At 71.0% G+C, this 57,236-nt stretch carries 53 protein-coding genes (1 of these 53 only partly in view); 32 read left to right on the forward strand and 21 right to left on the reverse strand.

Features of this window, described 5'->3' with window-relative positions:
• Together uvrB and IF188_RS03630 are read left to right on the forward strand one after the other, a co-directional pair.
• Positions 1-1,030, forward strand: the end of a protein-coding gene (gene uvrB, locus IF188_RS03625; RefSeq protein WP_191170436.1) for an excinuclease ABC subunit UvrB. It extends 1,052 nt beyond the left edge of the window; 1,030 of the gene's 2,082 nt are visible here — the last part of the coding sequence; its start codon lies beyond the left edge, outside the window; its stop codon occupies positions 1,028-1,030.
• A 160-nt stretch (positions 1,031-1,190) separates the two neighbouring features.
• Positions 1,191-3,260: a PKD domain-containing protein gene (locus IF188_RS03630; RefSeq protein ID WP_191170437.1), complete on the forward strand. Its 2,070-nt coding sequence runs from the start codon at positions 1,191-1,193 to the stop codon at positions 3,258-3,260.
• Positions 3,261-3,326: 66 nt separating this feature from the next.
• Here the strand turns inward: IF188_RS03630 and IF188_RS03635 are convergent, their stop codons facing one another.
• Positions 3,327-3,581 (reverse strand): hypothetical protein, encoded by a 255-nt coding sequence (locus IF188_RS03635; RefSeq protein WP_191170438.1) that lies wholly within the window; start codon positions 3,579-3,581, stop codon positions 3,327-3,329.
• 43 nt (positions 3,582-3,624) lie between these two features.
• Here IF188_RS03635 and IF188_RS03640 point away from each other — a divergent pair, with 43 nt between their 5' ends.
• The 17 genes from IF188_RS03640 (at position 3,625) to IF188_RS03720 (ending at position 22,371) form a co-directional block, all read left to right on the forward strand.
• The gene (locus IF188_RS03640; RefSeq protein WP_318152761.1) at positions 3,625-4,065 is read left to right on the forward strand and encodes a MarR family winged helix-turn-helix transcriptional regulator; all 441 of its coding nucleotides are present in this window, start codon (positions 3,625-3,627) and stop codon (positions 4,063-4,065) included.
• Between the two features lie 257 nt (positions 4,066-4,322).
• The gene (locus tag IF188_RS03645) at positions 4,323-6,686 is read left to right on the forward strand and encodes a 5'-nucleotidase C-terminal domain-containing protein (protein ID WP_224751405.1); all 2,364 of its coding nucleotides are present in this window, start codon (positions 4,323-4,325) and stop codon (positions 6,684-6,686) included.
• 86 nt (positions 6,687-6,772) lie between these two features.
• Positions 6,773-7,507, forward strand: coding sequence for a DUF4129 domain-containing protein (locus IF188_RS03650; protein ID WP_191170440.1), 735 nt, complete (start codon positions 6,773-6,775; stop codon positions 7,505-7,507).
• Positions 7,504-7,995 (forward strand): hypothetical protein, encoded by a 492-nt coding sequence (locus tag IF188_RS03655; protein ID WP_224751406.1) that lies wholly within the window; start codon positions 7,504-7,506, stop codon positions 7,993-7,995. The genes IF188_RS03650 and IF188_RS03655 overlap by 4 nt, the downstream gene beginning before the upstream one ends.
• Positions 7,995-8,984, forward strand: coding sequence for an AAA family ATPase (locus tag IF188_RS03660; RefSeq protein ID WP_191170442.1), 990 nt, complete (start codon positions 7,995-7,997; stop codon positions 8,982-8,984). Before IF188_RS03655 ends, IF188_RS03660 begins: the two co-directional genes overlap by 1 nt.
• Complete coding sequence (locus IF188_RS03665; protein WP_191170443.1) at positions 8,981-10,297, forward strand: DUF58 domain-containing protein; 1,317 nt, start codon at positions 8,981-8,983, stop codon at positions 10,295-10,297. The genes IF188_RS03660 and IF188_RS03665 overlap by 4 nt, the downstream gene beginning before the upstream one ends.
• On the forward strand, positions 10,294-10,875 hold the full coding sequence (locus tag IF188_RS03670; protein WP_191170444.1) for a hypothetical protein: 582 nt from the start codon (positions 10,294-10,296) through the stop codon (positions 10,873-10,875). Before IF188_RS03665 ends, IF188_RS03670 begins: the two co-directional genes overlap by 4 nt.
• Before the next feature lie 9 nt (positions 10,876-10,884).
• Complete coding sequence (uvrA, locus tag IF188_RS03675) at positions 10,885-13,833, forward strand: excinuclease ABC subunit UvrA (protein ID WP_396652736.1); 2,949 nt, start codon at positions 10,885-10,887, stop codon at positions 13,831-13,833.
• Positions 13,834-13,838: 5 nt separating this feature from the next.
• Entirely contained in the window at positions 13,839-15,773 is a 1,935-nt protein-coding gene (uvrC, locus tag IF188_RS03680) for an excinuclease ABC subunit UvrC (RefSeq protein WP_191170445.1), read from the forward strand.
• 25 nt (positions 15,774-15,798) lie between these two features.
• Positions 15,799-16,683, forward strand: a complete 885-nt coding sequence (gene rapZ, locus IF188_RS03685; protein WP_191170446.1) for an RNase adapter RapZ — start codon at positions 15,799-15,801, stop codon at positions 16,681-16,683.
• An 88-nt stretch (positions 16,684-16,771) separates the two neighbouring features.
• Positions 16,772-17,749: a DNA-binding protein WhiA gene (gene whiA, locus IF188_RS03690; RefSeq protein ID WP_191170447.1), complete on the forward strand. Its 978-nt coding sequence runs from the start codon at positions 16,772-16,774 to the stop codon at positions 17,747-17,749.
• Between the two features lie 166 nt (positions 17,750-17,915).
• Positions 17,916-18,542, forward strand: a complete 627-nt coding sequence (locus tag IF188_RS03695; protein WP_018170634.1) for a superoxide dismutase — start codon at positions 17,916-17,918, stop codon at positions 18,540-18,542.
• Positions 18,543-18,644: 102 nt separating this feature from the next.
• Complete coding sequence (gene gap, locus IF188_RS03700; protein WP_191170448.1) at positions 18,645-19,655, forward strand: type I glyceraldehyde-3-phosphate dehydrogenase; 1,011 nt, start codon at positions 18,645-18,647, stop codon at positions 19,653-19,655.
• An 8-nt stretch (positions 19,656-19,663) separates the two neighbouring features.
• Positions 19,664-20,878 carry a phosphoglycerate kinase gene (locus IF188_RS03705; protein WP_191170449.1) on the forward strand — a complete coding sequence of 405 codons (1,215 nt, stop codon included), beginning with the start codon at positions 19,664-19,666 and terminating at the stop codon, positions 20,876-20,878.
• Complete coding sequence (tpiA, locus tag IF188_RS03710; protein ID WP_191170450.1) at positions 20,869-21,660, forward strand: triose-phosphate isomerase; 792 nt, start codon at positions 20,869-20,871, stop codon at positions 21,658-21,660. Before IF188_RS03705 ends, tpiA begins: the two co-directional genes overlap by 10 nt.
• A gap of 106 nt (positions 21,661-21,766) precedes the next feature.
• On the forward strand, positions 21,767-22,015 hold the full coding sequence (secG, locus tag IF188_RS03715; RefSeq protein WP_141893554.1) for a preprotein translocase subunit SecG: 249 nt from the start codon (positions 21,767-21,769) through the stop codon (positions 22,013-22,015).
• A complete protein-coding gene (locus tag IF188_RS03720) occupies positions 22,015-22,371 on the forward strand; it encodes an RNA polymerase-binding protein RbpA (RefSeq protein WP_191170451.1) in 357 nt (118 codons plus the stop codon). The genes secG and IF188_RS03720 overlap by 1 nt, the downstream gene beginning before the upstream one ends.
• 54 nt (positions 22,372-22,425) lie before the next feature.
• Here IF188_RS03720 and pgl read toward each other — a convergent pair whose 3' ends face one another.
• Genes pgl through tkt form a run of 6 tightly spaced genes read right to left on the reverse strand, consistent with a single transcriptional unit; the run spans position 22,426 to position 30,622 of the window.
• Complete coding sequence (gene pgl, locus IF188_RS03725; protein ID WP_191170452.1) at positions 22,426-23,205, reverse strand: 6-phosphogluconolactonase; 780 nt, start codon at positions 23,203-23,205, stop codon at positions 22,426-22,428.
• A gap of 33 nt (positions 23,206-23,238) precedes the next feature.
• Positions 23,239-24,198, reverse strand: coding sequence for a glucose-6-phosphate dehydrogenase assembly protein OpcA (locus IF188_RS03730; protein WP_191170453.1), 960 nt, complete (start codon positions 24,196-24,198; stop codon positions 23,239-23,241).
• Positions 24,195-25,745, reverse strand: a complete 1,551-nt coding sequence (gene zwf, locus IF188_RS03735) for a glucose-6-phosphate dehydrogenase (RefSeq protein ID WP_191170454.1) — start codon at positions 25,743-25,745, stop codon at positions 24,195-24,197. Before zwf ends, IF188_RS03730 begins: the two co-directional genes overlap by 4 nt.
• 16 nt (positions 25,746-25,761) lie before the next feature.
• A complete protein-coding gene (locus IF188_RS03740; RefSeq protein ID WP_191170455.1) occupies positions 25,762-27,384 on the reverse strand; it encodes a glucose-6-phosphate isomerase in 1,623 nt (540 codons plus the stop codon).
• Positions 27,381-28,502 carry a transaldolase gene (gene tal / locus IF188_RS03745; protein WP_191170456.1) on the reverse strand — a complete coding sequence of 374 codons (1,122 nt, stop codon included), beginning with the start codon at positions 28,500-28,502 and terminating at the stop codon, positions 27,381-27,383. Before tal ends, IF188_RS03740 begins: the two co-directional genes overlap by 4 nt.
• Positions 28,503-28,519: 17 nt before the next feature.
• Positions 28,520-30,622 carry a transketolase gene (gene tkt, locus IF188_RS03750; RefSeq protein WP_191170457.1) on the reverse strand — a complete coding sequence of 701 codons (2,103 nt, stop codon included), beginning with the start codon at positions 30,620-30,622 and terminating at the stop codon, positions 28,520-28,522.
• Positions 30,623-30,956: 334 nt separating this feature from the next.
• On the opposite strand from tkt, the gene IF188_RS03755 reads away from it, so the two are divergent.
• Complete coding sequence (locus tag IF188_RS03755) at positions 30,957-31,904, forward strand: heme o synthase (RefSeq protein WP_191170458.1); 948 nt, start codon at positions 30,957-30,959, stop codon at positions 31,902-31,904.
• Between the two features lie 18 nt (positions 31,905-31,922).
• On the opposite strand, the gene IF188_RS03760 is transcribed toward IF188_RS03755, so the two are convergent.
• Both IF188_RS03760 and IF188_RS20475 read right to left on the reverse strand, forming a co-directional pair.
• The gene (locus IF188_RS03760; RefSeq protein WP_191170459.1) at positions 31,923-32,573 is read right to left on the reverse strand and encodes a response regulator transcription factor; all 651 of its coding nucleotides are present in this window, start codon (positions 32,571-32,573) and stop codon (positions 31,923-31,925) included.
• Positions 32,561-34,510 carry a sensor histidine kinase gene (locus IF188_RS20475; RefSeq protein ID WP_191170460.1) on the reverse strand — a complete coding sequence of 650 codons (1,950 nt, stop codon included), beginning with the start codon at positions 34,508-34,510 and terminating at the stop codon, positions 32,561-32,563. Before IF188_RS20475 ends, IF188_RS03760 begins: the two co-directional genes overlap by 13 nt.
• A 174-nt stretch (positions 34,511-34,684) precedes the next feature.
• On the opposite strand from IF188_RS20475, the gene IF188_RS03770 reads away from it, so the two are divergent.
• From IF188_RS03770 to IF188_RS03790, 5 genes are all read left to right on the forward strand, one after another.
• The gene (locus IF188_RS03770; protein ID WP_191170461.1) at positions 34,685-35,419 is read left to right on the forward strand and encodes a hypothetical protein; all 735 of its coding nucleotides are present in this window, start codon (positions 34,685-34,687) and stop codon (positions 35,417-35,419) included.
• 104 nt (positions 35,420-35,523) lie between these two features.
• Positions 35,524-35,877, forward strand: coding sequence for a YciI family protein (locus IF188_RS03775; protein WP_191170462.1), 354 nt, complete (start codon positions 35,524-35,526; stop codon positions 35,875-35,877).
• A 7-nt stretch (positions 35,878-35,884) separates the two neighbouring features.
• Positions 35,885-37,129 (forward strand): RNA polymerase sigma factor, encoded by a 1,245-nt coding sequence (locus IF188_RS03780; RefSeq protein ID WP_191170463.1) that lies wholly within the window; start codon positions 35,885-35,887, stop codon positions 37,127-37,129.
• Positions 37,130-37,168: 39 nt separating this feature from the next.
• A complete protein-coding gene (locus tag IF188_RS03785; protein ID WP_191170464.1) occupies positions 37,169-37,693 on the forward strand; it encodes a hypothetical protein in 525 nt (174 codons plus the stop codon).
• A 176-nt stretch (positions 37,694-37,869) separates the two neighbouring features.
• Positions 37,870-38,451, forward strand: a complete 582-nt coding sequence (locus IF188_RS03790; protein WP_191170465.1) for a hypothetical protein — start codon at positions 37,870-37,872, stop codon at positions 38,449-38,451.
• A gap of 265 nt (positions 38,452-38,716) precedes the next feature.
• Here IF188_RS03790 and IF188_RS03795 read toward each other — a convergent pair whose 3' ends face one another.
• A complete protein-coding gene (locus IF188_RS03795) occupies positions 38,717-39,112 on the reverse strand; it encodes a dinucleotide-utilizing enzyme (protein ID WP_191170466.1) in 396 nt (131 codons plus the stop codon).
• Between the two features lie 120 nt (positions 39,113-39,232).
• Positions 39,233-40,183, reverse strand: coding sequence for a COX15/CtaA family protein (locus tag IF188_RS03800; RefSeq protein ID WP_191170467.1), 951 nt, complete (start codon positions 40,181-40,183; stop codon positions 39,233-39,235).
• Positions 40,184-40,438: 255 nt separating this feature from the next.
• On the opposite strand from IF188_RS03800, the gene sufB reads away from it, so the two are divergent.
• The 7 genes from sufB to IF188_RS03835 all read left to right on the forward strand — a co-directional run bounded on the left by sufB (position 40,439) and on the right by IF188_RS03835 (position 47,106).
• On the forward strand, positions 40,439-41,857 hold the full coding sequence (sufB, locus tag IF188_RS03805) for a Fe-S cluster assembly protein SufB (RefSeq protein ID WP_191170468.1): 1,419 nt from the start codon (positions 40,439-40,441) through the stop codon (positions 41,855-41,857).
• Positions 41,858-43,045, forward strand: a complete 1,188-nt coding sequence (gene sufD, locus IF188_RS03810) for a Fe-S cluster assembly protein SufD (protein WP_191170469.1) — start codon at positions 41,858-41,860, stop codon at positions 43,043-43,045.
• Complete coding sequence (locus IF188_RS03815; protein WP_191170470.1) at positions 43,042-43,371, forward strand: non-heme iron oxygenase ferredoxin subunit; 330 nt, start codon at positions 43,042-43,044, stop codon at positions 43,369-43,371. The genes sufD and IF188_RS03815 overlap by 4 nt, the downstream gene beginning before the upstream one ends.
• A 15-nt stretch (positions 43,372-43,386) precedes the next feature.
• Positions 43,387-44,181: a Fe-S cluster assembly ATPase SufC gene (gene sufC, locus IF188_RS03820; RefSeq protein ID WP_191170471.1), complete on the forward strand. Its 795-nt coding sequence runs from the start codon at positions 43,387-43,389 to the stop codon at positions 44,179-44,181.
• Between the two features lie 10 nt (positions 44,182-44,191).
• Positions 44,192-44,521: a metal-sulfur cluster assembly factor gene (locus IF188_RS03825; protein ID WP_045298811.1), complete on the forward strand. Its 330-nt coding sequence runs from the start codon at positions 44,192-44,194 to the stop codon at positions 44,519-44,521.
• A gap of 66 nt (positions 44,522-44,587) precedes the next feature.
• Positions 44,588-45,751, forward strand: a complete 1,164-nt coding sequence (locus IF188_RS03830; protein WP_191170472.1) for a MalY/PatB family protein — start codon at positions 44,588-44,590, stop codon at positions 45,749-45,751.
• Entirely contained in the window at positions 45,748-47,106 is a 1,359-nt protein-coding gene (locus tag IF188_RS03835) for an MFS transporter (protein WP_191170473.1), read from the forward strand. The genes IF188_RS03830 and IF188_RS03835 overlap by 4 nt, the downstream gene beginning before the upstream one ends.
• 119 nt (positions 47,107-47,225) lie before the next feature.
• Here IF188_RS03835 and IF188_RS03840 read toward each other — a convergent pair whose 3' ends face one another.
• The 10 genes from IF188_RS03840 to IF188_RS03885 all read right to left on the reverse strand — a co-directional run bounded on the left by IF188_RS03840 (position 47,226) and on the right by IF188_RS03885 (position 57,095).
• On the reverse strand, positions 47,226-48,134 hold the full coding sequence (locus tag IF188_RS03840) for a siderophore-interacting protein (RefSeq protein ID WP_191170474.1): 909 nt from the start codon (positions 48,132-48,134) through the stop codon (positions 47,226-47,228).
• Positions 48,131-48,985 (reverse strand): ABC transporter ATP-binding protein, encoded by an 855-nt coding sequence (locus tag IF188_RS03845; RefSeq protein ID WP_191170475.1) that lies wholly within the window; start codon positions 48,983-48,985, stop codon positions 48,131-48,133. Before IF188_RS03845 ends, IF188_RS03840 begins: the two co-directional genes overlap by 4 nt.
• Positions 48,982-50,037 (reverse strand): FecCD family ABC transporter permease, encoded by a 1,056-nt coding sequence (locus IF188_RS03850; protein ID WP_191170476.1) that lies wholly within the window; start codon positions 50,035-50,037, stop codon positions 48,982-48,984. The genes IF188_RS03845 and IF188_RS03850 overlap by 4 nt, the downstream gene beginning before the upstream one ends.
• The gene (locus tag IF188_RS03855; protein WP_318152764.1) at positions 50,037-51,092 is read right to left on the reverse strand and encodes a FecCD family ABC transporter permease; all 1,056 of its coding nucleotides are present in this window, start codon (positions 51,090-51,092) and stop codon (positions 50,037-50,039) included. The genes IF188_RS03850 and IF188_RS03855 overlap by 1 nt, the downstream gene beginning before the upstream one ends.
• Complete coding sequence (locus IF188_RS03860) at positions 51,089-52,120, reverse strand: iron-siderophore ABC transporter substrate-binding protein (RefSeq protein ID WP_318152765.1); 1,032 nt, start codon at positions 52,118-52,120, stop codon at positions 51,089-51,091. Before IF188_RS03860 ends, IF188_RS03855 begins: the two co-directional genes overlap by 4 nt.
• 175 nt (positions 52,121-52,295) lie before the next feature.
• The gene (locus IF188_RS03865) at positions 52,296-52,943 is read right to left on the reverse strand and encodes a biotin transporter BioY (RefSeq protein WP_191170477.1); all 648 of its coding nucleotides are present in this window, start codon (positions 52,941-52,943) and stop codon (positions 52,296-52,298) included.
• A 9-nt stretch (positions 52,944-52,952) separates the two neighbouring features.
• A complete protein-coding gene (locus tag IF188_RS03870; RefSeq protein ID WP_191170478.1) occupies positions 52,953-54,296 on the reverse strand; it encodes an acyltransferase family protein in 1,344 nt (447 codons plus the stop codon).
• Positions 54,297-54,412: 116 nt separating this feature from the next.
• Positions 54,413-55,084 carry a response regulator gene (locus IF188_RS03875; RefSeq protein WP_191170479.1) on the reverse strand — a complete coding sequence of 224 codons (672 nt, stop codon included), beginning with the start codon at positions 55,082-55,084 and terminating at the stop codon, positions 54,413-54,415.
• A complete protein-coding gene (locus IF188_RS03880; RefSeq protein ID WP_191170480.1) occupies positions 55,081-56,403 on the reverse strand; it encodes a sensor histidine kinase in 1,323 nt (440 codons plus the stop codon). The genes IF188_RS03875 and IF188_RS03880 overlap by 4 nt, the downstream gene beginning before the upstream one ends.
• A gap of 5 nt (positions 56,404-56,408) precedes the next feature.
• Positions 56,409-57,095 carry a DedA family protein gene (locus tag IF188_RS03885; protein WP_191170481.1) on the reverse strand — a complete coding sequence of 229 codons (687 nt, stop codon included), beginning with the start codon at positions 57,093-57,095 and terminating at the stop codon, positions 56,409-56,411.
• Positions 57,096-57,236 lie beyond the last annotated feature (141 nt).

A 57,236-nucleotide genomic window follows, 5' to 3' on the forward strand; every position in this document is an offset into this window, starting at 1 on the left:
CGGTGCGATGTACGAGGGGGATGCCTCGCGCAAGCGCACCCTCGTCGAGCACGGGTTCCGGCTGCCGAGCGCGATGGACAACCGGCCGCTGCGCTGGGACGAGTTCAAGGACCGCGTCGGGCAGACGGTGTATCTCTCGGCCACTCCGGGACGGTACGAGATGGGGATCGCGGACGGCGTGGTCGAGCAGATCATCCGCCCGACCGGCCTCGTCGACCCCGAGATCATCGTGAAGCCCTCGAAGGGCCAGATCGACGACCTGCTCGAAGAGATCCGCATCCGCGCCGCGCGCGACGAGCGTGTGCTCGTCACGACGCTCACGAAGAAGATGGCCGAAGAGCTCACCGACTTCCTCGGTGAGCACGGCGTCCGCGTGCGCTACCTGCACTCCGACGTCGACACGCTGCGGCGCGTCGAGCTGCTGAGCGAGCTGCGGGCGGGCGTGTACGACGTGCTCGTCGGCATCAACCTGCTGCGCGAAGGACTCGACCTGCCCGAGGTGTCGCTCGTGTCGATCCTCGACGCCGACAAAGAGGGGTTCCTGCGCAGCGGCACGTCGCTCATCCAGACCATCGGCCGCGCCGCGCGCAACGTGTCGGGACAGGTGCACATGTACGCCGACACGATGACCGACTCGATGGCCAAGGCCATCGAAGAGACCGATCGACGGCGTGAGAAGCAGATCGAGTACAACAAGGCGAACGGCATCGACCCGCAGCCGCTGCGCAAGAAGATCGCCGATATCACCGAGGTGCTCGCGCGCGAGGCGTCGGACACCGATCGCATGCTGCGCGGCAAGGCGTCCGCCAAGACCAAGTCCGGCATGGGCAAGAGCCCGACCCCGCAGCTGCGGCGCGAGGGCATCGGCGCCGAGGGCGCCGAACAGCTCGAGGCGACGATCGCCGACCTCAGTCAGCAGATGCTGTCGGCGGCGGGCGAGCTCAAGTTCGAGCTGGCCGCCCGTCTGCGCGACGAGGTGCAGGACCTCAAGAAAGAGCTGCGGGCGATGGAGCGGGCCGGGCACGCCTAGCCCGAAACCGTTCGCAGCCAGGGGTATGGTGCTCCGGCCCCGACAGGGGTACTTTGTGCATCGGGTCTGGCTGGGGGAAAGGCCTGATCTGGCATGCCGGGGGGCGCCAACCCGCGACGTGTCTCCGTTTCTCGTGTTCACGCGATGAGGAGACTTCGCAATGTTCCACTCTGCCTATTCGGGGCGCAGGGTCAAGGGCGGCATCGCCGCTCTGACCACCGCGCTCGTCGCCGCGGCACTGACGCTCGTCGGTGTCGCGGCTCCCGCGTCCGCCGCGAACCCGTCGACCACACTGTCGTTCGACGGGTCGGCGACGCTGCAGGACTACGGCTTCCACGCCGGCTGTGACGGCTGCGTCCCGGGCGACGACGGGGTGGGCGTCCGGCTCACGGCATCCGTCAAAGCCCACTGGACGCCGACCGCGACGATGTCGTACCAGTATTCGCAGTCGCTGCTCCGGCAGGGGCAGACGCTCGACCTGGTCGACAAGCTGACTCCGGGCGTCGGGCCGCTGACGCTCACCTGGGGACTCGACGGCGACGTCGGGCTGTACAACTTCACCGAGGCAGGTCAGGCGTCCTTCCCCGACGCGGGGTCGGAAGAGGACGTGGCGCCGTTCCACGCCTCGGTCAGCGAGACGACCGTGTGCCCGCTGAAGCTCAGCGGGGACGGCAACTACAGCTGCCAGGCGACGCATACGTTCACGGTGCTCGACGCCACGTTCCTCGGTCAGGGCGTGGTCGTCTCGGTGCCGCTGACGACGACGCTGCAGATCACGCCGGACGGGGTGACGACCGTGCGGTCGATCACGTTCGGCGCGGGCTCGCCGCTGACCGGCAACCTGCAGTTCGACGGGCCTTCGCCGTCGTCGGTCGCGGATCCCGTCCAGGTGCCGTGCACGGTGCCGTCGGGCAACGACCTCATCTACGACCTGACGAGCAGTGAGACCTCGCCGTCGTTCGATGCGACGACCACGGTGAACATCAAGGTCGACGTGACGGTCGTCTTCACGGTCAACGTGGTCGACGAGACGATCGCGACGATCGGGCCCGAGAGCGGGCAGATGGTGCTGACCGCGCCCAGCGCACCGGTCGACTTCGGCGCCGTCCTGCCCAACAACGTGCCACCGGACATCGACCTCGCGGCATCCTTCTCCGGAGCAGAGGGGCAGGAGATCGAGTTCGACGCGTCGGGGACCACGTCGGTGTGCGGTGACGCGCTGGCCTACGTGTGGAACTTCTCCGACGGGGGCACCGAGTACGGCGCGACGCCGCACCACAAGTTCGCCGACAACGGCTCGTACACGGGCATGCTGACGGTGACCGACACCACGGGCAACTCGTCGAAGCAGTCGTTCACGGTCGCGGTGTCGAACGTCGCCCCGGTCTCGAACGCCGGTCCCGACACGTCCGCGGTGTGGGGGCGCAACGTCGCCTTCAACGGCAGCGCCGTCGACCCCGGATCGGTCGACCAGGCGACGCTCGCCTACACGTGGGACTTCGGCGACGGATCGCCGCACTTCACGTCGGGCGGAGCATCGGCGACGCACGCGTACGCCGAGCCGGGCGCCTACACCGCCACGCTCGTCGCGTGCGACAAGAACGGGGCGTGCAGTCCCGCTTCGTCGCGGACGGTGACCGTGGGCAAGCGCGACGTCACGGTGTCGTACCTGGGCGCCACGAGCGGGACGTTCGACACCCCGGTGCCGATGTCGGCGAGCGTGGTCGACCAGTTCGGCAACGCGGTGAACTCGGCGCCCGTCGCCTTCGCGATCGGCGCGGAGTCCGAGGGGACGATCGGCACCAACTCGTCGGGCATCGCATCCGTCGTGCCGACGACCCAGCTGCCGGCCGGCTCGTACACGGCTTCGGCGACGTACGGCGGGTCCGCCAAGTACAACGCCGGAGCGGCCAGCTCGCCGTTCACGGTGGGAGTCAAGGCGACGACGGTGACCTACACCGGGGCCGTGACGGGAGGGCCGAACAAGGTCATCACGCTGTCTGCTGTGGTGAAGGATGCCGCAGGCAAGCCCATCGCGGGCGCCCCGGTGACGTTCGCCCTCGGTTCGCAGTCCGCGTCGGCCACGGCCAATGGCGACGGCATCGCGGCCACCACGCTCAAGCTGGCGCAGAAGAACGGCACCTACACGCTCACCGCGAGCTACGGCGGCCTCGGAGGCAAGTACGCCCCGTCGTCGACCGTGGTGACGTTCAAGCTGCAGGTCAAGTAGCCGGCCTCGAGGCGTCCGATCCCGTATTGGCGGCGGGATCGGGCGCCTCGTGCGTGCGGCAGCGCGTCAGGGGCAGTGCATGAGCGGCTTCGGACCCGATCGGTCGAAGGTGTGCTGAGCGATCGGCGCGCCGCACAGCGGGCAGCCGCGCTCGGCGCGTTCCGCCGCGGTCGGCGGGGGAGTCGTCTCGTAGGGGCCGACCGCCGCCGGCCCCGCCAGCCGGATCAGCCTGCTGTTGAACCACGCGTACCAGCCGCCGGCCTCGCGCACGCGCTGGCGGAGGGGGCGGGAATCGGCGGTGGAGGCATCCGGATCAGACATGTCTCTTAGTGTACTAACGATTAGCGCACGATAGGATCAGGGAGTGGATGCTTCACCCAGCCCCGACGAACTGCTCGCGCTCGACAACCAGGTGTGCTTCGCCCTGGTCACCGCAGCCCGCAACGTGGTGGCGCTGTACCGGCCGATCCTCGAGCCGATGGGCCTCACGCATCCGCAGTACCTCGTGATGCTCGCGCTGTGGGAGCGGTCGCCGCGATCGCTGCGCGAGATCGCGGGCGAACTCGCGCTGGAGCCGGCGACGCTGTCGCCACTCGTCAAGCGGCTCGAGGCCCAGGGGCTCGTGACACGGGCACGCCGCGACGGCGACGAACGCGTACTCGACGTCGGGCTGACCGACGAGGGCGTGCGACTGCGCGAGCGCGCGCTCGACGTGCCGGGTCAGGTCATGGCCGCGGCAGGCACCGATGCCGCGGCGCTGCTCGCCCTGCGCGACGCGCTGCGGCCCTTCTCGGGGGCGCGCTGAGCCGGACGATGCTTCCCGAACCGTTGCGAGACCGTTCACTTCGGCTCTAGGCGAATGCCCAGGATTCTCTTAGTCTCGGAGACGGCGCGAGGGATCCACCCGAACCCGGCCCGGTTCCCACGTGCTGTCTTGCATCGCATACGAGAAAGAAGCACGCACCCATGCGCTCTGATCCGCGTTCCGCGCATTCATCTCCCCGCACCCGACTGGCGCTCGGCGCGACGGCACTCACCGCAGCCGCGCTGATCGCAGGCGGAATGGCAGTCCCGGCAGCGACGGCAGCCGGCACCACCACCGACGTCCAGATCCTCGCGACCAACGACTTCCACGGCCGCATCCTCGACAACACGTCCAACGGCGAAGCCGGCGCTGCGGTCCTCGCGGGCGCCGTGAAGCAGCTGCGCGGCGAGATCCCCAACACCGTGTTCGCGGCGGCGGGCGACCTGATCGGCGCCTCGACGTTCGAGTCGTTCATCCAGCATGACAAGCCCACGATCGACGCGCTCAACGCGGCCGGGCTGGACGTCTCGGCGGTCGGCAACCACGAGCTCGACCAGGGATACGACGACCTCGTCAACCGCGTCATGGCGCCCTTCGACGACGTCGACAACGAGTTCGGCGGCGCGCAGTGGCAGTACATCGCCGCGAACCTCAAGGTCAAAGAGACCGGCATCCCGCAGGTGCCCGCTGTCTGGGTCAAGGAGTTCGGCAGCGTCAAGGTCGGGTTCGTCGGCGCGGTCACCGAAGACCTGCCCACCCTCGTCAGCCCCGGCGGCATCGCCGATATCACGGTCGAAGACATCGTCACCTCGGTGAACACCGAGGCCAAGAAGCTCGTCGAGACCGACGGCGCCGACATCGTGGTCATGCTCGTGCACGAGGGCGCGGCCGTCGCCAACTGCGAGCAGGGCGCGGCAGCCGGAACGACGTGGGGCGGCATCGTCAACGAGATCTCGCCGGATGTCGACGCGATCGTCTCGGGCCACACGCACCTGGCGTACGACTGCGCATACCCGGTGCAGTCCTGGATCGACCAGGGCCGCGCGGTCACCAAGCGCCCGGTCGTCTCTGCCGGGCAGTACGGCACCAACCTCAACAAGCTGGTGTTCTCGGTCGATGACGCGTCCGGCGACGTGACGGGCGTGACCTCTGCGGTCCTGCCGCTGGAGCACTCCGTCTTCGTCCCGGCCACCCCGACCTCACCCGCACGCACCGACTGGATCGCGGACTATCCCGTCGATCCCGAAGTGGACGCGATCGCCAAGGCGGCCAAGCAGCAGGCCGAGGTGCTCGGCGCCGTCGAGCTCGGCAAGATCGGCGGTGCCTTCAACCGGGCCAAGCTCGCGAACGGCAGCACCGAGAACCGCGGCGGCGAGTCCACCCTCGGCAACCTGGTGGCCGAGGTGCAGCGCTGGGCGACGCAGCAGCCGGAGTCGGGCTCGGCGCAGATCGCGTTCATGAACCCGGGCGGCCTGCGTCAGGACATGGTCGGCAGCAACGCCGCGGGCTACCCCGCGACGCTGACGTACCAGCAGGCCGCGGTCGTGCAGCCGTTCGCGAACACCCTCGTGAACATGCAGCTCACGGGTGCGCAGATCAAGACCGTGCTCGAGCAGCAGTGGCAGCGCGACGCGCTCGATCGCCTGGCCACCCGGCCGTTCTTGCGCCTGGGCGTGTCGGAGGGCTTCACCTACACCTACACGCAGCAGTCGGTGACGTGGACGTCGAAGGACGACCCGAACACCGCTGAGAACGAGGCGAAGGTGTACACGGCACCCGAGGGAACGATCACGGGCATGTGGCTGGACGGCGAGCCGATCGATCCCGCGGCGACGTACTCCGTCACCGTGAACTCGTTCCTCGCGACGGGCGGCGACAACTTCTTCGAACTGGCCAACGGCTCTGGCAAGCGCGACACTGGCAAGGTCGATCTCGCCGCGATGGTGGACTACCTGGCCGCCTTCGCCTCGTCGACCCCGCTGCCCGTCGACTATGCGCAGCACGCCGTCGAGGTCGGCTTCCCGGCCGGCGCGCCGAGCGCGTACGACCCGGGTGCGACCGTCGCGTTCGGCGTGAAGTCGTGGGCGATGTCGACGGCCGCCGACGTCAAGGACACCGCGATCGCGGTCTCGCTCGACGGCGTCGCCCTCGGCACGTTCCCGGTCGACAACACGATCGGCGCCGCGGTGTACGACGACTACGGCACGGCCGCGGTGTCGGTGACGCTGCCGGCCTCGGTCCCGCGCGGCGGCACCGTCGAGCTGACGCTCACCGGTGCGCAGACGGGCACGTCCATCGTCGTCCCGGTCACGATCGACAGGGCCGACAGCACGACCGTCGGCGCGCCGAACAAGACCTTCGCGAACTCGAAGGGCAACGGCGTCATCCAGTACCTGACGACCGTGACCACCGAGGACGGCACTCCCGCCCTCGGCGAGGCGACGATCTACGACGGCGACGAGGCGATCGCCACGGTCACCCTGACCGCGAGCAGCGGCGGCGCCGTCCAGGTCAAGCTGCCCAAGCTCGGGAAGGGCTCGCACCCGCTGTCCGTCGTCTACGGCGGCAGCGACAGCGTGAAGCCGTCGACGAGCGCGACGGTGACGGTCACGGTCAAGTAACCGCGACTGTCGGCACGACGGGGCTTGCGGCATCCACGGATGCGGCAAGCCCCGTTCGCGTGCCGGCGAGGTTCTAGGGTGGGGGCATGACCCCTGCGCTGCGTCCCCGCACGCAGCGCCGGGCCGGTGTCGCACGCGGGCTCCTCGCCGCTGCAGCCGTGCTCACGACGGCCGCGCTGCTGATGCTGCTGGCCGGGGTGCAGGGGCTGCCCCGGTTCCGGTCCGTGCCGCAGCCGCAGGTCACGCGCACCATGGAGTCGGCCCCGCAGCCGACAGCGACCGAGGCGCCGCTGCCGGAACCGCCGGCGGACGCGGATCCGGGCGCGGTGCGCACGGTGATCCTGATCCTCCTCGCGCTCGTCGCCACCGCGCTGCTGGCACTGCTGGTCGTCGCGGTCGTTCGGGCGATCCGGCGCGCGTGGGAGAACCGCGAGCTCGAGGCGCGCGACGGCGCGGTGCTGGCCGCCGCGGCCACCGGCGCCGCGGTGACCGAGGCGCAGCCCGATGCGGAGGTGATCCAGCGCGGGATCGCAGCGGCCCTGCAGCACCTCGATGAACCCGCTGCGCCGGGTGACGCGATCGTCGCGGCCTGGGTCGGGGTGGAGGAGGCTGCGTCGGACTCAGGCGTCCGGAGAGGCGTCAGTGAGACGCCGGGGGAGTTCGCCGTGCGGATCATCGTGCGCCGCGCCGCGATCGGCGAGGACGCCCGCCGGCTGCTCGCGCTGTACGAGCGCGTGCGATTCGGCGGCTACGTCGCGACCGAGGCCGACCGCACCGCTGCGCGGCGGCTGCTGGAGCGGATCGAACAGGAGTGGCGATGATCCTCCGGCGCGTCCTGCTGGCGGTGCTCGCCCTCGCGGCCGGCGCCGGGATCGTCTTCGTGCTGGATCGGCTGGGCGTCCCCGTCGAGTTCGCCGCCGCGTGGCTGGTGCTGATCCTCGCGCTCGGTCTGCTCGGCCGGGCAGGGCTGGTGGACGACGCCTCGTGGCCGCCCGCGCGGCCCGAGCGGCGTCCCCGGGGGTCGGAGGTCTCGCGGCTCGCCTGGAACATCAACGCGCGCACCGGCGAGGCGGGAATCCTCGTGGTGCGCCGCGTGCAACGCGTGCTGCGCCACCGGCTCGCCCGTCTCGGCCTCGATCTGGACGATCCCGAACACAACGCCGCCGTGGACGCGCTCCTGGGCGCGGGCGTCCGCGAGACCTTCTCGCACGCCGAAGTGACCCGCACCGACCTCGAACGCGTCATGGCCGCGGTCGACCGCCTTCCGTCCCCCACGAACCTCTCGTCCCCCACTGACCAGGAGCGCTGATGCACCCGGAACCCGCACTTCCCACCTCGACCGCCGACGATGTCGCCGACCTCGGGCGCCGCGTCCTCGACAGTGTGCGCACGGCGGTCGTCGGGATGGACGACCCGCTCACGATCGCGCTGGCGGCCGTGCTGGCCGGCGGGCACGTGCTCTTCGAGGACGTCCCCGGCCTCGGCAAGACGCTCGCCGCCCGCAGTCTCGCGACCGCCCTCGGGCTCGACTTCCGGCGCTTGCAGTGCACGCCCGACATGCTTCCCGGCGACGTGACCGGTTCGTACGTGTACGCGCCCGACACGGGGGAGTTCCGCTTCCGTCCCGGGCCGATCTTCACGGGTCTGCTCCTCGCCGACGAGATCAACCGCACGACGCCCAAGACGCAGTCGGCGATGCTCGAGGCGATGGCGGAGCGGCAGGTGACGGTCGAGGGCACGCGGTTCCCGCTTCCGGCGCCGTTCCACGTCATCGCGACCTCGAACCCCATCGAGTACGAGGGAACGTACGCGCTGCCGGAGGCGCAGCTCGACCGCTTCATGGTCCGGCTGTCGGTCGGCTATCCGACGGCCGAGGGCGAGACGCAGATCATCCTGGACCGCGTGCGTCGGCAGAGTCCGGATGCGGTCGTCGAGCAGGTGCTGGACGCCGGCGGTCTGCTCCGCCTGCAGCGGGTCGTCGAGACGATCCATGTCGATCCCGACATCGCGCGCTACTGCACGGATCTCGCCCGCGCGACGCGGACGGCGCAGCATGTCGCGGTGGGTGCGTCGCCCCGCGGGTCGCAGGGGCTCGTACTGCTGGGCCGGGCGTTCGCGGCGCTGGACGGTCGCGCCTACGTCCGCCCGGACGACATCAAGCACCTCGCGGTCCCCGTCCTCGCGCACCGCCTCACCCTGACTCCGCAGGCCTGGGCGCAGGGCGTCGATCCCGCGTCGGTGGTATCGGCCGCCGTCGCGCAGGTGCCCGTCCCGCCGACGGTCGCACAGCCGCGATGACCGACGGCGTCCGCACGACGACCGAGACGCCGGTGCGCTGGCACCGGACGCCGGTGGTCGCGCTGGGGCTGGCCGGAGCCGTGCTCCTGGCGGCCGCGGGCATCGCGTTCTCTCGTCCCGACCTCGTGGCCGTCGGGCTTCCGCTCGGGCTGGCGACGGCGTGGGCCCTCGCGCGGCGACCGGCCGCCGGCATCCTCCGTCTGACGGTGGCGGCACGCTCCGGTTCGGACGATCCACAGGACGGCGTCGTCGTCGGAGAGGTGGATGCCGCGCTGACGGCGGACTGGGTGCAGCTCGCCGTCGACCAGGGCGGGCTGCGCACGGGGCTGGCCGACACCGAGCCCGGTGACGCGCGGCTGCGGTCGCAGAGCCTGCTGCGCCACACCGGCCCGAGTGAGCTGATCGCCGTCACGGCGCGCGGGGTCGATCAGGACGGCGCGTGGGTGTCGACGATCGGTCCGCGCACTGCGCTCACCTGGAACGCCGTGCCCGACACGGTCGCGCTGCGACAGCTGCCCGTGGCCCTGCGGCTGACGGGTCTGCACGGCGGGCACGAGGGGGCGCGGCCGGGGCAGGGCGGCGACTTCCGCGACATCCATCCGTTCGCGCCGGGCGACGAGCTGCGCCGCGTCGACTGGCGTGCCACGGCACGGCTGGCGCGGCGCCCGGGGGACCTGCTGGTGCGGCGCACCCAGGCGCTGAGCGACAGCACCGTCGTCATCGCGATCGACACCGTCGACGACCTCGGCGAGGCCGTCGCGACCTGGGGGACCGACGACCCCGAGCACAGCGGCGTGACGTCGCTCGACCTGGCCCGCCAGGCCGCGCTGTCGATCGCGACGTCGGCCGTGCAGGCGGGCGATCGCGTCGCGTACCACGTGCTCGCCCCGGGGGGACGGACCGTTCGCGCCGGCGCCGGGGCACGCCAGCTGGCGCGGCTGCGCGACGTGATCGCGGCGACAGGGGCGAGCGACGTCGACGTGAGGTACCGGCGGGCGCCCGTGATCGCGCACGGCTCGATCGTCTTCGTGCTGTCGACGTTCTTCGACGGGGCGGCGGCGGAGCTCGCGACGCACTGGCGCGCCGCCGGCCACGCGGTGGTGGCCGTCGACATCCTGCCCTCACCGCACGCCGAGCGGCTCAGCCGTGAGCAGCTGCTCGCGACGCGGACCCTCCTCGCCGAGCGCGAGGAGGTGTTCGCCGAGCTGCGGGCGACCGGGATCGACGTGGTGCCGTGGGCGGGCGACTCGCCCGACATCGCACTGCGGGTGGCGGCACGCGGGCAGCAGCGGCGGCGGGCGGTGCGGCGATGACGGCCCGGACGCACACCTTCCGCGTGCGGGCGGGCCTTCCGGCCGCGGTGCTGCGGGTGCTGCTCGTCGCGGTGACCGCCGCCGGCGCCTTCGCACTCGTGCCGGTGCCGATGTGGCGGGGCCTCGCGATCGTCGCGGCGGTGGTCGGCGCGCTCCTGCCGCGCTCGCTGGGCGGATGGATCGGCGGGGCATGCGTCGGACTGGGGATGCTCCTCGCCGAGCCGCAGCCGGCGCAGACCGCGGTCGGCGTCCTGGTGGTGCACGCCATCCATGTGCTCGCGTCGCTCTCGTGGACGGTCCCGGCGCGATCGTGGATCTCGGTGCGGGCCCTGGTCCCGACGCTCCGCCGCTTCGTCGTGATCCAGCTCGTGGCGCAGTCCCTGGCGTTCGGGGTCGCGATGCTCACGACGCCCGAGGACGGCGCGGGCATGGCGTGGGCCGCGCTCGCCGGCGCGGTGGTGCTGGCGGTGGCGGTCGGGTTCGGACTGTACGCGCTGCGCCGGGCGGATTCGAGTGCGGACGCCGTTCACAGCCCACGCGCAGGGGGATCCGGAGCCGATGTCGGAGGCCCCGCCTAGACTTGTCGGGTGCCCATCGTCCCTGTCGCCCTGCCCGGAAACACGCCCGTCACCGCCCTCGGCGCAGCCGGAAAGCTCAGCGTCCGCGGTGCCCGCGTGCACAACCTGAAGGACGTCGACCTCGACATCCCGCGCGACTCGCTCGTCGTCTTCACGGGCCTGTCGGGCTCGGGCAAGTCGAGCCTCGCCTTCGACACGATCTTCGCCGAGGGGCAGCGCCGCTACGTCGAGTCGCTGAGCGCGTACGCGCGCCAGTTCCTCGGTCAGGTCGACCGGCCGGACGTCGACTTCATCGAGGGACTCTCGCCCGCGGTGTCGATCGACCAGAAGTCGACCAACCGCAACCCGCGGTCGACGGTGGGCACGATCACCGAGATCCACGACTACATGCGTCTGCTCTGGGCGCGCATCGGCGTTCCGCACTGCCCCGAGTGCGGCGAGCCGATCCAGCGGCAGACGGTCCAGCAGATCGCCGACCAGCTCATGGAGCTTCCTGAGCGCACGCGGTACCAGGTGGTCGCGCCCGTCGTCACGCAGAAGAAGGGCGAGTTCGTCGACCTCTTCAAAGAGCTCGGCGCAAAGGGCTATGCGCGCGCGATCGTCGACGGCGAGATGATCCAGCTCGCCGAGCCTCCCACGCTCAAGAAGAGCTACAAGCACGACATCGCTGTCGTCGTCGACCGCCTGGTCGCCGCGCCCGGCATCCTCGACCGTGTGACCGACTCCGTCGAGACCGCGCTGTCGCTGGCCGGCGGTGTGGTGCAGGTCAACTTCGTCGATGAGGAGGGGGATGCCGCGTGGCAGTCGTTCTCCGAGAAGCTGGCGTGCCCCAACGGGCACCCGCTGCAGCTGACCGAGATCGAGCCGCGCACGTTCTCGTTCAACGCGCCGTTCGGCGCGTGCCCGGCGTGCTCGGGGCTCGGCACGCGCATGTCGGTCGACGTCGATCTGATGCTCGGCGACGAGGACCTGTCGATCCGCGAGGGCGTCATCATCCCGTGGACGACGCAGGGCAAGGGCCTCTTCCAGTACTACGAGCGCCTGCTGGAGGGCCTGGCGACCGACCTCGACTTCTCGCTCGACACGCCCTGGAAGGACCTGCACTCGTCCGTGCGCGAAGCGGTCCTGCGCGGCGAGAACTACAAGGTCACTGTCCGCTGGAAGAACCGGTACGGCCGCGAGATGCGGTACTCGTCGGGCTTCGAGGGCGTGGTGCCGTACATCGAGCGCCAGTACACGCAGGCCGAGTCCGACACGCAGCGCCAGCGCTGGTCCGAGTACCTGCGCGAGGTGCCGTGCCCGGTGTGCGACGGCGACCGTCTGAAGCCCGAAGTTCTCGCGGTGCTCGTGCACGGGCACTCGATCGCGGATGCCTCGCGCCTGAGCCTCGGCGAGGCCCGCGAGTACTTCGCGAAGCTGACCCTCACCGAGCGCGAGGCGACGATCGCCGCGGCCGTGCTGCGCGAGATCCGCCTGCGCCTGGACTTCCTCATCCGCGTGGGGCTCGACTACCTGAGCCTCAGCCGCGCGGCCGCGACGCTGTCGGGCGGCGAGGCGCAGCGCATCCGTCTCGCCACGCAGATCGGGTCGGGGCTCACCGGCGTGCTGTACGTGCTCGACGAGCCGTCGATCGGCCTGCACCAGCGCGACAACCGCCGTCTCATCGAGACGCTCGTGGCGCTGCGCGACCTCGGAAACACCCTCATCGTCGTCGAGCACGACGAGGAGACCATCCACGCCGCCGACTGGGTCGTCGACATCGGTCCCGGTGCCGGCGTCAACGGCGGCGAGGTCGTGCACTCCGGCCCGATCGGCGAGCTCCTCGCCGACACCGACTCGATCACGGGCGACTACCTGTCGGGCCGTCGCGCGATCGCGACGCCGAAGAAGCGTCGCAAGATCGACAAGAAGCGCCAGGTGACGGTCGTCGGCGCGCGCGAGAACAACCTCAAGAACGTGACGGTCGACTTCCCCTTGGGTGTGCTCACCGCCGTCACGGGCGTGAGCGGGTCGGGCAAGTCCTCCCTGGTCAACGGCATCCTGTACCAGGTGCTCGCGACGCGCCTCAACGGCGCGCGCCGGGTCGCCGGCAAGCACACGCGCGTGACGGGCCTCGAGAACCTCGACAAGGTCGTGCACGTCGACCAGGCGCCGATCGGCCGCACGCCGCGGTCCAACCCGGCGACCTACACGGGCGTCTTCGACCGCATCCGGACGCTGTTCAGCGAGACGCCCGAGGCGAAGGTGCGCGGTTACCAGCCGGGCCGCTTCAGCTTCAACGTCAAGGGCGGGCGCTGCGAGGCGTGCTCCGGCGACGGCACGATCAAGATCGAGATGAACTTCCTGCCCGACGTGTACGTCGACTGCGAGGTGTGCCACGGCAAGCGGTACAACCGCGACACGCTGGCCGTGCACTACAAGGGCAAGAACATCGCCGAGGTGCTCGAGATGCCGATCGCCGAGGCGGCGGAGTTCTTCGAGCCCATCCAGGCGATCCACCGCTACCTCAAGACGCTCGTCGACGTGGGCCTCGGCTATGTGCGGCTCGGCCAGTCCGCGACGACCCTGTCGGGCGGCGAGGCGCAGCGCGTCAAGCTCGCCACCGAGCTGCAGCGGCGCACCAACGGCCGTTCGATCTACGTGCTCGACGAGCCGACCACGGGCCTGCACTTCGAGGACGTCCGCAAGCTGCTCGAGGTGCTCAACGGCCTCGTCGACAAGGGCAACAGCGTGATCGTGATCGAGCACAACCTCGACGTCATCAAGTCGTCGGACTGGGTCATCGACCTCGGTCCCGAGGGCGGCGCGGGCGGCGGGCAGGTCATCGCGACCGGCACGCCCGAGCAGGTCGCCCGCGTCGAGGGCAGCCACACCGGCGCGTTCCTCGCGGAGGTGCTCGGGCTCAGCGCGCCGACGCACGCGGTGCCCGAGCTCGTCGGGGCCCGCAAGGCCGGCTGAGCGGCATGGCACGATCCGCTCCGACCGTCCCGTACAAGCCGAAGCCGGGGGAGATCCCCACCAACCCGGGGGTCTACCGTTTCCGCGACGCGGACGGCCGCGTGCTGTACGTCGGCAAGGCGAAGAACCTGCGGGCGCGGCTGTCGAACTACTTCGCCCCGCTGCACACGCTGCACGAGCGCACGCGCCGCATGGTGACGACGGCCGCGTCGGTGGAGTGGACGGTCGTCGCGACCGACGTGGACTCGCTGCAGCTCGAGTACCAGTGGATCAAGGAGTTCGACCCGCCCTTCAACGTCCGCTACAAGGACGACAAGTCGTACCCGTTCATGGCGATCACCCTCGCCGACGAGGCGCCGCGCGTCATCGTGACGCGCAACCGCCGCATTCCGGGGGCGAAGTACTTCGGCCCGTACCCGAAGGTGTGGGCGGTGCACGACACGATCGACCTGATGATCAAGGTCTTCCCGATCCGCACGTGCAGCGACTCGTCGTACAAGAAGGCGATGGCGACGGGGCGGCCCTGCTTCCCCGGGCAGATCGGCCGCTGCGGCGGACCGTGCTCGATGAAGGTGACGATCGAGGAGCACCGCGCGATCGTCGACGACTTCATCGCCTTCATGTCCGGCGGCGACCAGCGCTTCACCCGGGCGCTCACCGCGCGCATGCGCGAGGCATCCGCCGCCATGGACTACGAGGCCGCCGCCGTCTACCGCGACAAGCTGCAGTCGATCGACGCCGTGCTCAACAAGAGCGCGCTCGTGCTGGCCGCCGACACCGACGCCGACCTGTTCGGCATCGCCGAGGACGAGCTGGCCGCGACGGTCCAGCACTTCGTGATCCGCGGCGGGCGCGTGCGAGGCGTGCGGGCGACGACGATCGAGAAGGAGATCGACATCACCGGCGGCGATCTCGTCGACCAGGTGCTGCAGCGCACCTACGGCAACGCGGCGGCTGCCGACATCCCGAAGCAGGTGCTCGTGCCGGCGCTGCCCGAGGACGCCGCAGATCTCGAGGAGTGGCTGCGCGAGCGTCGGGGAAAGAACGTCACCATCCAGGTCGCGCAGCGCGGCGCGAAGGCCGACCTGATGCGCACCGCGACCCTCAACGCGCAGCAGGCGCTCATGCTGCACAAGACGCGGCGGACGAGCGACTACGTGGCCCGCACGCAGGCCCTCACCGACCTGCAGGAGGCGCTGGGCCTGGCCGAGGCGCCGCTGCGCATCGAGTGCTACGACGTGTCGCACCTGAGCGGCACGAACGTCGTGGCGTCGATGGTCGTGTTCGAGGACGGCCTGCCCCGCAAGGATCAGTACCGCTCCTTCGGCGTCGCCGAGACCACCGACGACACCGACTCGCTCTACCAGGTGCTGACGCGTCGGCTCGCGTACCTGGACCGGCCGGAAGAGAACGAGGATGCCGCACCGCCTGTCGATCCGATGACCGCGGCGACCTCGGACGGCGAGGTCGTGACCGAACGCCGCAGGCCGCGGTTCGCGTACCGGCCGCAGCTGCTGGTCGTCGACGGCGGCCAGCCCCAGGTGGCGGCGGCGGCGCGGGCGCTGCGGGACGCCGGCCACGAAGAGATCGCGCTGTGCGGCATCGCCAAGCGCCTGGAGGAGGTGTGGCTGCCGGACGAGGAGTACCCGGTGATCCTACCGCGCACGTCCGAGGCGCTGTATCTGCTGCAGCGTCTGCGCGACGAGGCGCATCGGTTCGCGATCACGCATCAGCGCCGCCGCCGGCGCCGCGACATCCAGAGCGTCCTGGCGGAGGTGCCGGGCCTCGGCGAGGCGCGCATCAAGGCGCTGCTGCGGCATTTCGGCTCGGTCGCCGCTCTCAAGAAGGCGACGCCCGAAGAGATCGCCGAGCTGCCCGGCGTCGGGCCGAAGCTGGCTGCGGCGGTGCACGCGCATCTCGCCGCGCCGGTGGATGGGTAGGCTGGGCACGACGACGGGGGTGGTCATGACCGAGGCGACACGGCACGAGACAGCCGGAGAAGTGCTGATCGTGACCGGGATGTCGGGTGCCGGGCGTTCGACGGCGGCCAACGCGCTCGAGGACCTCGGCTGGTACGTCGTCGACAACCTGCCGCCTCAGATGCTCAAGCCGCTGCTGGACCTCACCGAGATGGCCGGGGGAGTGCTGCCGCGCGTGGCGGTGGTCGTCGACGTGCGCGGACGCGACCTGTTCTCGGACCTTCCCGAGGCGATGCGGGCTCTGCGTGAGCGCCGGCAGATCAGGCTCATGTTCCTGGACGCGTCGGACGACGTGCTGGTGCGCCGCTTCGAGGCGGTGAGGCGCCCCCATCCGCTGCAGGGCGGGGGCACGATCCTCGACGGCATCCGTCTCGAGCGTGCGCGGCTCGCGGCGGTGCGCGAGAGCGCAGATGTGCTCGTCGACACGTCGTCGTACAACATCCACCAGCTGGCGACCCAGGTGACGGACCTGTTCACCGAAGCGGGGACTGCCCGACACACGCTCACTCTGCTGAGCTTCGGGTTCAAGTACGGACTGCCGCCGGACGCCGACCTCGTGGCCGACATGCGGTTCCTGCCCAACCCGTTCTGGGACGAGCGGCTGCGGCCCTTCACCGGCGAGGATGCCGAGGTGCGCGAGTACGTCCTGGCGCAAGAGGGTGCCCGCGAGTTCCTCGACGCCTACACGCAGGCGCTGCGCCCCGTGCTCGCGGGCTACCAGCGTGAGAACAAGAGCCACTCCGTGGTCGCCATCGGCTGCACCGGCGGCAAGCACCGCTCGGTCGTCATGGTGCGTGAGCTGGCCGAGCGACTGGCTTCGGCGCCGGGCGTGGCGGTCCGCATCAGCGACCGCGACCTCGGCCGCGAGTGACCCGCATCGGGGCGCGAACGGATCCGGCCGAGTAGGCTGGACCGTCGTTCCGCACCGAACGCACCCGAACCTGGACGAATGGAGACCCGTGTCGCTGACCGCTGACGTGAAGGCCGAGCTGATCACCGTGCGCGACCCGCGCCCGACGGCGCGGGTGGCCGAGCTCACGTCGCTGCTGCGGTTCTCGGGCGGTCTGCACTCCATCGCCAACCGCGTCGCGGTCGAGGCCGAGCTGGACTCCAGCGTGCTGGCCCGCCGCACCGCCCGCGACCTCGTCGAGCTGTACGGCGTGAGGCCCGAGCTCGTGCACGTGCAGGGATCGGGCGCACGCGCCGGCGGGCACTACGCCGTCCGCGTGATCGAGGGCGGCGAGACCCTCGCCCGCCAGACCGGTCTGCTCGACCAGCGGCGCCGCCCCGTTCGAGGCCTCCCCAACAAGCTCACCACCGGCTCGCGCGGCGATCTCGCCGCGATCTGGCGCGGCGCGTTCCTCGCCGCCGGCACCCTGAGCGACCCCGGGCGCTCCGCCGCACTGGAGATCACGTGCCCGTCATCCGAGGCCGCGATGGCGCTCGTCGGCGCCGCGCACCGCCTCGACATCGCCGGCAAGGCGCGCGAGGTGCGCGGCATCCCGCGCGTCGTCGTGCGCGAGGGCGAGGCGATCCGCGCGGCGCTGGCGGCCATGGGCGCCGTCAAGGCCGCCGCCGAGTGGGATCAGATGCGTCAGCGCCGCGAGGTCCGTGCCGGCGTGAACCGTCTCGTCAACTTCGACGACGCCAATCTGCGCCGGTCGGCGCAGGCCGCCGTCGCCGCGTGCGCGCGCGTCGAGCGAGCCCTCGAGATCCTCGCCGACGACGTGCCCGACCACCTGCGTCAGGCCGGCGAGCTCCGCCTCGCCCACCGCGACGCGAGCCTCGACGAGCTCGGCCACCACGCCGACCCTCCGCTCACGAAGGACGCCGTCGCCGGGCGCATCCGCCGCCTCCTCGCGATGGCCGACAAGAAGGCCGAGACCGAGGGTCTTCCGGGCACCGAGTCCGCCGTGCCGGCCGGCATCGAGGACTGACACCGAGATCATCTGACGAAGGGATGCCGCGGCTCGCGGCATCCCTTTTTCACATGTCACAGTGGGAAGCAACCCCCGCGCCGTCGCGTTGCCGCTCAGTAGGATGAATCCGTCACCCTCGCTGCGCCGAGGTCTTCACGGCGCGCGCCGACAGGAAGAAGAGAACATGGCGAAGTACACCTTGCCCGACCTCCCCTACGACTACGCCGCGCTGGAGCCGCACATCAGCGGCAAGATCATGCAGCTGCACCACGACAAGCACCACCAGGCGTACGTCACCGGGGCCAACACCGCGCTCGAGCAGCTCGCCGAGGCCCGCGAGACGGGCAACCTCGCGAACGTCAACAAGCTCGAGAAGGATCTCGCGTTCCACCTCGGCGGTCACGTCAACCACTCCATCTTCTGGACCAACCTGTCGCCGGATGGCGGCGGCGAGCCCGAGGGCGAGCTGCGCGCCGCGATCGACGAGTTCTTCGGCGGCTTCGACAAGTTCCAGGCGCACTTCGCGGCCGCGGCCAACGGCATCCAGGGCTCCGGCTGGGCCGTCCTCAGCTGGGACCCGATCGGTGAGCAGCTGATCATCCAGCAGCTCTTCGACCAGCAGGGCAACACCGCGCAGGGCACGATCCCGCTGTTCCAGCTCGACATGTGGGAGCACGCGTTCTACCTGGACTACCTCAACGTCAAGGCGGACTACGTCAAGGCCGTCTGGAACATCGCCAACTGGCAGAACGTCGCGCAGCGTCTCGACGCCGCCCGTTCGAAGACCTCGGGCCTGCTGGTACTGTCATAGCAAGTGCGGCGTCCCGGTGGGTTCGCCCACTGGGACGCCGTTGTCTCTGTCTGCATCGCAAGAACCGCGCATTCGCGCACGACACATCTCAGGAGAAACTCCGTGACTGTCAAGATCGGCATCAACGGCTTCGGCCGAATCGGACGCAACTTCCTCCGCGCGGCGCTCGCGCAGGGTGCGGACCTCGAAATCGTGGCGGTGAACGACCTCACCGACAACAAGACTCTGGCGCACCTGCTCAAGTACGACTCGGTCGGCGGGCGCCTCGACGCCGAGGTCTCGTACGACGAGGACTCCATCACCGTCAACGGCAAGGCCATCAAGGTCTTCGAGGAGCGCGACCCCGCGAACCTGCCCTGGGGCGAGCTCGGCGTCGACGTCGTCATCGAGTCGACCGGCCGCTTCACCAAGGCGGTCGACGCCAAGAAGCACATCGACGGCGGTGCCAAGAAGGTCATCATCTCGGCTCCCGGCACCGATGTCGACGGCACCTTCGTCATGGGCGTGAACGAAGACACGTACGACGCGGCGACGATGAACATCATCTCGAACGCCTCGTGCACCACGAACTGCCTCGCGCCGCTGGCCAAGGTCTTCAACGACGCGTTCGGCATCGAGCGCGGCTTCATGATGACCGCTCACGCGTACACCGCCGACCAGAACCTGCAGGACGGCCCGCACAGCGACCTGCACCGCGCCCGCGCCGCGGCGATCAACATCGTCCCGGCCTCGACCGGTGCCGCCAAGGCCATCGGCCTGGTGCTGCCCGAGCTCAACGGCAAGCTGAGCGGCTCGTCCTACCGCGTGCCCGTCCCCACGGGCTCGATCGTCGACCTCACGATCGTCACGAACACCGAGGGTCTCACCAAGGAGGCCGTCAACGCCGCGTACAAGGCCGCGGCCGAGGACGGACGCCTCGTGGGCTACCTCAAGTACAACGAGGACGCGATCGTCTCGAGCGACATCCAGCTCGACCCGCACTCGTCGATCTTCGACGCCGGCCTGACCAACGTCAGCGGCAACCTCGTCAAGGTCTCGAGCTGGTACGACAACGAGTGGGGCTACTCGAACCGCCTCGTCGACCTGACCGAGTACGTCGCCGAGCGCCTGTAAACACCGCCATGGCCCTGCGCACCCTCAGCACCCTGGGTCCGCTGGCCGGCAAGCGTGTCATCGTCCGTGCTGACCTGAACGTTCCTCTCCAGGACCAGGTCATCACGGACGATGGCCGTGTGCGGGCCACGCTCCCCACCCTCAACGCTCTGATCAATCAGGGCGCCCGCGTCGTCGTCTGCTCCCACCTCGGGCGCCCTGACGGCGCACCCGACCCGAAGTACAGCCTCGAGCCGGTCGCGCAGCGACTGTCCGAGCTGCTCGGCAAGCCGGTCGCGTTCGCGCGCGACACCGTGGGGGAGTCGGCCCACGAGGCCGTCGCCGCCCTCGAAGACGGTGACGTCGCGGTCATCGAGAACCTGCGCTTCAACCCCGGCGAGACCGCCAAGGACGACGCGGCGCGTCGCGCCTTCGCGGAGGAGCTCGCGGCCCTGGGCGACGTGCTCGTCTCGGACGGGTTCGGTGTCGTGCACCGCAAGCAGGCCTCGGTCTACGACCTCGCCGAGATCCTGCCGTCGGCGGCCGGGTTCCTCATCGAGAAGGAGGTCGACGTCCTCGACCGTCTGACCGAGAACCCCGAGCGCCCGTACGCGGTCGTGCTCGGCGGCTCGAAGGTCAGCGACAAGCTGGGCGTCATCGCGCACCTGCTGCCGCGCGCCGACAAGATCCTCGTCGGCGGCGGCATGCTGTTCACCTTCCTCGCGGCGCAGGGCTACAAGGTGGGCAAGAGCCTGCTCGAAGTCGACCAGATCGAGACGGTCAAGGGATACATCGCGGATGCCGCCGAGCGCGGCGTCGAGCTGATCCTCCCTGTCGACGCGGTCATGGCCTCGGCGTTCGCCGCTGACGCGGACCACGTGGTCGCCGCTGCCGATGCGCTGGAGGACACCCCGTTCGGCGCCGACGGGCTCGGTCTCGACATCGGCCCGCAGACGGCCGAGCTGTTCGCCGCGGCGATCCGCTCCTCGACCACCGTGTTCTGGAACGGCCCCATGGGTGTCTTCGAGATGCCCGCGTTCGCCGCGGGCACGAAGGCGGTCGCCAAGGCGCTCACCGCCGTGGACGGCCTGTCGGTCGTCGGCGGCGGCGACTCCGCCGCGGCGGTGCGTCAGCTCGGATTCACCGACGACCAGTTCGGTCACATCTCGACGGGCGGTGGCGCGAGCCTGGAGTTCCTCGAAGGCAAGAAGCTCCCCGGACTGGAGGTCCTCGGATGGCAGTGAACGGCAGGACGCCGCTCATCGCGGGCAACTGGAAGATGAACCTCGATCACCTGCAGGCGGTCGCGTTCGTCCAGAAGCTGCACTGGACCCTCAAGGACGCCAAACACGAGGACGGCTCGGTCGAGGTCGCGGTCTTCCCGCCCTTCACCGACCTGCGCACCGTGCAGACGCTGCTCGACGCCGACAAGATCCCGTTCGCGCTCGGCGCGCAGGACGTGTCGGCGCACGATTCCGGTGCCTACACGGGCGAGGTGTCGGGCGCGTTCCTGGCGAAGGTCGACGCGCGCTACGTCATCATCGGCCACTCGGAGCGCCGGCAGTACCACGGCGAGACGGACGAGGTCGTGGCCGCGAAGGTCAAGGCGGCGCTCAAGCACGGCCTCGTGCCGGTCATCTGCGTCGGCGAGACGCTGGAGCAGCGCGAGGAGTCCGGCCCGACCGCCGTGTCGGTCGGTCAGCTGGAGGTGGCGCTGGAGGGCGTGCCCGCAGGTGCTGACATCGTCGTGGCGTACGAGCCGGTGTGGGCCATCGGCACCGGCCAGGTCGCCTCGCCCGAGCAGGCGCAGGAGGTCTGCGCCGCGTTGCGCGAGGTCCTCGCCGCCAAGCTCGGCGCCGATGCGGCTGCCCGCACGCGCGTGCTCTACGGCGGCTCGGTGAAGTCGGCGAACATCGCCAGCTTCATGCGCGAGCCCGACGTCGACGGCGCCCTGGTGGGCGGCGCGAGTCTCGTCGTCGACGAGTTCGCGGCCATCATCCGGTACCAGAAGCACGTCGGCGTCTGACGCCGTTTCCGGCGGGCGGCGAGGATTCCTCGCCGCCCGCCGGCCTACACGTATACTTGACCCTTGTGCGATCGGCGAATGATCGCACCGAAAGGCTTCAACGACTGTGCAGATCATCGAGTTCGTCCTGCAGGTGCTTCTCGGCATCACGAGTCTCCTGCTGACCCTTCTCATCCTGCTCCACAAGGGGCGCGGCGGCGGCCTGTCCGACATGTTCGGCGGCGGCATGACCTCGGCCCTCGGCTCGTCGGGTCTCGCGGAGCGCAACCTCAACCGCTTCACCGTGATCCTCGCGCTGGTGTGGTTCGCGGCGATCGTGGCCCTCGGCCTCATCACGAAGTTCCAGGCGATCTGATGGCGACCGGAGGCAACGCGATCCGCGGCACCCGCGTCGGTGCCGGACCCATGGGCGAGCAGGACCACGGCTTCCACGCCGAGCGTGTCGCCATCTCTTACTGGGACGCCCTGGGCAACGAGACCGTCCGCTACTTCGCGGCCGGCATCCCCGAAGAAGAGATCCCCGACACGATCGACTCGCCCCACTCGGGCCTGCCCGCCGGCCGCGACAAAGAGAACCCGCCGGCACTCGCCAAGACCGAGCCGTACAAGACGCACCTCGCCTACGTGAAGGAGCGCCGCACCGAAGAAGAGGCCGAGCAGCTTCTCGACGACGCGCTGCAGCAGCTGCGTGAGCGTCGCGGTCAGGACTGAGTCTCAGCGACAGACAGAAGAAGAGCGGGTGCCGACGGCACCCGCTCTTCTTCGTCAGTACTCCCGGTCGATCAGCTCCGGCGGAACCTGCGCGGCGGCCGCCTCGTCGACGAAGAAGATGGTGCGCTTGCGGCCTTTGGCGCCGGCAGCGGGCACGCTGGCGTAGCTCGCGCCCGCGAGGGCCAGGCCGAGCGCGGAGGCCTTGTCGGGGCCTGCGAGCACCATCCAGACGCGCTTCGAGCCGTTGATGACCGGACGCGTCATGGTGATGCGCTCTGGCGGCGGCTTGGGGGAGTCGCGCACCGTGACCACCGAGCGGTCGGTGATCTGGATCTCGTCGCGGTCGGGGAACAGCGACGCGATGTGCCCGTCGGGGCCGACGCCGAGGAAGCAGACGTCGAACGCCGGCCACGGCCCCTCGGGACCGGGGAATCCGGCGAGCTCGGCGGCGTACGCGGCCGCTGCGTCGTCCAGATCGGCGCCGTCGTCGCTCGCGAGCGTCGCGTGGACGTTGCCCGCGGGGATGTCGATGCCGTCCAGGAAGGCGTCGTGCGCCTGCCGGTCGTTGCGCTCCGAGTCGCCGCGGGGGAGCCAGCGCTCATCGCTCCACCAGAAGTGGACGCGTGACCAGTCGATGCGCGCGGCGCGCGGGCTGCGCGCGGCGGAGGCGAGCACACGGGAGCCCATCGATCCGCCGGTGAGCGAGACGTGGGCCAGTTTGCCCTCGTCGATGCGCTTGGCGACGCGGTTCAAGAACCGTGCGGCGACCGAATCGGCCAGGGTCGCGGGGTCCGGAGCGATGACGACACGTTTCTCGGCCCAGCCCTCAACCATGTCGGACCATCCGCCCCCGCTGACCCTTCGCGCTCATCGGTCCTGCGTCTCCTTCGTCGAAGGCGAGCCGAGGAGCTGCCAGCCCTCGGTGATGACTCGACCATACAGGACGTCCGGATCCAGGCGCCGGAGCTCCTCCGCGAGGCATTCGCGCAGCGTGCGGCGGGGGAACGCAAGCTCGTGGCTCGGCTGCCCGGGCTGCGTGAGGATCGCCGCGCCGGGCGTGGGACGCTCCAGCAGCACCTCGCCGCTCGCGCGCACGAGCGCGACGGACTTGATGCCGTGCGGCCACTCATCGGCGTCGAGATACGCCCAGTCCACCGGCACGTCCAGCGTCAGGCGCAGCCAGGCCGCGAGCAGCGCGGTCGAGGGCGAGTCGCTCGCGCCGCGCACGCGCACGCCCAGAACCGGCTCGTACGGTGGCTGGTCGAGGATCGCGGCCAGCTGCTCGCGCCAGCGGGTCAGCCGGGTCCACGCGAGGTCGGTGTCGCCGGGGGCGTACTGGGCGCCCAGCCCCGCGACGAAGGCCGACGGATCGGACTGGGCCGCGGCATCCGTGATCCGGCGCTGCGCGATGCGGCCGATGGAGGTCTTCGAGATGTTCTCGGGCGTGCGGTTCGGCCACCACACCACGACGGGCGCGTCCGGGAGCAGCAGCCCGGTGACGAGGCTCTCGAGGTTCGAGCGCCCGGCGTCGCCGAAGGCGCGCAGCGTCACGACCTCGCTCGCGCCGGCGTCGCCGCCGACGCGGATCTGCGCGTCGAGGCGAGACTCCTCGTCGTAGCCGTCCTGCAGCATCACCACGATGACCCGCATCGGGTGCTCACGGGATGCGTCGTTGGCGGCCTCGATGACCTCTTCGACGGCGGCCTCGCGCGTCAGGATGATAAGCGTCAGCACACGGCCGAGCGCGACCGCGCCGCCCTCTTCGCGCACGTTGACGAGCGCGCGCGAGATCTTGCTGACGGTGGTGTCGGGCAGGTCGACGATCACGGGCGCCTCCAGGTACGGCCGTCGCGGGCGAGCATCTCGTCCGCGGAGTCCGGGCCCCACGACCCGGGCGAGTACTGTTCGAGCGGTCCGCCCTGGGCATCCCAGAACTTCTCGATCGGGTCGAGGATCTTCCACGACAGCTCGACCTCTTCGTGCCGCGGGAACAGGGGCGGGTCGCCCAGCAGCACGTCGAGGATGAGCCGCTCGTAGGCCTCGGGGCTGGCTTCGGTGAAGGCGTGGCCGTAGCCGAAGTCCATCGTCACGTCGCGCACCTGCGCACCCGCGCCCGGCACCTTCGACCCGAAGCGGATCGTAACGCCCTCGTCGGGCTGCACGCGGATGACCAGGGCGTTCTGCCCCTGACCCGCGGTCTGCCCCTGACGGAAGAGCATCTCGGGCGCACGTTTGAAGACGACCGCGATCTCGGTCACGCGGCGACCGAGGCGCTTGCCGGTGCGCAGGTAGAAGGGGACGCCCGCCCAGCGGCGGGTGTTGATCTCCAGGGTGATGGCGGCGTACGTCTCGGTCGTCGACTTCGGGTTCATCCCGTCCTCTTCGAGGAAGCCGAGCACCTTCTCGCCACCCTGCCAGCCGCCGGCGTACTGGCCGCGCGCGGTCGAGCGCTCCAGGTCGGCCGGGAGCGTGACGGCGGCGAGCACCTTCTCCTTCTCGGCGCGGAGGTCCTTCGCGTCGAACGAGATGGGCTCCTCCATCGCGGTGAGCGCGAGCAGCTGCAGGAGATGGTTCTGGATGACGTCGCGTGCGGCGCCGACACCGTCGTAGTAGCCGGCACGGCCGCCGACGCCGATGTCCTCGGCCATCGTGATCTGCACGTGGTCGACGTAGTTGCGGTTCCAGATCGGCTCGTACAGCTCGTTCGCGAAGCGCAGCGCGAGGATGTTCTGCACCGTCTCTTTGCCGAGGTAGTGGTCGATGCGGAAGATCGAGTCCGTCGGGAACGTCGAGCGCAGCACGTCGTTCAGGGCACGCGCCGATTCGAGGTCGTGGCCGAAGGGCTTCTCGATGACGACGCGGCGCCAGCGGTCGGGCTGGTCGGCGGTGTCGTCGACGAGGCCCGAGGACTTCAGCTGCTCGGCGACCACCGCGAAGTCCTTCGGCGGGATCGACAGGTAGAACGCGTGGTTGCCCATCGTGCCGCGCTCGGTGTCGAGCCGGTCGACGGTCTCGCGCAGGCGGCGGAACGCATCCGGGTCGCCGAACTCGCCCGAGACGAACCGGATGCCCTGGAGCAGCTGCTGCCAGGTCTCGTCGCGGAACTCGGTGCGCGCGTGCTGGCGAACGGCGTCATAGACGACCTTCGCGAAGTCCTGGTCCTCCCAGTCGCGGCGTGCGAACCCGACCAGGGCGAACCCCGGGGGCAGCAGACCGCGGTTGGCGAGGTCGTAGACGGCGGGCATGAGCTTCTTGCGGGAGAGGTCTCCCGTGACGCCGAAGATGACGAGCGCGCTCGGACCCGCGATGCGGTTGAGGCGACGGTCTTCGGGGTCGCGCAGCGGGTTGTGCCCGCGCGTGATCTCGACGGTCATGAGGGGGCTTGAGCTCCTACTGGGCCGCTTCGAAGAGCGACAGCACTTCGATCTGCGGGTCGGTCAGGGTGAGGGTCACGACGGGACGGCCGTGGCCGTCGGCGAGCACGGCCGCGTCGCCCGCAGCCTGCGCCTGGATGAGCTGCCCGAACGTGAACGGACGGTCGGGGATCTCGAGATCGACGTCGGTCTGCTCGAGGATCTGCAGGAACACGCCGTTCGCGGGGCCGCCCTTGTGGTACTGCCCGGTGGAGTGCAGGAACCGCGGCCCCCAGCCGAACGTGGTCGGCCGGCCGGAGTCGGCAGCCACCAGCTCGCGCAGGCCCTCGAGCTGCGGCAGCGCGAGACGGTTCACGTACGCCTGGATGGCGACGTAGCCGTCCTCGGGAAGCTGCGCCCACAGCGCGTCCAGCACGCCGGCGACGGTTCCGGATGCTGCCAGTGCAGGATCCGAGACACGCACCTCGACGCCGTCCACGGCGAATGCCGGGGCAGTGGCCTCGGGACGGGCGTCGAGGAGGCCGCGCGCGGCGACCTTCGCCGACTCGACGTCGGGCTGGTCGAAGGGGTTGATGCCCAGCATCCGCCCCGCGATCGCCGTGGCGTACTCCCACACGACGAACTGCGCGCCGAGCGAACCGCTGACGAGGATCTCGCCCTCGTGGTGCTCGAACAGGTGGAACTGCTTCGCCTCGTCGACGAATCGGACGACCTGCAGATCGGCGGGCTTCGCGTCGACCTCGGGTGAGACCGGCAGCAGCACGACCGGAAGGATGCCGGTGCCTTCCTTGCCCGTCGACTCGGCGACGAGCTGCTCGATCCAGTCCGGCAGCCCCACGATGTGCGTGCCGTCGGTGATGAGACCCAGCTTGTCCTTCCGGGGCTCACCGCCGGCGATCGCCGCGGCCAGGACGAGCGCGGGGTTGTCAGGGCTGTCGATCGCGACTTCGAGGAGCGACGCCTCGGCCTCGTCGAGCAGCTCGGAGATGTCGGCGCCGGCAAGGCCGGCGGGCACGAGCCCGAACGCGGTCAGGGCCGAGTAGCGTCCGCCGACCGTGGGGTCGGCGTTGAACACCGTGTAGCCGTCGGCGCGGGCCGACTGGTCCAGCGGCGAGCCTGGGTCGGTGACGACGACGATCCGCTCGGCCGGGTCGATCCCGAGGTCGCGGAACGCGGCCCCGAACGCGCGCTTGGCCGAATCGGTCTCGACGGTGGAGCCGGACTTCGACGACACCACGAGCACGGTGCGGGTGAGGTCGCCGCCCTCGGCATCGCCGTCGATCGCGGCGAGCACCTGGCCCGGTGCGGTCGAGTCCAGGATCACCAGCGGCACGCCGGCCGTCTGCGCGATGACCTCGGGCGCGAGGGACGAGCCGCCCATGCCGGCGAGCACGACGCGCGTGACGTTCTGCGCGCGCAGCCGCTCGCGCAGCGCCAGGATCTCCGGAACGAGCGGGCGCGAGACGCTGACCGCCTCGACCCAGCCGAGACGCTGGGATGCCTCGGCCTCGGCCTCGGGGCCCCACAGCGAGGCGTCGCCCGCCGTGATGCCCGAGGCCACGAGGCTCGCGACCAGTCCGGGGAGCGTCGCCTCGACGACCGACTTGACGTGCCCCGACAGGTGGATGTCGAAGCTCATCGCGCAGCCTGGACCGCGTCTTCGAGCGCCGTCTTGACGGTGCCCTGCAGGTCGTGCCACGAGGCGATGAACTTCGACACGCCTTCGTCTTCGAGCACCTGGGTGACATCGGCGAAGTCGACGCCCGCGGCGGCGAGACGGTCGAACACCTCGTGCGCGGCGGCGTACGTGCCGGTGACCGCGTCGCCGGCGACCTGGCCGTGGTCGAAGGTCGCCTCGAGCGTCTTCTCGGGCATCGTGTTGACAGTGCCCGGGGCGACGAGCTCGGTGACGTACAGCGTGTCGGGCAGGTTCGGGTCCTTGACACCGGTGGAGGCCCACAGCGGACGCTGGACGTGGGCGCCGGCGTCCGTCAGCGCCTTCGCGCGGTCGGTGGCGAACTGCTGCTCGAACAGCTCGTACGCGAGACGGGCGTTCGCGACACCGGCGAGGGACTTCAGCGCTTCGGCCTCGTCGGTGCCGATCGCCGCGAGGCGCTTGTCGACCTCGGTGTCGACGCGCGACACGAAGAACGAGGCGACGGAGTGGATCTTCGAGATGTCGTGGCCGTTCTCCTGGGCCTGCTCGAGGCCGGCGAGGAACGCCTCGATGACCTCGGCGTAGCGCTCGAGGCTGAAGATCAGCGTCACGTTGACCGAGATGCCCTCGGCGAGCACCGCCGTGATGGCGGGCAGGCCGGCCTTGGTGGCGGGGATCTTGATGTGCACATTGGGGCGGTCGACCGTGGCCCACAGCTCTTTGGCCTGCGCGATGGTCGCGTCGGTGTCGTGGGCGAGGTCGGGCGAGACCTCGATCGACACGCGGCCGTCGACGCCGTCGGTCGCCTCGTAGACGGGACGGAAGATGTCGGCGGCATCCCGCACGTCATCGGTCGTCGCGGCGAAGATCGCGTCGTCGACGGATGCCCCGGATGCCGCCAGCTCGGCGATCTGGGCGGCGTACGAGTGTCCGCCGCCTCCGATCGCGCCCTGGAAGATCGTCGGGTTCGTCGTGACGCCAGAGACGTTGCGCGTCGAGATGAGCTCGGTCAGGTTTCCCGACGTGATGCGCTCACGCGACAGGTCGTCGAGCCAGATGCTCACGCCCGCGGCGACCAGCTTCTCGGTGGGGGTGCTCATGCTGCGTTCTCCTCGTGTTACTCGGCCGATGCGGCCGCGACGGTCTCGCGGGCGGCTTCGACGACGTGCTCGGCGGTGATGCCGAACTTCTGGAACAGGGTCTTGTAGTCGGCGGAGGCGCCGAAGTGGTCGATGGCGACGGAGCGGCCGGCGTCGCCGACGATGCCCCGCCAGGTGAGCGCGGAGCCGGCCTCGACCGACACGCGCGCCTTGACGGCGGCGGGCAGCACCTTCTCGCGGTACGCCTCGTCCTGCTCGGCGAACCACTCCAGCGAGGGAGCCGACACGACGCGGGCGTTGACTCCCTCGGCGGCGAGGGTCTCGCGCGCCGCGACGGCGAGCTGGACCTCGGAGCCGGTGGCGATGAGGATCACGTCCGGGGTGCCGCTCGGCGCCTCGGCCAGGATGTACGCGCCCCTGGCGACACCGTCGGTCGAGGCGAACACGTCGCCCGAGGCCTCTCCTTCACCGCGGGGGAACACCGGGATGTTCTGACGCGTCAGCGCGATGCCCGTGGGACCGCCCTGACGGCGCACGATCTCGAGCCACGCGGCCGAGGTCTCGTTCGCGTCGGCAGGCCGCACGACCGCGAAGTTGGGGATGGCGCGCAGCGTCGCCAGCTGCTCGATCGGCTGGTGCGTGGGGCCGTCCTCGCCGAGGGCGACCGAGTCGTGCGTCCACACGAAGATCGACGGGATGTCCATCAGCGCGGCCAGACGCACCGACGGCCGCATGTAGTCGCTGAAGATCAGGAACGTGCCGCCGAACGGACGCGTCGGCCCGTGGAGCTTGATGCCGTTGACGATCGCGCCCATCGCGTGCTCGCGGATGCCGAAGTGCAGCACGCGGCCGTACGGGTCGCCCGACCACTCGTGGGTGGACCACTCGGCCGGGATGAACGACTTCGCGTCCTTGATCGTGGTGAGGTTCGACTCCGCGAGGTCGGCGGAGCCGCCCCACAGCTCGGGCAGCACCGCGGCCAGCGCGTTGATGACGGTGCCCGATGCGGCGCGCGTCGACACCTCTTTGCCCGCCTCGAACGAGGGGAGTGCGGAGGCCACGTCCGCGGGCAGCTCGCCCGCCTCGAGCCGGTCGAACAGCGCCTTGCGCTCGGGGTTGGCCGCGGCCCACGCGTCGAACGAGGACTGCCACGCGGCGCGCTCCTCGGCGGCCCGGTCCTTCAGGGCGCGGGTGTGCGCGATCACGTCGTCGGCGACGACGAAGGACTGCTCGGGGTCGAAGCCCAGCACCTTCTTCGTCGCGGCGAGCTCGTCGGCGCCGAGGGCCGAGCCGTGGATCTTGCCGGTGTTCTGCTTGCCGGGGGACGGCCAGCCGATGATCGTGCGCAGGATGATGAGCGAGGGCTTCGCGGTCTCGCCCTTGGCGGCCTCGATGGCCGCGTACAGCTCGGCGACGTCTTCGACGTACTCGCCGGTCTTCTTCCAGTCCACGACCTGCACGTGCCAGCCGTAGGACTCGTAGCGCTTCGCGACGTCCTCGGTGAAGGCGACGTTGGTGTCGTCCTCGATCGAGATCTGGTTCGAGTCGTAGATCGCGATGAGGTTGCCGAGCTCCTGGTGGCCCGCGAGGCTCGACGCCTCGGAGGTGACGCCCTCCTGCAGGTCGCCGTCACCGGCGATCACGTACACGTAGTGGTCGAACGGCGACGTGCCCGCGGCGGCGTCCGGGTCGAACAGTCCGCGCTCGTAGCGCGCGGCGTACGCGAAGCCGACCGACGAGGCCAGGCCCTGGCCGAGCGGGCCCGTGGTGATCTCGACGCCCTTGGTGTGCCCGTACTCGGGGTGGCCCGGGGTCAGCGAGCCCCACGTGCGCAGCGCCTTCAGGTCGTCGAGCTCGAGCCCGAAGCCGCCGAGGTACAGCTGCACGTACTGGGTCAGCGACGAGTGCCCGGCCGACAGGATGAACCGGTCACGGCCCACCCAGTGCGTGTCGGCGGGGTCGTGACGCAGGACGCGCTGGTAGAGGAGGTATGCCGCGGGAGCAAGGCTCATCGCCGTTCCCGGGTGGCCGTTGCCGACCTTCTCCACGGCGTCCGCCGCGAGGACGCGAGCGGTGTCCACCGCGCGCCGATCGATCTCTTCCCAACGCAGTTCCGACACCCAGGCGCCTTTCTCGAGGAGGTGCGCCCGGCAGATGGCCGATTCGCGGCCCTTGTCCGGATGGAGAAGGGGAGATCGGCGGCGGGCGCGCGTGTGTTCAGCATAGCGAAGCGGTATGCCGCCCAGGCCATGCGAGCCGTCAATGTGACAGAGTCTTGCGAACCCGATTGCGCGCGCGGTCACCGGCGGGTGACGCGCTCGTCACGATCCGCTCACTCCGTCGTCCGCTCCGTTGTGATCGGTTACACCCTCGTCGGCGCCCGCCTCGGGCCGGGTCGGGGCGGCCCTATGCCCTAGACTCGAGGGGATTCTGCAGGCGGCGATAGCGGGGGCCATGGACAGCACGAAGACGGCCGGGGGCGAGGCATCCACTTCCGTCGACGCACCCCGCCAGACTCGCCAGGGATTCGGCCGCACCGTCAAGGCGTACGTCGCCCTGATGAAGCCGCGCGTCCTCGAACTGCTGCTGGTCACCACCGTTCCGGTGATGATCCTCGCGCAGGGCGGCTTCCCGAGCCTGTGGCTCATCATCGCCACCGTCATCGGCGGCACCGCGAGCGCCGGCTCCGCCGCGGCGTTCAACATGTACCTCGACCGCGACATCGACGCGCACATGCAGCGGACGGTGAACCGTCCGCTCGTGACGGGCGAGGTGTCGCCGCGCGGCGCGCTGATCTTCGCGTGGTCGCTCGCCGTGTTCTCCACGGTGTGGCTGTGGCTCACCACGAACTGGCTCGCCGCGACGCTGTCGGCCGTCGCCATCTTCTTCTACGTCGTGATCTACACGATGATCCTGAAGCGCCGCACCGAGCAGAACATCGTGTGGGGCGGCATCGCCGGCTGCTTCCCGGTGCTCATCGGCTGGACGGCCGTGACCGGCTCGCTCGCGTGGCCGCCCGTGATCCTCTTCGCTCTCGTCTTCCTGTGGACGCCGCCGCACTACTGGCCGCTGTCGATGAAGTACAAGGACCAGTACGAGAACGTCGACGTGCCGATGCTCGGCGCCACGCGCGCCGGCTCACAGGTGGGCCTGCAGGTCATCCTGTACGCGTGGGCGACCGTCGTGTGCTCGCTGCTGCTGATCCCCGTCGCCGGCATGGGGCTCGTCTACACCGTCTCGGCCGTCGTCTTCGGCGGGTGGTTCATCTACGAGTCGCACGTGCTCTACAACCGCGCCGTGCGTGGCACCGAGCCGCGGCCGATGCGCGTGTTCCACGCCTCGATCACGTATCTCACGCTGCTGTTCGTGGCCATCGCGATCGACCCGCTGCTGCCGTTCTGAGCCTGGGCGCGGCGGGGCTCATCCTGCCGCGTTCGCGTCGAGGAACGTCAGCACGGCGCGCACACGACGGTTCTCGGTGTCGGACGGCGTGATCGCGAGCTTCGTGAAGATGCTCGTCACGTGGCTCTCGACGGTGCGCTCGGTCAGCCACAGGCGAGCCGCGATGCCCGCGTTCGTCAGCCCCTCGGCCATGAGCGCGAGCACCTCGCGTTCCCGCGCGCTCAGGGGATCGAGCCGCCCCTCGGCGGCGCGCGCCCCCACCAGCCGTGCCACGACCTCCGGGTCCAGTGCGGTGCCGCCCTGCCGCACGCGCTCGAGCGTGTCGAGGAACTCGTCGAAGGCGAGCACGCGGTCCTTGAGCAGATAGCCGAAGCGGCCGCGGGGGAGCAGGTGCATCGCGTGGCGCGCCTCGATGTGCTGCGACAGCAGCACGATCCCGACCGCGGGATCGGCATCGCGGATCGCGACGGCTGCGCGTGCACCGTCGTCGGTGCCGTCCGGCGGCATGCGGATGTCGAGCACGACGACGTCCGGCCGCAGCGACCGGGCCAGGTCCACGGCCGTGAGCGCGTCGCCGCAGCTGCCGACCACCTGCTGCCCGGCATCCATCAGCAGCCGGGTCAGTCCCTCGCGGAACAGGGCCGAGTCCTCGGCGATCAGGACTCGCACGGCAGCTCCGCCTCCAGCGCGGTGCCCGATCCGGCGCGCGAGTCGATCCGCAGCGCGCCGCCGACCGCGCGGACGCGATCGGCGAGACCCGCCAGCCCGCCGCCGGTGCGCGCCGTGGCGCCCCCGGCGCCGTCGTCGATCACGCGCACGCGCACGACGTCGCCGGTCCGGACGACCGATACCGTCAGCTGCGCCGCGTGCGCGTGCTTGATCGCGTTCGCGATGCCCTCGCTGGCCACGTAGTACGCGGTCGTCGCCACGACGTCCGGAATCCCGTCCCCGTCCAGGTGCACCTCGACGGGGACGGCCGATGCGCTCGAGAGGTCCGCGAGGGCGGCCGCCAGGCCGTCGTCGAGGCGGCTGGGGCGCAGCCCGTGCGCGACGGCGCGGAGTTCTGAGATGGATGCCGCGACCGCCTCGATCGCGTCGTCGAGGGCGTGCGCGACATCGAGCTCGCCCCGCGCCTCGCGTCGCTGGGCGAGGCGCAGCGACATCCCGAGGCTGACCAGTCGCTGCTGCGCACCGTCGTGCAGGTCGCGCTCGAGGCGACGGCGCTCGTCGGTCTCGGCCGTCATGAGCCGCCGTCTGCTCTCTTCGGCCTCGCGCAGAGCGCGGGCGAGCTGCGCGCGCTGACGGGCGAGTTCGAGCAGGGGAGCGGCGGCATCGACGATCCGCTGCGGCACCGCCTCGGCGGCGCGGACGATCGTCGCGATCCGGGCCCCTCCGACGGTGACGGGCGTGGCGACGCCGGCGGTGACGGGAGGGATGCCGCGACCGGCGTCGGCGGTCAGCACGTAGTCGACCGTGACGTCCGGATCTTCGAGGCCCGACCGGAGCACGGCGACGACCCGCTCCGGCGGCGCCGCACCGCGGTGGACGTCGGCGAGGAGCCGGCGCAGCGCGTCGACGGTGCGCTCCGCACGCGGGAAGAGGACCGCGGCCACGGCCCGCTCCAGCGGACGCCGCAGCAGCATCACGGCCAGGACGGCGGCAGCGGTCGCGGCCGCCGCGATCGCCACAGCCCCGCTGTCGGGCACGAGGTCGGCCAGCGCGGTGGCGGCCGCGACGATCCCGAGCACCGCGAGCAGCAGCACGCACCAGGTCGCGACCCGCACGATCCAGAAGTCGGCGTCCGCGTTCGCCGTGAGCAGGGCGCCGCCGATGGACAGCGGGATCGCGACGCAGAACACGGCGATCCCCACCAGGACGGCATCCACCCCTCCCCACAGCAGGTACGACGCCCAGCACAGCAGCAGGGCGAGCGGGACGATCGCCGCCGCGATCGCGAGCCAGCGGAGTCGTCGCCGGGTGATCCCCGTCGAGCGGCGGTATCGCACCAGCGTCGAGACCGCGCCGGCCACCAGGCAGGCGAGGAACAGCGGAAGCAGGGCGAGCGCGAGGACGCCGGCCCACGGCACCGTGCCCCACGGGTGGGGCGCCTGCGCGAACGGCGCAGGGTACGCGTCCGGCGCGACGGCGACGAGCAGGTCGAACGCGACGCCGGTCGCGAGCACGGTCCATGCGGTGATCCGCTCGAAGGCGGTCTCGAACCGCCCGGTCGGAAAGAGCGCCAGCACCCACACCCACGGCGCGTACAGCACCATCCACCAGCCGGCCGAGAGGGCGATCAGCCACGTCGCGGTCGGCAGCCCGGCGTCCGCGGCGCCCCGCAGGTAGGTGTCGACCGCGGCCGCCACGACGATCCCGAGCCCCGCCGCCGCCAGCGCGATCCCGACGGCCAGCCGCGTGCGCATCGCGACGGCGGGCCCGAGCACCAGCGCCGGGATCGAGATCGCGACGGCGAACGCCAGCCACGCCGCACCCGCGGACGAGGCGGCGACGCCCACGACGCCCACCCCGATCGCGGGCAGGGCGAGCAGTGCGACCGTCGTCGCGATCACCGCGTTGCGCGGCGCGGTGCCGGAGGTGCGCTCCACCGCACCAGGGTAGGGCGCACGGGCGCCGCGCGACATCGTGGAAACCCCGCACCGGGACGTGCGGTCGTCCGCGATGTGCGCAGCGGCCTCGGCGCGGGACGCTCGGAGTGCCGGTGAGAACCGGTCGCCGAGACGACGCACCGCGCGTCGTCCGGCGCGAGAGAGGAGGCAACCATGGCCGTCGAGACGCTGCCGGCCGGTGTCCGGACGATCCAGGAGCGCGGACGCCGCTGGCGTCCGTTCTGGCGGTGGACGGCGGCGATCGCGCTGCCGATCGGGCCGCTGTCGATCCTGGTGGGACGCACGATCCTGCCCTACTGGACGGACGACCCGCCCGACAAGATCGCGGCGGCGGTCATCGAGAACCGCGGCCTCATGGAGGTGATCGGCTGGCTCGGCCTGATCGCCGCGCCGGCGATGCTCCTCGGCGCGTTGACGCTCGGCTACCTGGCCCGTCGAGGGGCGCCGCTGCTGGCGACCCTCGGCGCCGCGCTCACGTTCGTGGCCTTCGCGAACTGGTCGGCCGCGGGCAACTCCGATCTGCTCGCGCAGACCATGGCCGACGTCGGCTACGACGTGTCCGACATCACGCGTCTCGGCACCGCGCTGTCTGAGTCGGCGATCGGCAGCTTCACGGGCATGTTCTGGGTCGTCGGGCACATCCTGGGGATGGTGCTGCTCGGCGTCGCACTGGGGAGGGCGCATGTCGTCAACTGGTGGGTCGCGGGGGCGTTGATCGTCTCGCAGCCGATGCACCTGGTGTCGGCGATCATCCTGCCTTCGCGCTGGCTGGACGCGACGGCCGGCTGGGGCTTCACGACGCTCGCGTTCGTCGTCGTTGCGGTCGTCGTGGCGCGCATGCCCGACGACGAGTGGGACCCCTGGCCCGTCGCGCCGCGGCGCACCTGAGCGGGATTCGTCGTCGATCCTCGGGCCCCTGTCGATTCCGGCAGGGGCTCGTTCGTCGGAACGATGAAGGGGCACAATGCCTCAGGGCGAAGAAGGAGCGAATGATGGCGCAGTACCTGATCCTGATCTACGGCGATGAGGCGCAGTGGGATGCCCGCACCGAAGACGGCATGCGTGCCACCGATGCGGGCCACCAGGCCTTCACCGAACGCGCGGGCGGGGCGATCCTCGCGTCGGGCGAGCTCGAGCCGAGCATCACCGCCACGACCGTGCGTGCCGGCGGCGAGCGACCGCTGATCACCGATGGGCCGTTCCTGGAAACCAAGGAGGTGCTCGGCGGGTTCTACCTCGTCGACGTGCCCGATCTCGACGAGGCGCTGGCGCTGGCGGCGCTGCTGCACGAGACCACCGAGGACCACGGCGGCGTGCAGGTCCAGCCGCTCGTGCAGCACGGCTGAGCGATCGATGGATGCCGTCACGCCGCCCATTCCCGTCGACGATGCGCTGACCGTGCTCGCCGCGGCGCACCGTGAGGAGTGGGCGGCTGTCGTCGCGTCCACCGCGCGTCTCACCGGGGACCTCGATCTCGCCGAGGAGTGCACCCAGGAGGCGTTCGCCCGGGCCGTCGAGGGGTGGCCGGATCGCGGCATCCCCGATCGCCCCGGCGCGTGGCTCACGACCGTCGCCGCCAATCGCGCACGCGACGTGCTGCGGCGCGAGGCGGCGCTGCGGCGGCGTCTTCCGCTGCTCGTCACCGAGACCGAGGCCGAGACCGAAGTGAGCTGGTATCCGGACGACCGGCTGCGGCTCATCTTCACGTGCTGCCACCCCGCCATCGCGCGTGAGGCGCAGGTGGCTCTGACGCTGCGGCTGGTGTGCGGCGTGTCGACCGGCGACATCGCCGCGGCGTTCCTGGTGCCCGAGACGACGATGGCCGCGCGCATCACGCGAGCCAAGCGCAAGATCGCCGCCGCACGGATCCCGTTCCGGATCCCCGGGCCCGAAGAGCTGCCCGCCCGCGTCTCGGTCGTGTGCGAGGTGCTGCACCTCGTGTTCACCGTCGGTCATGCGCCCCCGTCCGGCGAGGCGATCGTGCGTGCGGACCTCGTCGACGAGGCGATCGCCCTGACGCGCCTGGTGCACGGGCTGCTGCCGGCCGACCGCGCCGTCACGGGCCTTCTCTCTCTCATGCTGCTGACCGACGCGCGGCGTGACACGCGCGACGAGCTGCTGCCCTTCCAGGACCGGTCGCGATGGGATGGTGCGCTCATCGACGAGGGCCTCGAGCTGCTGGCCGCCGCGACCGCGGGACCCGTCGACCGCTACGCGCTCGCTGCCGCGATCGCCTCCGTCCACGCGCAGGCGCCGACGTGGGACGACACCGACTGGGCGCGGATCGTCGACCTCTACGGCCTGCTGGCGCGCGCGTGGCCGAGTCCCGTCGTCGCGCTCAACGGCGCCGTCGCGATCGGCATGCGCGACGGACCGGCCGCGGGGCTCGCGGCCGTCGACGCCGTCGCGCGCGAGCCCGCCCTGCAGCGCTACGCGTACCTGCCGGCGGCGCGCGCCTCGTTCCTCGCCGACCTCGGCCGCTGGGGCGAAGCCGCCGACGCGTACGCTGAGGCCGCTTCGCTCGCGGGAACCCTCGCCGAGCGCGAACGCCTGCAGGCGCAGACCGCCGACGCGCGCTCACGCGCCGGCTGTGGATAACTCGCGAGGCGGCAGGCGCGGTCCGGTTACGGTGTACGGATGATCCTGCGCGCGACGACGGCGACCCTCGGGCTTGCGGCGGCCGCCGTGATGCTGAGTGGATGCCTCGCCCCCGCGCCGGAGCCGACCCCCACGCCGACGGCGGTCTTCGCCAGCGAGGCCGAGGCCTTCGCCGCAGCGGAGGAGACGTACAGGGCGTACGTGGACGCGGAGAATGCGCGTTGGGCTGACGCAAACTCAGAGCCTTCACCGGAGAGCTTTCTGGTTGCAGCTGCGCTCGACGAAGAGATCGATGTCAACCGGCAGTTCGATGAGGCTGGTATGCGTGCCACCGGACAGAACCGCGTTGATCGAGTCGACGGTGTCGAGGCAGATCTACGAGCGGGCGATGTGTCCATCGACGTGTGCCTGGACGTCACCGACAGCGCAGTGGTGAACGCTGACGGCGAAGATGTCACCCCGCCTGATCGCGCACCTCAGCTGCTCGTTCGCGCCGATCTGACAACGGTCGGTAGTGGCCTACTGATCGAAAGGACCGAGACGCGAAGGGACGATGGCTGTTGAGCCTCTCGGCATTTCTGCTTGCGGCCGTTGTCATGGGCACGGGGTGTACGCCACTGCAGGCGACTGCGGGTATCTGTAACGATCAAGACTCGGTTGTCGTTAGCGATTCACGGACGACTCCCGGGCTACCGGAGCGCAACGCCGAAACTCACTCCGACGGCATCCACGTCCCCCAAGTGATCTACGCCCCAAACACCGGCCGCGCCTGCGACACCCCCACCGAGCTCTGCCTCGGCCGGGATGCACCGGCCGACGCCGTCGTCGCTGCGGGCTTCCCGGCCGTCACGCTCGCCGATCTCGCGTCGTTCCGGCCGGCGACGCCGCAGCTGACGGGGGAGCCGCTCGGGTTCGGAGTCGTGCGGATGCCGACGAACTTCGTGGCCGCGGCATCCGCTCAAGAGATCAGGGGCGTGCTGCTCGGGTACCCGGTGACGGTTCGATTCGTGCCGGTGGCGTACGTGTTCTCGTACGGCGACGGGCAGACGCGGCGCGCCGGCACGGGCGGTGTCGCGTGGACGGCGTCGGGCAGCCCGCAGTTCACCCCGACCGAGACCAGCCACGTGTACCAGGAGCGCGGCGAGTACTCCGCGAGCGTCGCGACCGAGTACGCCGCGGCCGTCGACTTCGGCGCCGGCTGGCAGCCCGTGGACGGCGTCGTCACCGCCCGGACGGCCGCGTACTCGGTGCAGGTCGTCGAGGTGCGCACCGCGCTCGTCGAGCACACGTGCGCCGAGGATCCGCACGCAGCCGGCTGTTGACCGACCCGCCTCAGCCGCGGTCGGCCGCCCGGGGCGACCGCCACTGGTCGTTGAGCGAAGCGAGGAACGAGCGAAGACGAAACGTCGCAAGCCGTACTCGAGAACCCGCGCGTGAGGCGCGAGCATGGTCGGGTCCGATGCGCGGCTCGCCGCGTTTCGTCTCGCTCCGCTCGCTCAACGACCAGAGGGTGGTCGAGCGGAGCGGCGCGAAAGCCGGAGGGCAGGACGCTCAGCGCGTCCCGCCCTCCGGCGTCAGAAGACCGATTCAGCGGGCCGCGACAGGCTCCGCGTCGGCGGGCTCGGCCTCGACAGCGGGCTCGGCCTCGACGGCCGGCTCGGCGTCGATCGCGTCGGCCTCGGACTGCCAGTCGATGGGCTCGACGACCTCGACCGGGGGGACCGGACGCAGCGTCGCGATCGCGGCGATCGCGAGCGTCAGCAGGATGCCGACGATGCCGGCGCCGAGCAGCACGGTGCCGGCGATGGCGACGGACTGACCGACGTAGACGTCGACGGCCGTCGCGGTGTTGTCGGTGAGGACCGCGGTCATCGAGCTCAGCTTGGACGTGAGCAGGTACGCGCCGCCGGCGGCGGTGCCCAGCGACACGACGAAAAGGCCCCAGAACGGGATGCTGCGGACGAGACGGGGACGGGTGGACATGTGTCGATCACTCCTCGAAGGTCGCGACCCGGGTGGTCGCGGCATCCACGATGACAGCACCGTCCGTGCAGCACCCATGCGGATCCTATGCGTTCCCTGTGCGGGAACGCCGGGCAGGCGTCACTCCGCCGGGACGAGCGGGCGCTTCAGGTGCATGACGACAGCCGTCATCACCGCGACCGAGACGGCGGCGAGCACCATGTGCACGCCCACCGCGAGCGGCGGCAGGTCGTTGCGCGCCTGGTACAGGCCGACGCCGATCTGCACGAGCTCGACCGCGAGGAGCGCGATCGTCCAGCGCTGGAAGCCGCGCGCGGCGGGCCCGGCCATCGACGAGCCGATCACGAGCACGAGCGTGAGCGCGAAGAGCGCGTACGCCGGCCACGAGTGCACGTGCTCGAGCAGCGTGGCGTCGAAGCCGTTGCGCAGCGTCACCTCGGGGTCCCCCGAGTGCGGACCCGCGCCGGTGGTCAGCACGCCGATCAGCACCGTGATCGCCAGCACGAGCGACGTGACGTGCGTCACGATCGACAGCCACCGCGGTACGGCGAGCTCGCGCAGTCCCACCGCCTGGCCCATGCGCGCGACGAACGCGGCCGAGACGCCCACCAGCACGAGCGAGACGATGTAGTGGAACGACACCAGATTCGGGTGCAGGTCGAAGATGACGAGGATGCCGCCGACCGCGGCCTGCAGCAGCACCCCGGCGAAGATGATCCAGGCCATGCTCCACAGGTCGCGGCGCTCGTGGCGGATCCGCGACACGAACACGATCACGGCGACCGCGGCGAGGCCGACGAAGAACGACAGTCCGCGGTTCCCGAACTCGATGAGGCTGTGGTAGCTCTGCTCGGCGGTGGGGAACAGCGAGTCCGGCGTGCACAGCGGCCACTCGCATCCCAGACCCGAATCGGTCAGGCGCACGGCGCCGCCGGTGCCGACGATCGCGATCTCGAGCACGAGCGAGATCCAGGCCGCCACGCGCACGCGCGCGTCGACCCGGTCGGGCAGCCACTGGCGGAATCGCCGCCACATGCCGGGCGCGGTGGTCGTCGATGGGTCCGCGGACATCCTGGTGATCGCCTCCAGAGCGAGGCGCCGGACCCCGTGTATGACGGACGGGGCGCGTCCGTGACGGGGTGGAGCCTGTAGAATCGAGGGGTCGGTCGCCGACGCCTCTGGCGTAGCGCACCACCGACAGTCTAGGCGCGATCTCTGCGCCGCTTTGAGAGGGTCCGACGAGCGGCATCCACCCCTGGTAACTCCACCGGGGGAACCGGAATGCCGGGGCGGATGACACCGCAGGACCCGGAGGAGAACGTGACGATGACTGATGTGCTGATCGATCGCCCTGAGCTCGAAGGGCTGGGTGTCTACGAGTTCGGCTGGCACGATCCCGATGCCGCCGGCGCGAGCGCCAAGCGAGGCCTGAGCGACGCGGTCGTCCGCGACATCTCGGCGCTCAAGGCAGAGCCGGAATGGATGCTGAAGACGCGGCTCAAGGGCCTGCAGCTGTTCGACCGCAAGCCGATGCCGACGTGGGGCGCCGACCTCAGCGAGATCGACTTCGAGAACATCAAGTACTTCGTGCGCTCGACCGAGAAGCAGGCGCAGTCGTGGGAGGACCTTCCCGAAGACATCCGCAACACGTACGAGAAGCTCGGCATCCCCGAGGCGGAGCGTCAGCGCCTCGTCGCCGGTGTCGCCGCGCAATACGAGTCCGAGGTGGTCTACCACCAGATCAACGAGCAGCTCGAAGCGCAGGGTGTCATCTTCATGGACACCGACACCGCGCTGCGCGAGCACCCGGAGTTCTTCGAGGAGTACTTCGGCACCGTGATCCCCGCCGGCGACAACAAGTTCGCGGCGCTCAACACGGCCGTCTGGTCGGGCGGCTCGTTCGTCTACGTGCCGCCGGGCGTGCACGTCGAGATCCCGCTGCAGGCCTACTTCCGCATCAACACCGAGAACATGGGCCAGTTCGAGCGGACGCTGATCATCGCCGACGAGGGCTCGTACGTCCATTACATCGAGGGCTGCACCGCGCCCATCTACAAGTCGGACTCGCTGCACTCGGCCGTCGTCGAGATCATCGTGAAGAAGAACGCCCGCGTGCGCTACACGACGATCCAGAACTGGTCGAACAACGTCTACAACCTGGTCACCAAGCGCGCCGTGGCGCATGAGGGCGCGACCATGGAGTGGATCGACGGCAACATCGGCTCGAAGGTGACGATGAAGTACCCGTCGATCTTCCTGATGGGCGAGCACGCCAAGGGCGAGACGCTCTCGGTCGCCTTCGCCGGTCCCGGGCAGCACCAGGACGCCGGCGCCAAGATGATCCACATGGCGCCGTACACGCAGTCCTCGATCGTCTCGAAGTCGATCGCGCGCGGCGGCGGCCGCGCCGGCTACCGCGGCGAGGTCCGGGTCGACGCCAACGCCCACCACTCCGCGAACACCGTCCGCTGCGACGCGCTGCTGGTCGACACGATCTCGCGCTCCGACACGTATCCGGCGATCGACATCCGCGTCGACGACGTGCAGCTCGGCCACGAGGCCACGGTCTCGAAGGTCAGCGAAGAGCAGCTGTTCTACCTGATGAGCCGCGGTCTTCCCGAAGACGAGGCCATGGCCATGATCGTGCGCGGCTTCATCGAGCCGATCGCCCGCGAGCTGCCCATGGAGTACGCGCTCGAACTCAACAAGCTCATCGAGATGGGCATGGAAGGATCCGTCGGCTAGATGAGCCCCACCACTGAGGCCCCCACCGTCCCCGGCGCGAAGGGCCACACCGATGGCGCCGGTGCATTCGTGCCGGTTCAGACGCGCTCCGAGCGCTTCCGCTCCACCGACCCCGCCGCCTTCGAGGCGCCCACGGGTCGCGAGGTCAACTGGAAGCACACGCCCGTCCAGCGCCTGCAGCGCCTGTTCGCGGATGCCGCCGGCGACGCCGGCGCCGTCTCGCTGAGCGTCACCGGGCCGGTCGCGGCCGCCGGCCTCACGGTCGGCCAGGCGCCGCGCGGCGAGGCGTTCGTGCCCGAGGACCTGCCCGCCGCCGTGGCGTGGACGCGGTCCGCAGAGGCGCTGTACGTCTCCATCCCGGCCGAGGCCGAGCTCGACGAGCCCGTCGTGATCGAGGCCGTCGGCGGGGGAGCGGATCTCGTCGCCCACGCGCATGTCGTGGTCGAGGCATCCCGTCACAGCCGCGCGACCGTCGTCCTTCGTCACACCGGCAGCGCGCAGTTCGCGCAGAACGTCGAGGTCATCGTCCGCGAAGGCGCGCACCTCGAACTCGTGACGGTGCAGCGCTGGGACGACGACGCCGTGCACGCGGCGTCGCACCAGGCCCGCGTGGACCGCGACGCGAGCCTGCGTCACGTCGTCGTCAGCTTCGGCGGCGGCGTCGTGCGCGTCAACCCCAGCGTCGAGCTCGCCGGCACCGGATCGCGTGCCGAGCTGTACGGCCTCAGCTACTCCGACTCGGGGCAGCACCTCGAGAGCCAGGTGTATCTGCACCACAAGGGCGCCGAGACCACCGGCGACGTGCTCTACAAGAGCGCGCTGCAGGGTGCGGCCGCCCGCACCGTCTGGATCGGCGACGTCCTCATCGGACCGGATGCCGTCGCGACGGACTCGTACGAGGCGAACCGCAACCTCGTGCTGACCGAGGGCGCACGCGCCGAGTCGATCCCGAACCTCGAGATCGAGACGGGCGACATCCGCGGCGCCGGTCACGCGAGCGCCACCGGTCGCTTCGACGACGAGCAGCTGTTCTACCTGCAGGCGCGCGGCATCCCCGAGCCCGAGGCCCGACGCCTCGTCGTCCTCGGCTTCCTCGCCGAGATCGTGCAGAAGATCGGCGTCGCCGACCTGGAGTCCGAGCTGTTCGCCGCCATCGAAGAAGAACTCGCCAAGGAGGACCTGGCATGACCGCTCAGCGCGCGTGCGCTCTCAGCGACCTCGTGCAGGACGAGGCCCGACGTGTCGAGATCGACGGCGTCGCGATGGCGGTCGTCCTCGACTCCAACGGCGAGGTGCACGCGATCGGCGACACCTGCACCCACGGCGACATCTCGCTGTCCGAGGGCTTCGTCGACGGAGAATCGCTCGAGTGCTGGGCCCACGGCTCGGCCTTCTCGCTGCGCACCGGCAAGCCCCTCAACCTCCCCGCGTACGAGCCGGTCCCGGTGTTCGCGGTCACTGTCGACGGGGATGACGTGCTCATCGACCCGTCCGTCAAGCTCGAAGTGAACTGAAGAAGGTAACGAAGAATGTCTGTCCTCGAGATCCGCGACCTCCACGTGACGGTCGAGACGGATGCCGGCACCACCCCCATCCTCAACGGCCTGTCGCTGACCATCCGCACGGGTGAGACCCACGCCATCATGGGCCCCAACGGCTCGGGCAAGTCGACGCTCGCGTACACGATCGCCGGCCACCCCAAGTACACCGTCACGAGCGGTGAGATCACGCTCGACGGCGAGGACGTCCTGGCGATGTCGGTCGACGAGCGCGCCCGCGCCGGCCTGTTCCTGGCGATGCAGTACCCGGTCGAGATCCCCGGCGTCACCGTCACCAACTTCCTCCGCACGGCGAAGACGGCGATCGACGGCGAGGCGCCCTCGATCCGCACCTGGACCAAGGACGTGAAGTCGTCGATGAAGAACCTGCGCATGGACCCGAAGTTCGCGCAGCGCAACGTCAACGAGGGCTTCTCGGGCGGCGAGAAGAAGCGCCACGAGATCCTGCAGCTGGAGCTGCTCAAGCCGCAGATCGCCGTGCTCGACGAGACCGACTCGGGCCTCGACGTCGACGCGCTGAAGATCGTGTCGGAGGGCGTGAACCGCGCCAAGGCAGAGACCGACCTGGGCGTGCTGCTGATCACGCACTACACGCGCATCCTGCGCTACATCCACCCCGACTTCGTGCACGTCATGGTGAAGGGACGCATCGTCGAGGAGGGCGGCCCCGAGCTCGCCGAGCGCCTCGAGGACGAGGGCTACGACCGCTTCCTGCCCGAGGGCGAAGACGAGACGGCCGAAGCCCCCGTGGGCAGCGAAGCGTAGGATCGCTCTTATGACGGCCACTCTCACGCCCGAGAAGTACGACGAGGTCACCGAGGCCCTCAAAGACGTGATGGACCCCGAGCTGGGGATCAACGTCGTCGACCTCGGCCTCATCTACGATCTCGCGTGGGACGACGAGAACGACGCGCTGGTCATCCATATGACGCTCACCTCGGCGGGCTGCCCGCTCACCGACGTGCTCGAAGAGCAGACGGCGCAGGCGCTCGACGACATCGTGGAGCGGTTCCGCATCAACTGGGTGTGGATGCCGCCGTGGGGTCCCGAGCGGATCACCGACGACGGGCGCGACATGATGCGCGCCCTCGGCTTCGCGATCTGACCCGTCCGGGTTTCGGCGGGTGACGTCGGGGAGTCCCGGTGTCGCGGCGCTCGGTAGGCTCGTGGGGTGAGCGTCACCACCCCCCTGCAGGCTCTGTCCGTCGACCAGCTGCGTCAGCGCAGCAGCACGAAGTGGCGCACGTACCCGGAGGACGTCCTGCCGCTGTTCGTCGCCGAGACGGACTTCGCACCCGCTCCGGCGGTCACCGCGACGCTGCTGCAGGCGGTGCAGCTGGGCGACACCGGTTACACGCCGCCGGACCCCGGCATCCGCGACGCGTTCGCCGAATTCGCGCAGCGCCGCTTCGGCTGGACCGTCGACCCCGCCCGGGTCCGAACGACCTGCGACGTGATGATGGGCGTCGTCGAACTCCTGCGGCAGGTCACCGCACCCGGCGATCGGGTGATCGTCACCCCGCCGGTGTACCCGCCGTTCTACGACTGCGTGCCTGAGGCGGGCGCCGTGATCGAACGCGTGCCGCTCGTCGACACCGGCGACGCGTGGCAGCTCGACCTGGACGGCATCGACGCGGCGCTGGCCGCCGGCGCTCGCGCCGTGCTGCTGTGCAACCCGCACAACCCGACGGGAACGGCCCACTCGCGAGAGAGCCTCGCGGCTCTCGCCGCCCTCGCCGAGAAGCACGGTGCGGTGGTTGTCAGCGACGAGATCCACTCCCCGCTCGTGAACCGCGGGGCCGTGTTCACGCCGTTCCTGGACGCGTCGCCCGCGGCGGCGCGGGTCGGGTACGCGGTGACGAGCGCCAGCAAGGCGTTCAACCTCGCCGGCCTCAAGTGCGCCCTCATGGTCACCGCCGACGACGCCACCACCGCGGTGGTGAACGCACTGCCCGCCGAGGTGGAGTGGCGCACCGGACTGTTCGGCGCCCTCGCCGGCGTCGCCGCGTTCTCGGCCGAGAGCGACGAGTGGCTCGAGGCGCAGCTGGAGACGCTCGACGTGAACCGCGTGCTGCTGGCCGAACTGCTCGCGGAGCACGTGCCGGCGGCCCGCTATCGGATCCCGGATGCCGGCTTCCTGGCCTGGATCGACCTCACGGACCTCGGCTGGGGCGACAACCCCGCGTCCAAGATCCTGCGCGAGGCGAAGGTCGCGCTGCACTTCGGTCCGCACTTCGGCGCCGAAGGCAAGGGACATGTGCGCCTGAACTTCGGCTGCTCTCCTGAGGTGCTGCGCGAGGCGGTGGAGCGCATCGGCGCGCTCGCGCGCTCGTGAGCGTCGGCACCGACACCGGCATCTGGAGCGCGCGCTACGTCTGGGTGACGATCGGCGCGATCGCGCTGATCTTCCTCGCGGCGATGCAGTCCCTCGCGGTCACCACCGTGATGCCCGTCGTGAGCGCCGACCTGAACGGCGACCGCCTGTATGCCGTGGCGTTCGCGGGCACGCTCGCCACGAGCGTCATCGGCATGGTGGTCGTCGGGGCATGGTGCGATCGCGGCGGTGTGCTCGCGCCGCTGTCGACCGCGGTGGCGCTGTTCGTCGTCGGCCTGGTGATCGCCGGCCTCGCGCTGACGATGCCCGTGCTCGTCGCCGGCCGGCTCGTGCAAGGACTCGGCACGGGCGGGCAGACCGTCGCGCTGTACGTGGTCGTCGCCCGCGTGTACCCCGGCATCCTGCACGGACGCGTGTTCGCGGCGTTCTCCGCCGCGTGGGTGGTTCCGTCGCTCATCGGGCCGTTCCTCGCCGGCGCGGTCGCCGAGTTCCTGCACTGGCGCTGGGTGTTCCTCGGCGTCGCCGGGCTCACGGTGGCGGCCTTCGTCATGGTGGTGTCACGTCTGTACGGACTGCCGCTGCACACTGACCAGCCCGCGACGGGCCGGATCGCGCCCCGCGTGGCCTGTGCCGTGGCCGTGGCCGTCGGCGCCCTCGGGCTGAGTCTGGCGGGAGAGCTCGGGGCATGGTCGTGGGCGGCGGTGGCGGCATCCATTCTCCTCATCGGGCTGGCGGCACGACCGCTGCTGCCGCGCGGCACGCTGCGTGCGGGGCGCGGGCTGCCGAGCGTCGTGCTGATGCGCGGGCTCATCGCGGGCGCCCTGTTCGGCGCCGAGATCTACGTGCCCTACCTGCTCATCGCCGAGGACGGCTTCTCGCCGACGTTCGCGGGGCTCGGACTGACCGCGGCCGCCCTCGCGTGGGCGGTCGCCGCGGATGTGCAGGGCCGTTTCGGCGACCGCATCGGCAATACGCGCATCACGCTGGTGGGCACGGCGCTGCTCGTCGCCGCGCTCGGGTTCGCGCTGGTGACGGCGCTGCTCGGGCTGCACCCGGCGGTGCTGATCGCCGGCTGGGGGCTCGCGGGCGCCGGGATGGGCCTCATGTACCCGCGGCTCACGGTGCTGACCCTCGCGTACTCGACGCCGCAGAATCAGGGGTTCAACTCGTCCGCGCTGTCGATCTCGGACTCGGTAGGGTCGGCGTCGTCGATCGCCGTCATGGGGCTGGTGTTCACCGCGTTCGCGGGCACGGGCGCGGGATTCCCGGCCGTGTTCGCGATCGCCGCGCTGCTGGCGCTCGGCGCGCTCGTGCCCGGACTGCGGCTGGGACATGCGCACGAGGCGGGGCGGTAGGAGGGTATGGGCGTAGGCGGGGCGCCGTGAGCCGGGGAGCGAGGTTTCGACTCGCTTCGCTCGCTCAACCTTGAGTCGGGCCGCATCAACGCTCCTTCGTCGCATTGATCCGGCCCGACTCAATTCTCCGCGCGGCCGAGCCTCCAGTAGCCCATGAACGCCACGGCGCGGCGATCGACGCCGCGCTCCGAGACCAGGTGGCGGCGCAGCGCCTTGATGGCGCCCGCTTCGCCGGCGAGCCACGCGTAGAGGCGTGCGCTCTTGAGCGCCGCCCCGCCCTTCGCGGTGCGCGGCACCTCCCACAGGATGTCGGTGTCGATGTCGACCTCTTCGACGTCGGCACCGGCGCCGGCAGGGGCGAGGCCGGCGGCCGCGTCGGCCACCGCCCCCATCAGATGTGCGTGGCGGTCGCCATGGCCGCGCGCGCCGATGCGGTACTCGAAACCGGGATGCCGCGGCAGGTACGCCGCGTCGTCCGTGTGCGGCAGCTCCACCGCGACCACTCCGCGGGCCTCGCGCGGCAGCTGCTCCAGGATCGCGGCGATCGCCGGTGCGGCGGTCTCGTCGCCGGCCAGCAGGATCGCGTCGACCTGCGCCGGCGGCACGAAGTCGATGCCGAAGCTGACGCCCTCGTGCGCGGTGGTGGGGGCGTAGATCAGCACCTCGTCGCCGACCTGCGCGCGGTCGATCCAGTCCGAGGCGGGGCCGAGCACGTCGTGCGACACCATGTCGACGTCGACCTCGCTGACGTCGTTGCGGACGTAGCGCGTGGTGTAGGTGCGGAAGGGCAGCCGCCGATCCTCTGGCAGCTCGCGCCACTGCGTGTACCAGTCGTCGCCGAGCGGCATCGCGTCCAGACCGAGCGTGCGCGTGGGGAAGACGATCTTGATCCGCTGATCGAGCCCGGGATCGCCGTAGTCGGCGAGATCGTCGCCCGCGAACGTGAAGCGGCGGAAGCTCGGCGTCACGTCGGCGATCGACGCGACCGTTGCGCGGAAGAAGCGGTTCGTCGGGCGGGCGTCGGTCATCGGAGGTCTCCTGTGGGGTCGGGTGCGTGGAGCGCGGCCGCGTCGACGTCTGCGCGCGAGTGATGCCGGCCGCGGGGGAGCACCAGGGGCGCGCCCGAGACCGGGTCGGCGATCACCAGCGAGTCGAGGTCGAACACCTCGCGCACGAGTTCGCTCGTCACGACCTCGGCGGGCGCCCCGTCGGCGACGAGCCGGCCCTGGCACAGCGCGAACAGATGGTCGGCGTAGCGGGCCGCGAGGTTGATGTCGTGCAGCACCATGACGATCGTGGTGCCGCGCGTCGCGTTCAGGTCGGCGAGCAGATCGAGCACATCGATCTGATGCGAGACGTCGAGGAAGGTCGTCGGCTCGTCGAGCAGCAGCACATCGGTCTGCTGCGCCAGCGCCATCGCGATCCACACGCGCTGGCGCTGCCCGCCCGAGAGCTCGTCGACGGCGCGATCGGCGAGATCGAGGACGCCGGTCGCGGCGAGCGCTTCGGCCACCGCCCGGTCGTCCGCGGTGGTCCACGAGCGGAAGAGCTTCTGATGAGGATGCCGGCCCCGGCCGACCAGGTCGGCCACGGCGATCCCCTCCGGGGCGACGGGCTGCTGCGGGAGCAGGCCCAGGGTGCGGGCCAGCTCTTTCGTGGGGATCTGATCGATGCGCTTGCCGTCGAGCAGGACCGCGCCCTGCTGCGCCGGCAGCAGCCGCGAGATCGTCTTCAGGAGCGTCGACTTGCCGCACGCGTTGGCCCCCACGATGACGCTGATGCGTCCCACCGGGACCTGCAGGTCGATGCCGTCGACGACCCTGCGCCCGCCGTAGCCGGCGACCAGGCTCTCGGTCCGGATGGCGTGGTGTGCGGTCATGACGATCCTCCGCGGCGGCTGGTTCGGACGAGCAGGTAGATGAGGTACGGCGCGCCGAGGATGCCGGTGATGACGCCCACGGGGAACTTCGTGTCGAAGGCGAACTGGCCGAGCAGGTCCGCGGCCAGCACGAGGACCGCGCCGGTCAGCGCCGCCGGCAGGATGACGGACGTGCCGGGGCCGACGATGCGCGCCGCGATCGGGCCGGCCAGGAACGCGACGAATGCGATCGGGCCCGTCGTCGCCGTGGCGAAGCACGCGAGCGCGACCGCGGCGACGATGAGCACGACCCGGGTCCGGTCCACCCGCACGCCGAGCGCTGTCGCCGAGGCGTCGCCGAGTTCGAGCGCGCCGAGGTCGCGCCCCCGGAGCAGGACGACCGGCACGAGGACCGCGACGGCGATCGCGAGCGGCGGCACGTCCTCCATGCGCGAGCCGTTGAGGCTGCCGGTCATCCAGCGAGTGGCGACGGCGAGGTCCCACACCGCGGCGCGCAGCAGCAGGAACGCCACGACCGCGTCGAGCATGGCGCCCACCCCGATGCCGATGAGGATGAGCCGGCCGCCGGTGGCGTCGCCGCCGCGCGCGGTGAGATAGATCACCGCCGCTGTGCCGACGCCGGCGACCAGGGCGAGGGCCATGGTCGCTCCGCTGCCCCAATGCAGGACCACGAGCGCGAAGACCGACGCCGCGCTGGCTCCCGCGGTGATGCCGATCACGTCGGGGCTCGCGAGCGGGTTGCGCAGCATCGTCTGGAAGGTGGCACCGGCCACACCGAACGCGATGCCGGCGAGCACCCCGGTCAGCGCGCGGGGGAGGCGCAGCGTGCCCACCGTGAACGACGCGCCCGGCACCTTCTGGCCGGTCAGCACCGCGAGCACGTCCGACAGCGGGTAGACGGTGTTGCCGAGCATGAGCATCGCGCCGAACAAGGCGACGAGCACGACGGCCATGGTCCACAGCGCGATGACCCTGCGCCGACGGCGGCGCAGCCGGCCGCTGCGGACCTGATCGAGGTGCGCGTCGGTGACGTGCGAGAGCACCGTGGTCATCACATCCCCCTCAGTCGCGTGCGGCGGGCGATCGCGATGAGCACCGGTGCCCCGAGGAACGCGGTGATGATCCCGGCCTCGACCTCGCCGGGTGCGCCGATGACGCGCCCGATGGTGTCGGAGAGCGTGAGCAGGACGGCCCCGCCCAGAGCGGACAGCGGCAGCAGCCACCGCTGATCGGAGCCGACGAGAAGTCGCACGGCATGGGGGACCATGAGACCGACGAAGCCGATGGGCCCCGCGACGGCGGTGACGGCGGCGCAGAGGGTGACGCCCGCGACGGCGGCGACGAGGCGGATCCGTCCGACGTGGACGCCGAGGCCGACGGCGACGTCGTCGCCGAGCGCGAGCGCGTTGAGCGACGTGGCGCACAGGAGCGCGATGACGACGCCCACGGCGATCACGGGCACGACGATGCCCATGGTCTCCCAGTCGGCGCGGCCCACGTTTCCGATCTGCCAGTAGCGGAACTCGTCCATGACCGCCTGGCGGGGGAGCAGGATCGCCGCCACGAGCGACGACAGCGCGGCCGTGGTCGCCGCGCCGGCGAGCGCGAGCTTGATGGGGGTGGTGCCGCCGGGGCCGACGGAACCCACGAAGTAGACGAAGAAGGCGGTGACGAATGCGCCGACGAGTGCGAGCCCGAGGTAGCCCAGCGCACTGGAGGTGCCGAGGAACGCGATGCCGATGACGACGGCGAGCGCGGCGCCGGTGTTCACGCCGAGGATGCCCGGATCTGCCAGCGGGTTGCGGGTGATCGCCTGCATGAGCGCACCCGCGAGGGCGAGCGCGGCGCCGGCGAGCAGCGCCAGGACCGTGCGCGGCACGCGGCTCTGCACCGCGATGGCGCCGATGTCGGCGGCCGTCTCGCCGCGCAGCCACGACGCGATGCCGTCGACGATCTGCGCGACCGACACGGGGCGCGACCCGAACGACAGCGACACCACGACCGCCAGGACGACGGCGACGATCGCGACGACGAGCACGGCCACGCGACGCCGCGCGCCCACCGGACGGGTGGACGCGCGGCGCGGCGCGATCAGGGTGTCGGTCACTGCACCTTGGCGGCAGCGGCCTTCAGGTCGCCGACGTACTGGTCGAGGACCCACGGGATCGACAGTGCGGTGGGGCTGACGGCGGCGCTGTACGCGTCGCCCTCGCCGACGGCGACGACCGCGCCGGCCTGCACGGCGGGAAGCGTGCTCCACAGCGGGTCGGCCTGCAGAGCGGGCAGCAGCGTCTCGTCGCCGTAGGCGACGATGACGTCGACGTCGGCCAGTTGGTCGGCGTTCTCGGCGCTGTAGTCGAGGTAGAACGATCCCTCTTCGGCGGCGTCGACGGCGACCTGCGGCAGCGCGAAGCCGAGGTCGCCCAGGAACGCGGTCCGCGAGTCGCCGCCCGTGTACAGCGACACGGTGGACAGGTCGGCGGGCGACATGTAGAAGAACGCGGCGCTCTTCCCGTCGAAGCCGGCGTCCGCCGTGGCGTCGGCGATCTGCTGCTCGAGGTCGGCGACGAGGGCGTCGCCCTCCGCCGCGAGGCCCAGGCCTTCGGCGTTCAGCGTGATCTGGTCGCGCCACGGCGTGAACCACGGGATGTCGGGGTACGACACGACGGGCGCGATGGCGCTGAGGGTGTCGTAGTCCTCCTGGCTGAGATCGGACTGCGCGGCGAGGATGACGTCCGGCGCGGTGTCGGCGATCGCTTCGAAGTCGATGCCGTCGGTCGTGTCGAACAGGGTCGGCTGCTCGGCGCCGAGCTCGTCGAGCTTGTCGCTCGTCCACTCGTACACGCCGGGCTCGGAGGCTCCGCTCCACGCCCAGACCTGCGTGTCGCTCCCGACCGGGACGACGCCCAGTGCGAGGGCCACGTCCTGGTTGCCCCACGCGATCGTGGCGACGCGTTCGGGCTGCGCGTCGATCACCGTCTCGCCGAGGGCGTGCTCGATGGTGATCGGGAAGCCATCGGCCGCGGCGCCGGCGTTGTCGTCGGCGCTGTCCGCCGCGGCGCTGGAGCACCCGACGAGGGTGACGGCGGCGACGGCGATCGTCGCGAGGGCGGCGGCGGGGCGGGGCAGGCGCACAGAATCCTCCGGAAAGTTAGGTAAGGGTGCCCTTAGATGGGCGGGGTAAGGCCAACCTTACTCAGCGGTTTCCCAGATCGCGAATCCAACGCGTCATCGAACGACGAGAACACGAAAGCCCCGGTCGTACGACCGGGGCTTTCGTGAAGGGGATACCGCAGGCCGCGGCATCCCGTCATTCCTTGGTCTTGTCGACGGCGCGCACGAGCGCCCATGCACCGGGGATGATCGCCGCGGCGAGGGCCGCCTTGACGAGCCCGCCGACGATGAACGGGAGCAGTCCGGCCTCCAGCAGCGCGCCGAACGAGTAGTCCAGGCCCATGACGCCGTTCAGGATCATCGCCATGTAGGGGATGCCGAAGACGAACGGTACGGCGCTGGCGATCGCGAAGCCGATGAACGCGAGCCACGGCTTGCGGTCCCACGCGCGCTCGGCGAACCAGCCGGCCACGAACGCCGAGACGATGAAACCGATCACGAAGCCGAAGCTCGGCTTGCCGAGGGCGGCGACCGTGCCGGTGAATCCGGCGAAGACCGGGAGCCCCGCGAGTCCCGCGAGCATGTACGTGGTCAGCGCCGCGGCGCCGCGCCAAGCGCCGAGAGCGGCGCCCACGACGATCACACCGAGTGTCTGGCCGGTGATGGGGACGGGCCACAGCGGGATCTCGACCTGGGCGAGCAGCGCCACGATCGCCGCTCCGGTGATGACCAGGCCGGCATCGAGGGCGAAGGCGCGGGCGCGCGAGGACGGGCGGGCGATGACGTCGGCGAGCACGCGACGGGTGCCGGCGGAGGCGGCCGGGGCGGCGGCGATGGATGACATGGCCTCAGCCTAGGGGGCCGGATGTGCGGATACTTGCACGCGGTCCACCAATGAACGGACGATCCGCTGTCCGCCCTCTACACGAGCCGGTGCGTCGGCGCGGGCGAGCCGGAGCGCTCCGGCGAGCAGCGCGACGGCGATCGTCGCCGTGATGACCGTGGTCCCCGCGACAAGCAGCATCGCCACCGCCGCGGTCCCCGCCAGCACGCCGAGGCCGGCGCGCCGGCCCGAAGACGTGAGCGGCGGCGGGGTCATCGCCTCCACGCGCGCGGCCACGACCACGACCGCCGCGGTGACGGCGAGCGCGAGCGCCAGCCACGCCGGTCGTGTGAGCCACCACAGGCCGCTGTCGACGGCGGGGAGCGGCATCCCCGTCCACAGAGCCGACGCCGCGGTGAGTCCCGCGAGTCCCAGCAGGACGGGCATGTGCCACAGGTAGACCGTCATCGCGCGCGGTGTGACGAAGTCGGTGACGCGACGGACGACGGGTCGATCCGCGAACCGCGCGATCGGCTCGCGCAGCAGCGAGAACAGGGCGGTGTGCACGACGCCGACCAGCAGCAGCGCCGTCGTGGGCGGGTTGATGTTGGCGACCAGGTCGGGGGAGTGGATGCCGCTCACGAACGACGCCGCGAGGGCGGCGACCGCGCCGATCGCCGCGATCGTGCGGGCCCGCCGCGACAGGGCGTCGATGCGGCCGTCGGCGAGGAAGAACCCCAGCTGCTGCAGTGCGAGCCAGACGAACGCGAGGTTGAGGAACCCCAGGCCGTCGATGCCGGACTGCATCCGTGCCACATCGACACCGGTCGCGGCGATCGTCAGCGCGGCGATCGTGGCGTACGGAGCGCGCTCGTGCAGCCGCAGCAGCGCCGGGACGAGCGCCTGGCACACCAGGAACACCCCGAGGAACCACAGTGGCTGCCCGAAGCGGAATCCGGCGAGCGCCACGAGGTCGGCGGGCACGCCGGCCGAGGCGAGCAGCGCGAGCAGCAGGCCGACGATCCCGATCGTGACGATCGCGGGACGCAGCAGGCGCTGCACGCGTCCCGCGACGAACCCGACCGCGTCGCCGCCGCGCTCACGCGCACGGCGGTAGGCCGTCGCGGCCGAGAAGCCGCCGATCACGAAGAACAGCGGCATCACCTGCAGCACCCAGCTGAGCGGCACGACCCACCACGTCCCGTCGCTCGCGTTGACGAACGACGGCACGCCGCCGGTGACGGCGACGCCGACCATCATCGCGTGCAGCATCACGACGCCGGCGATGCACGCGGCGCGGACGAGATCGACGGCGCGGTCCCGGCTGCCGGAGCGGGGAGTGGATGCCGCAAGCGCGGCCCGTGCGATGGTCATGGCTCCTCCTCGGAACGTCTGTTCCGGAAGGCTAGAAAGCCGGTGGCGTCGCAGACATCGCCCCGGGGTGCCGTCCTCGACTCACCCCGTGGGGTGAGACGCGGCCCGTCAGCCGGTCATGCGGCCGGCTCGACCAGCCCCGCGTCGTACGCGAAGATCACGGCCTGCACGCGGTCGCGGGCGCCGAGCTTGGCGAGCACCTTGCCCACGTGCGTCTTGACGGTCTGCTCGGAGATGAACAGTTCCGCGGCGATCTCGCCGTTGGAGCGGCCGCGGCCGATGAGGGTCAGCACTTCGCGCTCGCGCTCGGTGAGCTCGTGCAGCGCGGCGGCGGCCGATCCCGAACGGGGGCGCCGTGCGGCGAAGTGCTCGATCATGCGACGGGTGACGCTCGGGGCGAGCAGGGCGTCGCCCGCGGCGACCACGCGCACCGCATGCACGAGGTCCTCGGGCAACGCGTCCTTCAGGAGGAATCCGCTGGCCCCCGCTTCGAGGGCGTCGTAGACGTAGTCGTCGATGTCGAACGTCGTAAGCATGAGGATGCGCGGGACGTGCGCGGCGGGGTACGAGGGACCCAGGATGCGCCGGGTTGCGGCGATCCCGTCGAGCTCGGGCATGCGCACGTCCATCAGCACCACGTCGGGGTTCAGCCGGGTCGCGAGCGCGACCGCCTGCGCGCCGTCGGCCGCCTGGCCGACCACCCGCACATCGTCCTGCGCGTCCAGGAGCGCGGCGAAACCGGCCCGCACCATCGCCTGATCGTCGGCGATGAGGACGCTGATCGTCACAGGGGCTCTCCGTCGGTCGGGGTGTGCGGGTCGGTCGGGGCGTGCGGGTCGGTCGGGGCGTGCGGGTCGGTGGGGCTGTGCGGGTCGGGCGGCATCGGCGGGACGGGCAGCACCACCGCGACCGTCCAGCCGCCGTCCGGATCCGCCGCCGCGTCCACGCTACCGCCGACGAGGGCGGCACGCTCGCGCATGCCGACGAGGCCGTGGCCGCGCGATGCGGCGCCGGCCGGCGCGGTGGGCGGTGCGGCGTCGGGGGCGGCGGAGGGGCCGTTGCGCACGACGAGGCGCAGGGCGACGGCATCCACCTCCACCGAGAGCGCGATCGGCGCGCCCGGGGCGTGGCGGACGGCGTTGCTGAGCGCCTCCTGCGCGACGCGGAAGGCGGTGATGCCGACCGCATCGGGAACGGGCGGGAAGGATGCCGGCAGCGCGGCTTCCACGTCGGCACCGGCGCGGCGGACGCTCTCGACGAGGGCAGGGATGTCGCGCAGCCCCTGCTGGGGAGCGAGTTCGGCGGTCTGGTCCTCCGTGCGCAGCACGCCGAGCAGGCGCCGCATCTCGGTCAGTCCGGTGCGGGCGGTCTGCGCGATCTCGTCGAACTCGCGGGCGGCGTCCGCGGGCAGGTCCGGCACGCGGTAGCGCGCGGTCGAGGCCTGCACCTGGATGAGCGACATGCCGTGGGCGACCACGTCGTGGAGCTCACGGGCGATGCGCGTGCGCTCCTCGACGACCTGGCGTCGCGACTGCTCCAGTGCAGTGAGCTCTCTCTCGCGGGTCAGCTCGGCGCCCACCCGCAGCCGGCTCGCCACGAGGACCGCCACCAGGTAGATCCCGCCGACCACCGCAGTGGTGACGATGAGGGTGTTCGCGCTCGGCACGGCGGGGTAGACGGCCGCCGCGACCAGGCCGGCGAGGCTGCCGAGCCCGAACTGCGCGAGCCCGAAGCGCCAGCCGTGCTCGAGCGTCACCGCCGCGACCATCACCGCGAAGGCGAGGAGCATGGGCACCGACCACGGGAACGGCGCTGTCGCGGCGACCGCCGCCGGCACGGTCGGAGGGAACAGCAGCGCCGCGGCGGTGAAGAGGGCGATCGCGCTCTTCGGGAACCGCACCGAGAGGACCGGCGCGGTCACCGCCGCCGCGCCCACCAGGATCGCGAACGGGACCGGGACGAGATAGGCGGCCGCGTGCACGGGCACCAGCACGCTGAACAGGACGAGCGCGATCGCCGAGAGTACGGCGATCATCCACCCCCGCCGGTCGTTCGGCCAGGCTGGTCTCGTGCGCCGTGCGGGCGAGTGCGCGGACTTCACTGCCACGGGTGTCATCCTGCCACCTGGGCGGCGCAGCGCTCCGCGCGATCACCGGCATCGGCGGCGCCGGTCGCCGCCGCCGCCGCGGCCGTCGACGCCTTCGCGGCGCGGCGGCGGCGCAGCGCCGCGACCCGCTCGACGACGACGCCGATGACCAGGGCGAACGCGATGCCGATCACGGCGCTCAGCAGCGGCTGGTCCTCGATCCAGGCACCGGCCAGGACGCCGATGATCGCGCTGTACGCGGCCCACGTCGCTGCGGCGAGGACGCTCAGCGGAAGGAATCGTCGCCAGGGGTAGCGCAGCGCTCCCGCGCTCATGTTGACGGCCACTCGACCGACGGGCACGTAGCGCGCCGCGAGGATCAGCGGCGCGCCGCGGTGTTCCAGCGCGCGCTGGGCCCGCTCGACCGCGGCGGCCACACGCGGTCGCCGCATCCATCGCCAACGGGTCACGCCGAGCCCCCGGCCGATCGCGTACGCGATGTTGTCGCCGATGACCGCGCCGACGGCGGCCACCGCGCACAGCAGCACGATGCTCCCCGCGCCCGACGACGCGATCACGGCCGCCGCCGCGACGAGCACGGTCTCGCTCGGGATGGGCGGGAAGAAGCCGTCGATGACCGCGGTCGCGAACATGACGAGGAACAGCCACGGCGAGGCCGCCGCCTGCAGGATGAGCTCGTTGAGGAAGTCCACTCCGAGACGGTACGAAGCCGAGCACCTCCGGCGCATCACTCCGGAGTACCGACCTGCATCCCTCCGTGGTGGTATTCCTCTGCGGCTCGCGTCGCACCCGGCCCCGTATACTGGATGGCTGGCCACTCGGCCGATCTTCCC

The sequence above is a fragment of the Microbacterium helvum genome, from assembly GCF_014779795.1.
GTDB classification, from domain to species: domain Bacteria; phylum Actinomycetota; class Actinomycetes; order Actinomycetales; family Microbacteriaceae; genus Microbacterium; species Microbacterium helvum.

What these genes read in the sequence shown, in the direction of transcription:
- IF188_RS03850 (WP_191170476.1), bottom strand. Translation starts at nt 50,037, where the DNA reads ATGACCACGGTGCTCTCGCACGTCACCGACGCGCACCTCGATCAGGTC.
- pgl (WP_191170452.1), bottom strand. Translation starts at nt 23,205, where the DNA reads ATGGTTGAGGGCTGGGCCGAGAAACGTGTCGTCATCGCTCCGGACCCC.
- IF188_RS03825 (WP_045298811.1), top strand. Translation starts at nt 44,192, where the DNA reads ATGACGGCCACTCTCACGCCCGAGAAGTACGACGAGGTCACCGAGGCC.
- IF188_RS03865 (WP_191170477.1), bottom strand. Translation starts at nt 52,943, where the DNA reads ATGTCATCCATCGCCGCCGCCCCGGCCGCCTCCGCCGGCACCCGTCGC.
- zwf (WP_191170454.1), bottom strand. Translation starts at nt 25,745, where the DNA reads ATGACCGTCGAGATCACGCGCGGGCACAACCCGCTGCGCGACCCCGAA.
- rapZ (WP_191170446.1), top strand. Translation starts at nt 15,799, where the DNA reads ATGACCGAGGCGACACGGCACGAGACAGCCGGAGAAGTGCTGATCGTG.
- IF188_RS03845 (WP_191170475.1), bottom strand. Translation starts at nt 48,985, where the DNA reads ATGACCGCACACCACGCCATCCGGACCGAGAGCCTGGTCGCCGGCTAC.
- sufC (WP_191170471.1), top strand. Translation starts at nt 43,387, where the DNA reads ATGTCTGTCCTCGAGATCCGCGACCTCCACGTGACGGTCGAGACGGAT.
- IF188_RS03800 (WP_191170467.1), bottom strand. Translation starts at nt 40,183, where the DNA reads ATGTCCGCGGACCCATCGACGACCACCGCGCCCGGCATGTGGCGGCGA.
- tpiA (WP_191170450.1), top strand. Translation starts at nt 20,869, where the DNA reads ATGGCAGTGAACGGCAGGACGCCGCTCATCGCGGGCAACTGGAAGATG.
- IF188_RS03705 (WP_191170449.1), top strand. Translation starts at nt 19,664, where the DNA reads ATGGCCCTGCGCACCCTCAGCACCCTGGGTCCGCTGGCCGGCAAGCGT.
- IF188_RS03660 (WP_191170442.1), top strand. Translation starts at nt 7,995, where the DNA reads ATGCACCCGGAACCCGCACTTCCCACCTCGACCGCCGACGATGTCGCC.
- IF188_RS03785 (WP_191170464.1), top strand. Translation starts at nt 37,169, where the DNA reads ATGATCCTGCGCGCGACGACGGCGACCCTCGGGCTTGCGGCGGCCGCC.
- IF188_RS03670 (WP_191170444.1), top strand. Translation starts at nt 10,294, where the DNA reads ATGACGGCCCGGACGCACACCTTCCGCGTGCGGGCGGGCCTTCCGGCC.
- IF188_RS03815 (WP_191170470.1), top strand. Translation starts at nt 43,042, where the DNA reads ATGACCGCTCAGCGCGCGTGCGCTCTCAGCGACCTCGTGCAGGACGAG.
- sufB (WP_191170468.1), top strand. Translation starts at nt 40,439, where the DNA reads ATGACTGATGTGCTGATCGATCGCCCTGAGCTCGAAGGGCTGGGTGTC.
- IF188_RS03870 (WP_191170478.1), bottom strand. Translation starts at nt 54,296, where the DNA reads ATGACCATCGCACGGGCCGCGCTTGCGGCATCCACTCCCCGCTCCGGC.
- IF188_RS03665 (WP_191170443.1), top strand. Translation starts at nt 8,981, where the DNA reads ATGACCGACGGCGTCCGCACGACGACCGAGACGCCGGTGCGCTGGCAC.
- uvrC (WP_191170445.1), top strand. Translation starts at nt 13,839, where the DNA reads ATGGCACGATCCGCTCCGACCGTCCCGTACAAGCCGAAGCCGGGGGAG.
- IF188_RS03720 (WP_191170451.1), top strand. Translation starts at nt 22,015, where the DNA reads ATGGCGACCGGAGGCAACGCGATCCGCGGCACCCGCGTCGGTGCCGGA.
- IF188_RS03650 (WP_191170440.1), top strand. Translation starts at nt 6,773, where the DNA reads ATGACCCCTGCGCTGCGTCCCCGCACGCAGCGCCGGGCCGGTGTCGCA.
- sufD (WP_191170469.1), top strand. Translation starts at nt 41,858, where the DNA reads ATGAGCCCCACCACTGAGGCCCCCACCGTCCCCGGCGCGAAGGGCCAC.
- IF188_RS03840 (WP_191170474.1), bottom strand. Translation starts at nt 48,134, where the DNA reads ATGACCGACGCCCGCCCGACGAACCGCTTCTTCCGCGCAACGGTCGCG.
- IF188_RS03630 (WP_191170437.1), top strand. Translation starts at nt 1,191, where the DNA reads ATGTTCCACTCTGCCTATTCGGGGCGCAGGGTCAAGGGCGGCATCGCC.
- IF188_RS03635 (WP_191170438.1), bottom strand. Translation starts at nt 3,581, where the DNA reads ATGTCTGATCCGGATGCCTCCACCGCCGATTCCCGCCCCCTCCGCCAG.
- tal (WP_191170456.1), bottom strand. Translation starts at nt 28,502, where the DNA reads ATGAGCACCCCCACCGAGAAGCTGGTCGCCGCGGGCGTGAGCATCTGG.
- IF188_RS03655 (WP_224751406.1), top strand. Translation starts at nt 7,504, where the DNA reads ATGATCCTCCGGCGCGTCCTGCTGGCGGTGCTCGCCCTCGCGGCCGGC.
- IF188_RS03775 (WP_191170462.1), top strand. Translation starts at nt 35,524, where the DNA reads ATGGCGCAGTACCTGATCCTGATCTACGGCGATGAGGCGCAGTGGGAT.
- IF188_RS03795 (WP_191170466.1), bottom strand. Translation starts at nt 39,112, where the DNA reads ATGTCCACCCGTCCCCGTCTCGTCCGCAGCATCCCGTTCTGGGGCCTT.
- IF188_RS03770 (WP_191170461.1), top strand. Translation starts at nt 34,685, where the DNA reads ATGGCCGTCGAGACGCTGCCGGCCGGTGTCCGGACGATCCAGGAGCGC.
- IF188_RS03645 (WP_224751405.1), top strand. Translation starts at nt 4,323, where the DNA reads ATGGCAGTCCCGGCAGCGACGGCAGCCGGCACCACCACCGACGTCCAG.
- IF188_RS03740 (WP_191170455.1), bottom strand. Translation starts at nt 27,384, where the DNA reads ATGAGCTTCGACATCCACCTGTCGGGGCACGTCAAGTCGGTCGTCGAG.
- IF188_RS03755 (WP_191170458.1), top strand. Translation starts at nt 30,957, where the DNA reads ATGGACAGCACGAAGACGGCCGGGGGCGAGGCATCCACTTCCGTCGAC.
- IF188_RS03695 (WP_018170634.1), top strand. Translation starts at nt 17,916, where the DNA reads ATGGCGAAGTACACCTTGCCCGACCTCCCCTACGACTACGCCGCGCTG.
- IF188_RS03780 (WP_191170463.1), top strand. Translation starts at nt 35,885, where the DNA reads ATGGATGCCGTCACGCCGCCCATTCCCGTCGACGATGCGCTGACCGTG.